The organism is Microbaculum marinum (assembly GCF_037855135.1).
Taxonomy (GTDB): Bacteria; Pseudomonadota; Alphaproteobacteria; order Rhizobiales; family Tepidamorphaceae; genus Microbaculum; species Microbaculum marinum.
On record NZ_JAZHOF010000004.1, the window covers coordinates 286,600 to 342,718 of the forward strand.

Consider the following 56,119-nt stretch of genomic DNA (forward strand, 5'->3'; position numbering starts at 1 on the left):
GAGGGCCGCCGCGCCGAGCACGGCCAGGGCCGTCCTGCGGCCGAGGGCATGCGGGTGTCGGTAAGTCTTCATGGGCTTCCTCCCTTTCTGATCAGGTGTTCGGATCTTGCACGGATGGGGACTGGTCCATCCGCATGGATCGTGCTCCCGCGATCGCGAACCGCCAGATCGACAGGATCGCCAGCAGCAGGAACAGGATGGCTATCGGGTGATCGATCAGCACCCCGGGCCTGGCCTCCGAGATGATGAGCGATTGCCGGATCGTCAGCTCGGCCATGGGTCCGAGCACGTAGCCGACGACGAAGGTGACGAAGGAGTAGTCGAACTTCTTCATGAAGTAGCCGACCAGGCCGAAGATCAGCATCAGGTAGACGCCGAACATGCCGCCGCCTTCCATGTAGGCGCCGACGACGCAGAGAAACACGATCACCGGCAGGATGACGGTCTGCCGGACCCGGATGACCAGGCTGAAGATGCGCTGCCCGAACAGGCCGACGGCGAGCAGCGCGACCGACGCCAGCAGCATGCCCAGGTAGATCGCGAACACCACCTCGCCGCCGTCCCGGAACAGGAACGGCCCTGGCGTCAGGCCGTGCATCATGAACGCGCCCATCAAGAGCGCGGTCGACAGGCTGCCGGGAACGCCGATGGCGAAGACGGGGATCAGCGAGGCCGGGACGGTGGCGTTGTCGGCGGACTCCGACGCCGCGACGCCGTCCGGCTGGCCCTTGCCGAAGGCCTCCGGCGTCTTCGAGCTGCGCCTCACCCAGGTGTAGGACAGGAACGAGGCCAGCGTGGCGCCGAGACCCGGCAGCAGGCCGATTCCGGTGCCGACCAGCGAGCCGCGCAGCACCGCCGGCGAGACGCTGACGATCTCCTTCAGGCTCAGCGCCCGGTCGGCGGCGACGGCGCTGTCATCGGGCGGGCGCGGATACTGGTGGCGACCGCGCCATCCCTCGTCGATCTGTACGAGGATCTCCGACAGCGCCAACGTGCCGATCGCGACTGCCAGCAGCGGCACGCCGTCGTACAGCTCGAGGATGCCGAAGGTGAGCCGCGGCAGGCCGGTCTCGATGTCGATGCCGGGCGCCGACAGGAGCAGGCCGAGAAAGCCCGCGATCATCGCCTTCAGGAACGACTCGCCGGACACCGCCGCGATGAAGGTGATCGAGAACACCAGGATGGAGGCCAGCTCGATCGGACCGAGCCCGATGGCAAAGCGCGCGATCGGCCGGGCCAGCAGGATCAGCACGATCGTGGCGAACACGTCGCCGGCGACCGACGCCAGCAGCGCCACCTTCAGCGCCTTCTGGGCCTTGCCCTGCTTCGTCATCGGATAGCCGTCGTAGGTGGTGACCACCGACGAGGGTTCTCCCGGCACGTTGAGCAGGATCGCCGAGACCGCGGAGCCGGCCGCCCCGCCCTTGTTGATGCCGATCAGGAACGACAGGGCGGCCGCCGGCGACATGGTGAAGGTGAACGGCAGCGCGACCGCGATCGCGGTGGTCCGGTTCATGCCGGGCAGCGCCCCGACGACGTAGCCGAGCAGGACCCCGAGGACGATGTAGGCAATGACCAGGGGCGTGAAGATGTCGCCCGAAGCCGTGAGCAGTTCCTCAAGCACAGGGTGTCCTCACGGCACGGGGGTGCCGAGTACGTGGATCGCCAGCAGGTACACCAGGCCGACAGGGACGGTCGCCGTCAGCGCGATCCGCAAGGGATTCCGTTCGCCCAGAAACAGCATCAGGGCGCCGATCAGGATCGGGCCGCCGACCAGCATCCCGAACCAGTCGATCGCCAGGATGCCGCCGAACGCCAGGCACGCCGAGGCCAGGAACATCAGGAAGTTCCAGCTTGTCAGCGGAAACGGCCTGGAGGCGACGCGCCGGCGCATGCGCAGCAGCGACTGAGCCACCAGGCCCAGCGCGCAGGCCGTCAGCAGCACCGTCAGCAGCGTCGGGAAGAAGGTCGGTGACAGGCCGAAATACATGCCCTCTTCGGTGCTCGCCGGTATGATGACGAAGATCATCAGAAAGCCGAGCAGCGCCAGACCGGCGCCCCCGATCAAGTCAGCCTTGTCCACGGAGGTCGACTCCCTTGCGTTCCCCACCATCCGGGCCCTCGTCGGGGCCCCGCCAGTGTCCTCTTGCCTTGCACCGGTCTTGAGCGAACCGTATAGGATGAAGTCCGTAAGTCAATACTACAATCCTATGGAGGAAGCATGTCTGAGGGGGGCAGCGCGCCACAGCGACGAACCGCGATCGTGACCGGTGCGAGCCAGGGTCTGGGGCGCGCCATCGCACTCGCGCTGGCCGCCGATGGCGTCACGCCCGTCGTCGCGGCCCGGAACGCGGATGCGCTCGCCGATGTCGTCGCCGAGGCACGCGATCTCGGCGCCCCGGACGCCCTCGCGGTCCCCGCCGATCTTTCGGTCGCCGGCGAACCGGAGCGCGTCGTCGCCGCCACGCTGGAGCGCCTCGGCCGGCTCGACATTCTCGTCAACAACGCCGGCGCGACCAAACGCGGCGATTTCCTGACGCTGCCGGACGAGGATCACCTGTCGGGCTTCGCGCTGAAATATCATGCCGCCGTGCGCTTCTGCCGCTGCGCCTGGCCCCACCTGGCCCGCACCGGCGGGGTCATCGTCAACATCGCAGGGGTGTCGGCGCAGACTCCCGATGCGGAATTCACCGTCGGCGGCCCCGTGAACAGCGCGCTGGTCAATTTCACCAAGGCGATCGCAAAGCGCGGAACCGACGAAGGCATCCGCATCAATGCCCTTTGCCCCGGCCATATCGAGACCGACCGGCTGCAGACCCGGATCCGCGTGCAGGCCGAGAAGGACGGGACCCCGGAAGCGGAGGCCCGCGAGACCTTGCGCGCGCGCTACGGCATCCGCCGGTTCGGCACCCCCACCGACATCGCCGCCACCGTCGCCTTCCTGTGCTCGGAGCAGGCCGGCTACATCCACGGCGCGACCATCGTGGTCGACGGCGGAACGACGCCCGGGATATGACGACAGCCGGACCAACGATCGCGGCTCGCCAGACCTCGCCCGGACACCCGGGAGACCCTGCCCGGACGCCGGGGCGCCATTGACGCGCTCCGGATTGTATGACGATATTATCAGGGAGCCGTCCCGGCATTCCATCTTCTCCACGAACAACCAGGACCATCGCGATGCAGGACACTCCGAACGCCGAGACGACGCTTGCGCGCTTCGCCGCCGAGCTCGAGATCGAGGCGATTCCCGCCGAGGTTCTGCACGAGGCAAAGCGGTCGCTGGTCAACATCTTCGCCACGGCGCTGGCCGGCTGCCGCGAGCAGGCCATCGAGGCGACGCTCGAGACGCTTCTGCCCCATTCCGCAAACGGCAGCGCGACCCTGGTTGGTCGCAGCGAGCGTGCCGACGAGATGCTCGCCGCCTACGTCAACGCGATGGGCGCCAACATCTTCGACTTCGACGATACCCACGAAGCGACGATCATCCATCCTGCCGCGCCGCTGCTCGGCAGCCTGTTCGCCCATGCCGAGGCCGCCGGCCTGCCGGGCAAGGCGGTGCTGGTCGGCTTCGTCGCCGGGGGCGAGGTCGAGTGCCGGATCGGCAACGCCATGTCGCCCTATCACTACGCGCGCGGCTGGCACATCACCTCCACCTGCGGGGTGTTCGGCGCCGCCGCCGGCGTCGGCTCGATGATCGGACTGTCGCCCGATCAGATGCTGCACGCCTTCAGCACCGCCGCCGTCCAGTCGTCGGGACTCGTCGAGATGCTCGGCACCATGGCCAAGAGTGCCAGCGTCGGCGGCGCCGCCCGCAACGGCCTTGCCTCGGCCCTGCTCGCCCGCAACGGCTTTACCGGCCCGGTCGCGCCGCTGACCGGCGAGCGCGGCTTCCTGCGCGTCTATGCCGACGAGCCGGCGACGGACGCGCTGGTCGACGGCCTCGGCAGCGACTGGGAGATCGCCACCAACACCTACAAGCCCTACCCCGTCGGCGTGGTGGTCAATCCGGTCATAGACGCCTGCCTGCAGCTGCGCGAGCGGGAGGGCCTGAAGCTCGAGGACGTCGCCGCCATCGAGGTGACCGGCCATCCCCTGCTGCGCCAGCGCACGGACCGGCCGGACGTCTCGACCGGCCGCATGAGCCAGGTCAGCGCGCAGCACGCCATTGCCATCGTCCTGTTGCGGGGTCGCGCCGGCCTGCAGGAGTTCTCCGACGAGGCGGCCGCCGAGACGCTGCGCACCGGCCGGCCGCAGGTCACGTTCCACGACGACCCGTCCCGCGACATCGCCTCGATCGAGTTCGTGGTGCGCACGCGCGGAGGGGGCGAGTTGAGGCTGGACATCCTCGAGGCGCTGGGCTCGCGCCGCAATCCGCTGAGCGACGCGCAACTCGAGGCAAAGCTGTTCGAGGCCGCACGGCTCGTCGGCTTCACCGGCGATGCGCGCCGGCTCGCCGACGCGATCTGGACCATCGAAAAGGCCGGCGATGCGGGCGACGTCGTCCGGCTCGCCGCCGGTGCATCTTAGATGTCCGAGATGCTGCGAGGCAAATGTGCGCTCGTCACCGGCTCGGCCGGCGGCGGTCTCGGCTACGCGCTGGCCGCGGCCTTTGCGGGCGCCGGCGCGAACGTCGTGCTCAACGGGCTGTGCAGCGTTGCCGACGGCGACGCGGCGGCGGCGGCGCTGGCGGAGGAACACGGCATCGAGGCGGTATTCGATCCGGCCGACCTGCGGAAAGAAAGCGAGATCGGCCGAATGGTCGGCGCCGCCGTCGAGCGCTTCGGCTGCGTCGACATCCTGGTCAACAACGCGGTGGTGCGCCACTTCGCGCAGATCGAGGAGTTCGACCCGGCCGACTGGGACGCGTCGGTCGGCGTCAACATCACCGCGGCGTTCCATGCCGTGCGGCACGCGCTGCCGGCGATGAAGCGGCGCGGCTGGGGCCGCATCATCAACATCTCGTCCTACTACGGCTGGCGCGGCGCCGAGAACCGGATCGACTACGTCACCACCAAGACCGCGCTGCTCGGCATGACGCGGGCCATCGCCATCGAGACCGCGCCGACCGGCGTGACCTGCAATGCGATCTGTCCCGGCTCGGTGCCGACGCCAGCGATCATGGCGCGGATCGAGGAGATCGCGCGCGACCGCGGCGAGCCGCTCGAGGAGGTGGCGCGCGACTATGCCAGGCAGCGCAGCCCGACCGGGCGCTTCGTGGCGATGGAGCATGTCGGCGATCTTGCCGTGTTCCTGTGCAGTCCGGCGAGCGCCGACATCACCGGCACGACCGTGCCGATCGACGGCGGCTGGCTCGCCGCATAGCTGCGCGGCGCCCCGCCATGTTCTGATAGGATGGTAATACAAAGCTGGCGGGTGGCGATGGACAGCGGGAAACGGCAGGGGCTAGAGTGCGACTGGTCGTGAATCGTTTGCAGCGATACGGGATTCGCGGAAACGAGCCCGAGAGAGACACCGCAGCCGATGAGTGAAGCCAAGGTGACCGACGAGCAGTTTCTCGTACCCCGACCGGCGGCTACGCTGCGGCACGGCGTGACGGAGAGCATCCGCCAGGCGATCGCGCTGGGCCGGTTCGGACCCGGCGAACGGATGCCGGAACGCGACCTGTGCGAGATGACCGGGGTCAGCCGCACCCTGGTCCGCGAGGCGCTGCGGCAGCTTGAATCCGAAGGCCTCATCGAGGTCGTCGCGCACCGCGGTCCGATCGTCGCGCGCATAACCGCCGCGCAGGCGATCGGGGTCTATCAGGTGCGCGAAGTGCTGGAGGGGCTCGCCGCCCAGCTGTTCGCCGAACACGCTTCCGATACCGAGCGCGCCGCCCTGCGTGCCGCCTTCGAGGAACTGAAGGCGGCAACCGCGGCGCAGAAGCGGGTGGCGCTCAAGAACAGGTTCTACGAGGCGCTGATTTCCGGGACCGGCAACGAGGCGCTGGGCAAGACGCTGTTCATGCTCAACTCCCGGGCGATGCTGCTGCGCAGCCGCTCGCTGCAGGCGCCGAACCGCTGGCCGAAGAGCCTGCGCGAGCTGGAAGCCCTGGTCGAAGCGCTGGAGGCACGCGACCCCGCCAAGGCCAAGGCGCTGGCCATGGAGCACGTGCGCCGGGCCGCTGCGGCGGCGATGACCACGTTCGCCATGGCGGAATCGGCCAAGCGCGACTGACCGCTGCCGTCAGTTGCCCTGAAGCCGGCCTCGTTCCGCAAGATTGTATTACGCTCATATCAAGGCTACTGTCGCGATCCGGCCGCCTCGGGCGGCACGGACAAACATGCCCCTGACGGGCGGATCTGGAGGAAAAATTGGGCGCGCAAGTGGGGAGCGATAAGTTCGGCTTCATAGGTCTCGGCAACATGGGGCTGCCGATTGCCGGGCGGTTGATCGATGCGGGCCATTCGCTCGTCGTCCACGACGTCAACGAAAGCGCCCTCGCACCGCTCGTGGCGCGGGGCGCGCAGGCGGCCGCCTCGCCGGCTGAGGTAGCGGCCGCCGCCGGGACGGTGTTCATCTCGCTGCCGACGCCGCCGATCGTCGAGACGGTTGCGACCGGCGATGCGGGCCTGGCGTCTGGCGGCGCCGTCAGGCGCATCGTCGATCTGTCGACCACCGGTCCGCAGATGGCGGCGACCCTGTGCGCGAAGCTGGCGGACCGGGACATCCGCTGGCTCGACTGTCCGGTCAGCGGCGGCGTCGGCGGAGCCAGGGCCGGCACGCTGGCGGTGATGTTCTCCGGACCGCGCGAGGACTTCGACGACCTGCTGCCGGTGCTCCAGGTCATCGGCAAGCCGTTCTACATCTCCGACCGGCCCGGCCTCGCCCAGACGATGAAGCTGCTCAACAACCAGCTGTCGGCGGCGGCGATGGCGCTGACCTGCGAGGCCGCGGTCATGGGCACCAAGGCCGGCATCGATCCGACCGTGATGATCGACGTTGTCAACGCCGGCAGCGGCCGCAACACCGCCTCGATGCAGAAGTTCCCGCAGTCGATCCTGCCGCGGACCTTCGACTACGGCTTCTCGACCGGCCTGATGCACAAGGACTCCGCCCTGTTCATGCAGGAGGCGAAGGCGATGGGCCTGTCGCTTCCCGCCTGCGAGGTCGTCCTCGGTGTCTGGCAGCGGGCGCTCGACGAACTGGGGGCCGACTCCGACTTCACCCGGCTGATCACCCTGATGGAGAAGGACGCCGGCGTCGAGGTGCGCGGCGGGGGAACGGCCACCGGCTGACTTTCGGCCGCGGCCCGCATACGCTCCCGCCTGGCGCCGGTGACATCGCGGTTCCGCGGACGATCCGCGCCCGACGCAACAGGGAGAAAGCGACATGGAAATCATACGCTGCGGATCACGACCGACCCGGCGCGCCCCGGCGGACGCCTTCACCGGAACGGTCTGGCAGGATCCGATCATTTCCACCCCGGCGCCGGCCCTGCTGACATCGACCGCCGTCACCTTCGAGCCGGGAGCGCGGACCGCCTGGCACACCCATCCGCTCGGCCAGACGCTGTTCGTGACGGCGGGCAGCGGGCGCGTGCAGACCTGGGAGGGTCCGATCCAGGAAATACGCGCCGGCGACGTCGTCTGGATCCCGCCGGGCGAGAAGCACTGGCACGGCGCCGGCCCGGACACGCTGATGGCCCATATCGCCATGCAGGAAAGCCAGGACGGGGACTATGTCGAGTGGCTGGAGCACGTCACCGACGAGCAGTATTCCGCCGCCTGAACCCTAGGGAGACATGCTGTGACGCTCGAACCATATGAAGTCTTCGCGGTGCGCTACGCGCGCAACCCGGGCCAGACGGCAGCGCACAATTTCGTCGGCGGCGATCCGCACGACGGCCCGATGCCGCTCGACTACTTCGTCTGGGCGATCCGCGGCAACGGCCGCACCTTCATCGTCGACACCGGCTTCGACGAGGCGATGTCCGCAAAGCGCAACCGGCAGTTCCTGCTGTCGCCGGCGGACGGCCTGAAGACGATCGGCGTCGATCCCGAGACGGTCGAGGACGTCATCCTGTCCCACATGCACTACGACCACTGCGGCAACTACGACATGTTCCCGCGCGCCCGCTACCACCTGCAGGACGTCGAGATGGCCTACAGCACCGGACGCTGCATGTGCCACGCCGCCCTGAAGTTCCCGTTCGAGGAGGAGGATGTGGTGGCGATGGTCCGAAAGGTCTTCGCCGGCCGGGTCCAGTTCCACGACGGCGACGCCGAGATCGCGCCCGGACTGAGCGTCCACCATGTTGGCGGCCACAGCAAGGGCCTGCAGGTCGTGCGCGTGTGGACGCGGCGCGGCTGGATGGTGGTGGCGTCGGATGCCAGCCACTTCTACGCCAACATGGAGCAGGGCCGGGCCTTCCCGATCATGCATAGCCTCGCCGACACGCTGGAGGGATACGACCGGCTCTACGCGCTGGCGAGCGAGCGCTCGAACGTCATTCCGGGACACGATCCGATCGTCAACGACCTCTATCCGCCGGCGGCGCCGGGCCTGGAGGGGATCGCGGTGCGGCTCGACGCCGACCCGAAGGCCTGATGGCCGCTGCCCTTGACGGGTCCCGGGCCGGCAAGGGATAGGAGGCTGCAACAAACCCGCATACCTCGCTCAGCGCATCCTCGGGAGTCCATCGCCCATGCCCACGCCGCCGCCCACCATGCTTCTCATTCTCGACGGCTGGGGATGGAGCGAGATCCGCGAGGGCAATGCGGTTCTGCAGGCCGAGACGCCGAACTTCGACCGGCTGTTCGAGACCTGCCCGCACGCCTTCCTGACCACCTGCGGCCCGGCCGTCGGTCTGCCGGAGGGCCAGATGGGCAATTCCGAGGTCGGCCATCTCAACATCGGCGCCGGCCGCGTGGTGATGCAGGAGCTGCCGCGCATCGACCAGGCGATCGACAGCGGCGACCTTGCCGCGCGCCTTGCCGACAGCGGCCTCGTCGAGCGGCTGCGCGAGACCGGCGGCACCTGCCACATCCTCGGCCTGGTCTCAGACGGCGGCGTCCACTCGCACCAGGACCACGCCGTCGCGTTGGCCCGGCTGCTGCACGACGCCAATGTCGGTACCCGCATCCACGCCTTCACCGACGGCCGCGACACCGCCCCGGATTCCGCCGCGGGGTTCCTCGGCGCCCTGCAGGCCGGGCTTCCCGACGGCGCCGCGATCGCCACCGTCAGCGGCCGCTACTACGCGATGGACCGCGACAGGCGCTGGGACCGCGTCGCGCTCGCCTACGAGGCGCTGGCCCACGGACGGGGCGCCTCCGCCGCCTCTCCGCAGCAGGCGCTCGCCGATGCGCTGGCGAACGGCCAGACCGACGAGTTCGTCGTTCCCACCGTGATCGGCGACTACGCCGGCATGAAGGACGGCGATGCCCTGCTCTGCTTCAATTTCCGCTCGGACCGGGTGCGCGAGATCCTGAGCGCCCTGTTGCAGCCGGATTTCGACGGCTTCGACCGCGGCCGCCCGATCGGCTTCTCGGCGGCCGTCGCAATGGTCTCCTACGGCGGCGGTCTCGACTCGCTGATGTCGGTGCTGTTCGAGCCGCAGTCGCTGTCCGACGGCCTGAGCGAGACGGTGTCCCGCGCCGGACTGAAGCAGATGCACATGGCGGAGACCGAGAAATATCCGCACGTCACCTACTTCCTGAACGGCGGCCGCGAGGAGCCGTTCGAGGGCGAGGAGCGGCTGATGGTGCCCTCGCCCAAGGTCGCGACCTACGACCTGCAGCCCGAGATGTCGGCGCCGGAGCTGACCGAGGCGGTGCTGGGCGCCATCGGCAGCGGCGAGTTCGCGCTGCTCGTCGTCAATTACGCCAACCCCGACATGGTCGGCCACACCGGCAGCCTGCCGGCGGCAATCGCGGCGGTCGAGACGGTGGACGCGGCGCTCGGCCGGATCTCGGCTGCCATCGCCGAGCGCGGCGGTGCGCTGGTCGTCACCGCCGACCACGGCAATTGCGAGATGATGATCGATCCCGTGACGGGCTCGCCGCATACGGCGCACACGCTGAACGTCGTGCCGGTGATCCTGCAGACGCAGCGCCGGGCACGCCTCGCCGACGGCAAGCTCGCGGATCTCGCGCCGACGCTGCTCGCGCTGATGGGCATCGAGAAGCCGGCCGCGATGACCGGCTCCTCTCTGGTGACGTTCGAGGACTGACCGGTCAGCCGGCCTTTGCGGCCTTGCCGGCGACCGTCACGCCGGCCCACTTCTCCAGCGGCTGGATGATCTGGGTCAGGTCGGCGTCGGGGCCGAGTTCGGCCGCGGCGACCTTCAGGTACTGGCGCAGCGCGCTGCCGACGATCATCGGCACGCCGAGCTCCTCGGCCTGCTGGATGCACAGCTTCGAATCCTTCGCCGACAGGCCGAGCGAGAAACCGAAGTCGAACGACCGGGTCAGCACGAACTTCGGGATCTTGGTGAGGCTGGCGTTGCTCTGGCCGCTGCTGACGTTGAACACGTCGACCATCGTCTCCGGGTCGAGGCCAGACTTGGCGCCGAGCACCAGCGCCTCCGACGTCACCGCCAGCGCCGTCACCGACAGCAGGTTGTTGATCAGCTTTGTCATCTGGCCCATGCCCGGCTCCGGGCCGACCAGGAACGGCTTGCCGAGCACTTCGAAGACCGGCTTCAGCCGCTCGTAGTCGGCCTCGTCGCCCGAGGCCATCAGCGCCAGCGTTCCTTTCTCGGCGCCGCCGACGCCGCCGCTGATCGGGCAGTCGACCACCGCGAAGCCGAGCTTCCGCAACCCCTCGGCGAGGGCGCGCGCACCTTCCGGTCCGGTCGTCGACAGGTCGACCACCGTCTTGCCCTGCGGCGCGTCGGCGCTGGCGATGCCGTCGTCGCCGAAGGCGACCGCGTCGACGATATCCGGCGTCGGCAGCGACAGCATCGTGACGTCCGAGGCGTTCGTCACCGCTACCGGGCTCGCGGCGGCGGTCGCGCCGGCGCCCTCGAGGCGGCTGACGGCCTCGGCGTTCTTGTCGAAGACGGTGACGGAATAGCCGGCCTCGAGCAGCCTGCGGGCCATCGGGTCGCCCATCCGGCCGACACCGATCAATCCAAGCGTTGGTTTCGACATTCTCAACTCCACTTCTGATGTTCAGGACGTGCTGGCGCGCGCCGCAGGCCGGTTCCGACCCGGTCGGCGCGGCTCATTTCGATTGGGCGGGCAGCCATGTGACGATGTCGGGCACCAGGTAGATGAGCACCTGGAAGGCGAGCAGGATGGCGATGAACGGCATCACCCCGTAGACGATCTCGCGCAGGGGAATCTTCTCGCCGACGCCGCGCAGGATGAACAGCACGATGCCGACCGGCGGCGTGACCAGCCCGATCTCGATCATGATGACGAGCGCCACGCCGAACCAGATCGGGTCGAGCCCGAGCGCGACGACGATCGGATAGGTCACCGGCAGCGTCATCAGCATCATCGAGATCGATTCGATGAACATGCCGAGGACGACGTAGATGCCGGCCATGACCAGGACCACGAGCCATGGCGCCAGGTCCGCCGCCTCGACCTCGCTGACCAGCGTGCGCGGAATCCGCAGGTAGTCGAACACCCAGCTCATGATCGCCGCGCCGACGACGATCAGCAGCAGGAACGAGGTGATCCGCACCGACTCCATGGCGATGTCGTAGAGCGCCCGCGGGCTCAGCATGCCGCGCAGCAGGCAGATCACGAAGGAGGCCGCTGCGCCGACCGCGCCGGCCTCGGTCGGCGTCGCGACACCGGCGTAGAGCGAGCCGAGCACGACGACGATCACCACCACGAACGGCAGCACCGAAACCGTGCCGCGCACCTTGGCGCCAAGCGAGTGCTGCTCGCCCGCGGGCGTCGCCGACGGCCGGACCATCGACCACACCGCGATGCCGCCCATGAAGGCGACGCTCAGCAGGATGCCGGGGATGATGCCGGCGATGAACAGCTGCGTCACCGGCACGCCGACCGTGGTGCCGTAGATGATCATCGCGATGCTGGGGGGAATGAGGATGCCGAGCGTCGCCCCGGCCGCCACCGACCCGTAAGTCAGGCGCCGGCTGTAGCCGCGCGAGATCATTTCCGGACAGGCGACCTTGCCCATCGTCGCCGCCGTGGCGAGGCTCGATCCCGACACCGCCGCGAACACCGCCGACGCGCCGATCGTGGCGTGCGCGACGCCGCCGGGCGTGCGCCCGAACCACTGGGTCAGGGAATCGAACAGTTCGCGGGTGACGCCGCTTCGGATCAGCAGGGCGCCCATCAGCACGAACATCGGCACCGCCGTCAGCGTGAACGTGTTGACGCTGTTCCACGATCGCTCGGCGATCACCGACAGCAGCGGCGTCGGCAGCAGGAACATCAGCCCGAGCAGGCCGACGATGCCGAGCGTCAGCGCCACCCGGACGCCCGCCACCAGCAGGCCGAGCAGCGTCAGCACCATCAGCAGGCTGACGATCGGCAGCGCCGCCCCCTTCGCCGCCCAGTAGAGCAGGCCGAGGCCGGCGATGCTCGCCGCGACCACGGCAAACATCCGGATGCCGTTCACCAGCAGCACGCCGGCCAGCACCGCCGCGATGATCGCCGTGGATCCCACGTCGACCCGGTATCCACCCACCTGCATCGGCCTGGTGCCGAGCCAGACGAGCACCGCGACAAGCGCGACGGCGATCAGCGGCCCGGCGATGCCGGCGATGCGGCGGGGACGGCTGTGGCGGGCGATATCGGCGAGGATCGCCAGCGCGAACGTCACCAGCCCGATCGTGACGGGCAGTTCGGGAATCCACTGCGGCGTCGACAGCAGGCCCCAGTCGCGCGTGTCGTTGACATATTCCTGCCGGTTGAAGATCGCCATCTGCCAGGCGGCGAACAGCACGAAGGTCAGGCCGAGCCAGTTGGCGAAGATCTCCACCCGCCGCCGGCGGTCGTCGTCGAGCGAGGTCAGCAGCAGCTCGACCTGGACGTGGTCGCCGGCCTTCTGGGCCTGCGCGAGGCCCATGAACGTCATGCCGACGAGGACGTAGGTGGCGATGTCGCTGCCCCAGTAGGTCGGCTCGTTCAGGACGTACCTGGAGAAGACCTCGAAGCAGATGATCGCCGCCATCGCCAGCAGCGCCACGGCGCTGGCGATGCCGGTGGCGTCGCTCAGGACGTCTATGATCCGAACGCCATTCGATGCACGCGGGCCACCCGCGGCCCTGTCGTCCGCGCCCGCCACCTCAAGCTGCATCCATTCACTCCGAGAACGATCCGCCGCCGCGGTCCTGCCGCGGCGCGCGCGGGTTCCCCCCGCTGCGAAATTTCGGACGGACCCTATCACCGGCCACTCTTGCCTGCAATCATGGCGTATGATTGTATGACTGCAATACGGCGAACGGCGGCCGCTGCGCGGATCCGCCCCGCCGAGGCATGACACCATCCATCATACAGGGAGGACTTCCGCAGATGTTGACGAGACTACTCAAGCTGGCCGCAGGTGCCGCTGTGCTGGCCGTGCCGCTGGCCGTGAGCCTGTCGGCGACGCCCGCCGCCGCGCAGGACGTCGACCTGACCATGGGCATCCTGCCGTCGCCCAATTCGCTCTACCTGAAGATGATGGAGCAGGTTCCCGACCGCGTCGCCAAGGCGACCGACGGCAAGGTCAAGGTCACGCTCAACGATTCGCTCGTCGGCGGCACCCAGATCACCGCCGCGGTGCGCGACGGCCGCGTGCCGATGTCCGGCGCGCTGCACACCTATCTGGCCGGCGAGGAGCCGCGCATGGGCGTGTTCAACCTGCCCGGCCTGATCAACAACATGGCCGAGTACACCTACCTGTGCGAGGCGTTCTGGTGCGAGGACGTTGAGAAGCTCTGGGAAGAGCAGTGGAACGCCGTGGTGCTGGCCGAGGGCGCCTGGTGCAGCCAGGCGCTGTTCTCCAAGGAGCCGATCCATACGCTGGAGGACTTCAAGGGCAAGAAGCTGCGGGTCCACAACCCCCAGACCGCCGCCCTGATGGAGGCGATCGGCGCCAAGCCGGCGCCGCTGCCGCTGTCGGAAGTCGCCCCGGCGCTGGAGCGCGGCGTCATCGACGGCGTCTTCACCTCGACCTGCTACGGCAACGGCCAGGAGTACTGGCGGCTCGCCCCCAACGTCCAGAACTGGAAGATCGGCCCGATCACCGGCTGGGTCATCATCATCAACAAGGACGCATGGGAAGCGATTCCCGAGGACCAGCGCGCCGCGATCCAGGCGGAGATGGACGACCTCGAGCACGAGGCGCTCTACAACTTCTACTCGCACGTCAACGAGGCGGTCGAGAACATGAAGGCCAACGGCGTGGAACTGTGGACCGCGCCGCAGTCGGAGGTCGACCGCGTCACGGCGGAGGAGTATTCGCAGGCCTCCTACCAGCAGTTCTATGACCGGGCCACGGAACTCGGCTTCGACGGCGAGGCCTACATCCAGCGCGCCCGGGAGGTTCTGGGCAAGTAACTGCCGGCGCCCCGGCGCATGCCGCCGGGGCGCTGCCGGCCGTCCGCTCGACGATGCCGCGTCCCGCTCCCTGCTGGCGGGCCCGGCGTCGCGACGCGCGGCATCAGCGAATTGCCCGGGGCAGCCGCCGCGGGGTCCGACGTTCACAGATGCCGGCGGAGGGCCGGCGCATCCGAAAGGTAGCTCACACATGGACGACAAGCTGTTCGAGAAGGGTCTCGAGAAACGCAGGGGTACGCTCGGGGCCGAGTACGTCGACAAGAACCTTGCCGCCGCCGACGATTTCAGCCGCCCCTTCCAGGAGGCGATGACGGCGTGGTGCTGGGGGTTCGGCTGGGGCGACGAGGCGATCGACCCGAAGACGCGCAGCCTGATGAACCTCGCCATGCTGGGCGCGCTCGGCCGCTGGCACGAGTGGGAGACCCATTGCCGCGGCGCTCTGACCAACGGCGCGACCAAGGAGCAGATCCGCGCCGCGATCCACGCGGTCGGCATCTACGCAGGCGTGCCGTGCGCCGTTGAATGCTTCAGGATCGCCCGGCGGGTGCTGGAGGAGGCAGGCGAGCTGTAGCTCGCCCCCGTCCTGCCCGCCTGACCTGCCCGCCGGTCCTGCCCACCGGATCGGACCTGCGGATCCCCTGAAGTTCGGCACGAAAAAATCCGGCGGCGCCTCGATGGCGCCGCCGGTTTTTTGTGGGCTGGCGGCCGGCCGGAGCGCCGGCCGGGAATGGCGCTAGCTCATTCGCTAGGCCACTGCGGCGTCGCGACGGCGAGCTCCTCGGGGAAGATCGTCACCGGCACCCCGTCCTGCCACTGGATGACGGTCAGGCTGGCGCCTTCGCGGCGGCCCATGTCGTCGAAGCTGATGGTGCCGCCCGGATAGTACTTGCTCGGGCCGCCGTCGAGGGTGCGCAGCGCCTCGGCGACGTCCTTGCGATCGCGGCTGCAGGCCTTCTCGAGCGCCGCCTTGAAGATCCACATGTCGCCGTAGGTCGACACCGCGTTCTGCGTCATCCACGGCTCGCCGTACTCGTCCTTGAGCCGGGCGATCAGGTCCTCGTGGCCCTTGGTGCCCCAGTTGGCGACCGCAGACATCACGCTTTCGAGCAGGGTGGCGTCCATGACGTTCAGCACTTCCGGCTCCGCGATGGCGATGCCGAAGGAGATCGTCGGCACCTTCACCCGGAACTCCTGCATCTTCTGCAGGATGAGATTGGCGTCCGAGATCACCGTCGGCAGGAAGAACAGGAGATCGGGCTGGCTGGTCCGCACCCGCTGCACGAGCGAGGACGCATCGGCCAGCGGCGGGGTGAAGGTCTCCTCCATGACGATCTCGAGGCCGAGTTCGTCGAGCAGCCCGTCCTTCATCCGCTTGACCGAGGAGAGCGACGCGGCGGTGTTGTCGGTGATGATCGCCACCGTCTTCGGCCGTTCGCCGGTTTCCGCCTCGGCGAGATCCATGATGATCGGCAGCGCGATCGATGCCTGCGCCCCGGCCGTCGCCGAGGTCTGAAAGACGTTCTTGAAGCCGCGCTCGGTGATGAGGTCCGAATAGGACAGCGTCAGAACCGGAAGGTCCGCCCGTTCCGTCACTTCGGTCACGGCGAGCGTGAACGAGCTCAGATACGAGCCGGTGGCGCCGACGAGATCGGGATACTCCGCCACCATGCGTTCGGCGGCGTTCGTGGCCTTTTCCACGGAGTCGCCGCTGTCGATGACCACGAGTTCGAGCGGCGCGCCGTCGAGGCATTCGATACCGCCTGCCTCGTTGACGTCCTTGATGCCCAGTTCCGCGCCCATCTCCATCACCTGTCCGGGCCGGGCATAGATGCCCGAAACCGGCGCGATGAGACCGATCTGGATCGGATCGGCGGAACTCTGCGCGAAGGCGGTGGCGCCGAATGCGGCCGCGCCCGCGATCCCGACCGTCGACAGAAGAAATAGTCGTCTACCCATCTTCATCTCAATTCCTCCCGTTTCTTCGTTGCGGGCATCACATGCCCAGATACGCCTGCCGAATACGGTCATCGGCCTGCAGCGTTTCGTGTGTTCCTTCGAGAACCACCCGGCCGGTCTCCAGCACATAGCCGCGATCGGCCGACTGGAGCGCTTCGGCGACGCGCTGCTCGACGAGCAGGATCGTCACGCCGGTGTCGCGGCGGATCTCGATCAGTTTCTCGAAGACGAAGTCGGCGATCGCCGGGGCCAGGCCCATCGACGGCTCGTCGAGCATCAGCAGCCTGGGCGAAGAGGCCAGCCCGCGGCCGATCGCCAGCATCTGCTGCTCGCCGCCGGAGAGCGTCCCGGCGAGCTGGCCGGCGCGCTCCCCGAGAACCGGCAGCCAGCTGTAGATCTTCTCGAGGTTCTCCTTCCACGCGGCCCGGCCGGCCTGCGTGAATGCGCCCAGCTCCAGGTTTTCGTAGACCGTGAGCGACGCGAACACCTGCCGGCCCTCGGGCACGTGCGCGATCCCCAGATGCGGCCGGCGCGGCGGCGGAACCTCGAGCAGGTTCTGCCCTTCGAAGGTGATCGCGCCCGCCATCGGCGTCAGGATGCCGGAGATCGTCTTGAACAGCGTCGTCTTGCCTGCCCCGTTGGGGCCGACGATCGACACGAACTCCCCGGCGTTCACGCTGATGGACAGGTCGTGCAGCACCGCGACCTCGTAGTAGCCCGACGTGAGGTTGGAAATCTCAAGCATTCGCTGCCCACTTCGCTCCGAGATAGGCCTCGATGACCTTCGGGTTCCTCGTCACCTCCTCCGGCAGTCCCTCGACCAGCAGCTGGCCATGGTCCAGCACGATGAAGCGGTCGACCAGTTGGACCATCGCCTGCATCGTGTGTTCGATGATGACGATCGTCAGCCCGGTCGCCGCCAGCGCGCGAATGATCGACACGACCTCCTTGGATTCGTCGCTGCCGAGGCCGGCCAGCGTCTCGTCGAGGAGCAGGATCTCCGGCTTGCCGGCGATCGCCCGGGCAAGTTCCATGAGACGCAGTTCCTTCGTCGTCAGCGTTGCGGCGATGCGATCGGAGCTAGCCGACAGTCCGACGCGGTCGACCGCCGCGCGCGCGATCGCGTCGGCGTCCTCCTCGCTGCCGGCGTGGACGTAAGCGCCCACCTTGACGTTGTCGGCGACGCTCAGCCGCTTGAACGGCCGCATCACCTGGAAGGTCCGGCCGATCCCGGCCGCGCAGATCGCGTGCGGGCGCCGGCCGAGCATGTCGGTGCCATGCAGAAGCATCTGGCCGCCGTCGGATTTCTGGAATCCGTTGAGCACGTTGAACAGCGTCGTCTTGCCGGCGCCGTTGGGCCCGATGATGCCGAGGATCTCGCCTTTCCGGACGGTGAAGCTGACGTCCTGCACCGCCCGCAGCCCGCCGAAGTTCTTGGAGACCCCGCGCACGTCGAGCACCACCTCGTCATGGACGGTGCGCCGGTCCTCAGCGGCGGCATCGGCGGCGCCGGGAGCCGGAGCGGCCTGCGTCGTCTGCCTGTCTTGTTCCGTTCTTCGCGGCCGGCGCGACCGCACGATGTCGCGGGCCTTCCAGTACACGCCCTCGGGGGCGGCGATGATCAGCACGATGATGGCGACCCCGTAGACGACGCCCTGGATGCCGGGCAGGTAGGTGCCGAGCTCGGCGTGCAGTATCTCGGCGATCGGGATCAGGAAGGCGGCGCCAATGATCGGGCCCCAGACAGTGCCGACACCGCCGAACATGGCGACCGTCAGCGCCTGGGCGGAGACCAGCATGCCGAACACCGAGTTCGGCGTGATGACCAGGATCACGACCGCGTAGAACGCCCCGATGGCGCCGGCGATCGCGCCGCTGACGGCGATCGCGCGAAGCTTCCATTTCAGCGTGTCGATGCCGGCGGCTTCGGCGGCCGCCTCGTTCTGCTTGATGGCGATGAGCGCCATGCCGAAGCGGGTCCGCTCCACCTGGCGGCTGATCATCACGATCGCGGTCAGGAGGATCAGCGCCAGGACCGTGTAGACGCGCCGGTCGCCGAACTGCATGTACAGCGCCGGATTCTCGGTGACCCGCGGGATCGTCACCTCCGGATATCCGAGCCACTGGAACACGTAGAACATTGCCAGCGGATAGGCGAGCATCGACAGGGCGAAGTAGTGGCCGCGCAGCCGGAATGTCGGCAGGCCGATGAGCACGCCGGCGACCGCACCGATCAGCGCCGACACCGGCAGCATGATCCACGGCGAGATGCCGAAGTAGATCTGCGCCAGCACCGTCGCGAACGCGCCCAGCCCGAAGAACGAGGCGTGGCCGAACGAGATCAGGCCCGTATAGCCGCTGAGCATGTTCCACGAGAGGCCGAAACAGGCCCACACCAGCACCATCGCGATGATGAGCTGATAGTAGGAATTGTCGACCATCATGGCGATCGCCAGATAGATCGCCGCGAAGATGAAGAACGGCAGCAGGGAGCGCAGGAACGTCGACATCACGTGCGCTCCGAGACCCGGCCGAAGAAGCCTTGCGGTCGCCAGATCACGATCAGCAGGAAGAATACGAAGATCGTCGCGTTCTGCAGCTGCGTCGGCAGGACGAGGATCGAGAGTTGCTGGACCAGCCCGATCGCCATGCCGCCCCAGAAGGCGCCCAGCACGCTGCCGATGCCGCCGAGGACGACGCCGGCATACATGACGATGACGAATTCCAGCCCGACGAACGGCTGGAACGGATAGTTCGTCGCCAGCAGGCCTCCCGCCGCCGCGGTGACCGCCGTTCCCAGGGCGAAGGCGACCCGGTGGGCGTGGTCGACGTCGATGCCCATGTAGGTCGAGGCTTCGGGATTGTCGGCGGCGGCGCGCAGCGACTTGCCGAGTCGGGAGCGCGTGATGAGAAGCCACAGCGCGACGATGACCGCCACCGAGATGACGCCCGCCACGATGCGCGCCTTGTTGAGGAAGATCGCGACCGCCTCGCCCCACAGCGGACCGATCATCCACGCCTGGCTCGCCAGCGGCGTCCGAACGGAGATCAGCTGCGACCCGAACAGGATCATCGCGCCGTTCTGCAGGGCAAGCGCGATGCCGAGCGTCAGGATCAGCTGCGCATAATGGCCCTCGCCCTCCAGGTCCGCCGTGCGTATGCCGGTGACCTGCCGGATCAGCAGTCGATGAACGGCCCAGCCGAACGCGAACAGGATCGGGGTGGCCACCGCCACCGACACGTAGGGGCCCAGGATGCTGCCGAACAGCGCCTGCGCGCCGAAGCTCACGAAGATGAAGTAGGCGGCGTACATGCCGAGCATCATGAAATCGCCCTGGGCGAAGTTGATGACCCGCATGATGCCGAAGATCATCGCCAGGCCGACGCACATCAGCCCGTATATCGCGCCGAGGAAGAGGCCGGAGACGATGGCCTGCAATACGGTTTCGACCAGGATCTGTGTCGGCGTCATCCGCGCATCTCCGCGATCTCGACCGCAGCCGGCCGCCGCCGCTGCGCACCCGGTGTCTGAGCGTTTGCGGTCATCGTCTTCACGGACCGGTGACGGTTATGCCGGCGTCGACCTTGAGCGTTACGCCGGTGATGCTGCGCGCGTCGTCGGACGCAAGGAACACCGCAGCCGCGCCGATCTCCGATGCGCTCGGCAGGTGGCCCAGCATCGTCTTGCTTGCGCGGCTCTCCCAGCCGGCGGCGTCTATCACCGAATTGGCGCCGGGGGTGGAGACGGGGCCGGGCGCGAGCGCGTTGACCCGGATCCCGTGCGGTCCGAGTTCGCCGGCCTGCTGCCGGGTCAGCGCGTCGACGGCGCCCTTAATCGACGAGTAGACGGCGGCGTTCGGGATCGCGAACGAGACGGCCACCGACGACAGGTTGATGATCGAGCCGCCGCCCCGTGCGATCAGGTGCGGCGTCGCCGCCTGGAAGCCCCAGTAGGTGCCCTTCACCCCCACGTCCAGCATGCTGGAGGCGATGTCCTCGGGAAACTCGGCCAGCGGCGCGTAGTGAAAGCGCACCGCGTTGTTGACCATGATGTCGAGGCCGCCGCCCGTGCCTGCGTGGTCGTCGACCGCGCGACGCACCGCTGCGCGGTCGGCGACGTCCAGCTCGTAGCCGTGCACGTCCAGTCCGCTGCAGGCCTCCAGCGCCTCTGACAGAAGTTGTGCGTTGATGTCGGCCATGCCGACGCAGGCACCCTCGCGCGCCATGGCGGCGGCGATCTCCAGGCCGATGCCGCCGGCCGCGCCGGTGACAAAGGCTACCCTCCCCTGAAGGCGACCCATTCTCCCTCCCATCGTGGCGCCGTCTACGCGGCTTCGACCACGCACTTATGGCGAGTCATTGATGACTATTACAATAATACAATCATATTCGAAGCGCTCATGCCATACCTTACGCGCCCTTGCGGGGTGAATTGCGGGAGACGGGAAATCTCCGCGGCCGGGACGAGTGGCAGACCCGTTGTCGCAGCGTCCCGAGCGATGGCGATCAGGGAGCGGATTCGCGATCGACCCAGTCGACATCCGGGCGACGTTCGGGCGGACATCGCGCGCTCCGCCGAATTCCGCGGACCGCCCGGCGGTGCTCGAGGAGGCAGGCGCGCTGGCCGCCCGCCTGGCCCGCCGGTCGCGGAGTTTCCGAACGCAAGGACAGGGATACCCGGATAACAGGGACAGGAAGATGCAAGACCGCCGGCAGTGCCCCCACACCGCCGGCGATCTCGCTGTCGGGGCCGGTCGCCCCGAACGGTGTCCGGTCGCCCGGCGCGGACCCGATGGCCTCGCGGCGATTCCCGGAACGGCGCCGTCGCTCCGCTACCTGTTCTTCTTCTTCTTTTTCTTCACCTTGCTCGGCGGCGGTATGTCGGGGCACTTCTGCGGGCCGTCATGCGGATAAAGCGCCGGAAGGACGGCATACCGGGCCTCCGGCCCCTTGCCGATGCTTCTCTCCGCATAGGCGTAGATATCGCAGCACAGGCGCTGCGGAATCGGGTCGAGCCCGTCGCAGTCGATGGGCGCGTGTGTCTTGGTGTCTATCGCCTTTTTGGGATTGAAGTTGTAGGTGAAGTCGAGCGTCTTCAGCTTGAAGCTGTAGACGACCTCCTCGCCGCCCGGCGCCCACTTCGCCAGCAGGCTGATTGGGCACTTGGAGAGATTGTCCTCCTGCACATAGACCGGAATGCTCCTGTAGTCCGGGTTCACCACCCGGTTGATATCCTTCTTCTTGGTCGTGCAGACGCCGAAATGGGTGAACTCGCCGAACATGTTGCCGGAGCCGAAGTTCACGTTGACCGGCGGCGACGCCGGATTGGGATTGGGCAGCCCCCTCGTCCCACCCACGGCAAGGACGAAGCCGTTGCCGTCGGCCTGCAGGTTGCCGACGGCGTCATCCACCGAATAGGCGTAGGTGTTGGGCGCGTTGAGATACGGCTTGTTGTGAATGAAAAGGACGTAGGGGTTGAACGAGCCGTCCTTCCAGTAGTTCAGGTCGTCGAATGCCTTTTTGGCGGCGGCAAATTTTGCGTTCCCGACCTTGTTGTCGTCCGTATATCCGGGCGTCAGTTCGATCCTGTTCTTATCGGCGAAGTTGTCGCAGTTCTGGGTGAACGGGCCGAAGGCGTAGACTTGTGCGATCATCAGATCGGAGGTCAGCTTCGCGGGTCCCAGGTCCTTGTGGCAGCCCTTCGTGTTAGGAAAGATCTTCACGTAGTTGTCGTAGTTTGCCTGAAACAGGTCCCGCACCGTTCGCATTTGCGTGCAAATCGTCTGATTGTAGGTCTTCGAGCCTGACGTCGTGCAGTCCTCCCACTGTTTGCGCAGCACCGGAAAGATTGCCCACGACTTGGGATCGGTCAGGTCCGTATCGCCCGCGAACGCGTGTAGCGGCGAGGCGATCTTCAGAATTGGCTCTCGCGGCTTGTCCTCGGACAGGAACTGCGGCCAGCCCGGATAGGCCTTCAGAAACTTGGCGAGCTTGTTGCGGAACGTGTCGATGCGCATCGGCGTGCCGACATATCCGACATGGTTGAGGTCCGACGTCTCCTCGTCGTTGATCGGCGCCATCACCGCGGGAAGAAAGGCCGTGTCGACATAGGACACGTCGATGTCGACCGCTCCGTAGAAGGACCCGAAACCGGGTGGATCGACGTTGTGGTTGATCGCTCCCAGCGTGAACTCGGCCAACTGGTACGGCGCGTTGTTCTTGAACACGCCGGACGTGTCCCTGAAGAACTTGAGCGGTTGACAGTCCTTGCATGTCGGCAGGACGGCATCCTTCGGCAGCGACTTGAGATCGACCTCGGTCTGCTTGTCCTTTTTCTTGTAGAAGGCCGCTAGCTCGGGCGGCGGCTTGCCGTCGGCGGCCGGTGCCGCGAATATCTCTATGTGTGAGCCGCCCCACCAGTCCATGAACTCGTCGTCGGCCTTCTGAGTCGGATTCGCAACGAGCTGGGTAAATAACGGAAGCGTCACCGTCACGCTGCCGCGGGGCGGGATGCCCTTGCCCTCGGGATTTATGTAGATCCGGTAATTGTTATTCTTCGGGAAGAAGGGCTTCCCGCTATCGATCGCGTCATCTGAATCCTTGTTTTTGATTCCGAACCAGGACCGCAGCCAGAGATCGCTGTCGCTGGTTCCCGTCGTGATCACCGGATAGATGCTGTAGTCCTTCTCGTTGTTGTAGATTTTGATGGTCATCGTCGGAATTGGCGTTGCCGCCGGCGGCTTCTCCGGCATGCCGAACACCGGCCCCGCGTGGGCCGGGGGCTGCGGCGAAACGAAAGTCAGGGCGCACCCCGTGGCGACGATTGCCGCAGCCAGGGACCGCGTCCCTCTCCACTTGGATTTCATAACGAATTCTCCAGAATGTCTTGGTCGATGACCGGACCGCCCCCGGCCCCCCTGGCCTCCCGGCGATCCGCGCTCGGGTTGCCTGGCGGCTCAGTTGCCGCCTGGCGCCGTCGCCGCGTCGGGCTTCGGGCTCGCGCCGCCCTTCCTGACCGCACCGGCATCGGCCGGCGGGACGAACGACGTGCAGTTCGGGTTGGCCTGGCGCTTGTAGCGGCCATAGGCGAGGGTGAAGTTCGCCTGCACGGATTCACCGCCCCACTCGCCGACATGCACCGTGTACCAGCCGTCGGTCTTCCGGGTCTTGATGGCGCTCAGCGGACACAGCGGGCACGGCGCGAGGGTCGAATCGTCGTTCGCCCAGGTGTTCGTCCCGTCCGGCGAGACGACCCGCATCTCCAGGTCGGCTTCCTGCGAGGTCACCTCGAGGCGCAGGCATTCGCCCGGTCCGGCGTAGAGCTGCATCGTCCAGGGCAAGGCGGAAGCGAGAAATCCCGGCACCGTGCCGCCGAGTTCCATGGACTTGCAGTTGCGTCCCTTGCAGTTGGTCACCTCGGGACCGTAGACGGGCCCCGCCGATGCATTCGCCGCAAGCAGTGAAACGGCGGCGGCGGCCAGGAGTGAAAAACGGATCATTCAAGCCTCCCCTGTCTGGAAAAGGTTTGCCCCGCAGGCGAGGCGCAAAAACGCACGTGCGCGGCGTAACCGGGTCGCGCCGTGTCGTGGAGTCTCGTAGTTCCCCTAGGGGAAGATCCTCAGCGCACCATGGCGACTTCGTGATTTCAACCGGAGCGTTATATGCGGGCCGGCGCGCATATAAGGTCGGGGGCGGCCGCCCTGAGGCGGAGCTGCGCCGTCGGGCGCCTGCGGATCGCGCATCGGGAGCTGCAGGCGGCCAGGCCACCCCCGACGGCCCGCCGCCTGAACAAGCGCGCGCATACGAGATCGCCGGCAATGCCACCGCATTGCCGGTGATCTCGTGGTCGGGACGCGTGGCCCTGGAAAGATCGGGGCTTTTGCCCTGCGCCGCGGGCCCCGGGGGCCCGCGGCGGTCTCGGTGGGTTGCGGCGGGTTACGCCGCGTTGCGACGGTCCGGCCTACTTGGCAGGCGGAATATCCGGACAGACCTTGTCGTCGATCGAGTACAGGCCCGGAACCTGCACGTTCCTCGCGGGCGGTTCCCTGGTGATGCTCTTTATTGTATAGGCGAATATATCGCAGCACAGCCTCTTCACCGTCGGGTCGTCGGCGATCTCGCAGTTGATCGGCGCGTGGGTCTTCTGGTTGATCGGGCTCTTCGGCGGCAGCGGCAGGTCATCGGTGAACTCGAGCGTCTTGAGCCCGAAACTGTAGACCTTGTGGTCGATCACGTTTCCATTCTTCTTGGTTCGCTCCGCCAGCAGGCTGATCGGGCACTGGTCCAGCTTGTCCTCCTGGACATAGATGGAGAGGCTGCGGAAGTCCTGGTTCACGGGCCGCTCCATGATCTTCTTCTCGTCGGTCGTGCACACTCCGAAATGGGTCCACTGACCGAAATCGGAAGCGGCGCCGAAGTTCACGTGGACCGGCGGCGACGCCGGGTTCGGGTTCGGCAGTCCATCCGTGCCGCCGACGGCGAGGATGAAGCCGGTGCCGTCCGCCTGCAGGTTCCCGACGGCGTCGTCGACCGAATAGGCATAGGCGTTCTTGGCATTCAGATACTTCTCGCCGTGGATGAAGTTCACGTAGGGATTGAACACACCGAACTTCCCGTAGTTCAGATCGTCGAAGGTCTGCTTCACCGCACGGAACTTTCCCGGTATCACATTGTTGTTCCTGTCCTTCGTGTCTGCGTATCCCGGCGTATCCTCCAGATTGTTTTTGTCGGAGAAATTGTTGCACCCTTCCACGAACGGACTGAATCCGTAGACATGGGATATAAGCAGGTCTTGGGGGGGACTGTCGCCTGACGGCTTTTTCGTCTGGTCGCAATCGTCGGGAAGCGTCGGATATATCTTCACATAGTTCTGCCAGTTGGCGATGAACAGCGCCCTGACGTCACGCACCGCGTTGCAGAACGGCGACTTGTAGGTGTCGGAGCCTTCGTTGTTGCAGGCATTCCAGTTGTCGACGAGCGGCTTGACGGGTTTCCAGGGCGGCGGAGTCAGGGTCGTATCCGTCGCAAGCGCGTGCAGCAGGGAAGCGATCTTCGGGACCAGCTTCTTCGGTTCCGAGTCGGTCTGGAACTGCGGCCACCCCTTGTAGTCGTCGAGAAACGACGTCAGCGACTTCCTGAACGACTTGATGGTGACCGGGGTCCCGACGTAGCCGACCTGGTTGATCGCGGGGTCCTTGGAGTTGAGGGGGGCCATCACAGCCGGCAGAAACGCCGTGTCGACATAGGACACGTCGATGTCGACGGCGCCGTAGAAGGATCCGAACGACGGCGCGGCATTGGGCTGCGTGACTTTGGGATTCACCGCACCCAGCGTGTATTCCGTCAGCTGGAACGGCACGTTGTTCTTGAACTCGCCCGCGGTTTTGTAGAACTCCAGCGGCTGGCAGCCGTCGCAAGTGGGCCAGGTGCGCTTCTTCAGGTAACCCTTCACTTCGATCTTGGTTTGCCCTTCCGTATTCTTGTACTCGGCCGATAGTTCGGGCGGCGGGCCTTTTTCCTTTGGAGAACTGAAGATCGCGATGTGCCCGCCGGCCCACCAGTCTATGAACTCGTCGGGGGCCTTCTGCGTGGGCTCGCCCTGGACCAGTTGGGTGAGCAGGGGCAACTGGAGCGTGACGCTCTTGCCGGGCGCGATGCCCTTTCCTTTCGGATTGATGTAGATCCGGAAATTGTTCGGTCTGGGGAAGTATGGCTTCTTGTCTTTTATCGCCTGGTCGGAATCCTTGTTCTTGATCCCGAACCATGCACGCAACCACAGATCCGTGATGGCGGTGCCGGTGGACAGCACCGGATAGATGTTGTTGTCGGGATCGTTGTTCCTGATCGTGATCGTCATCGACGGAATCTCGTCGGCGACCTTCTTCTTTTTCTTTTTTCCAGCATCCGACCGGGAGGTCTGCTCGCCGCTCTCACCGGCCCCCGTCTTGGCGAAAGCGTCGGGTGCGGTTCCCGGCGAAAGTGCATATGCAAATGCTGCCGCGGCGACCGCGAGACTCAGCTTTCTTGCCCACGTTGTCTTCATCACGAACTCTCCAGAATTGACAGTCGACGACCGGACCGCCCCCGGCCCCCTGGCCTCGCGGCGGTCCGCGTTCCGTTGCCCGGCCGCTCAGTCGCCGCCGGGCGCGGTCTCCGGATCGGGCATCGGGCTTTCGCCGCCCTTCCTGACCTCGCCTGCATCTGCCGGCGGGACGAATGACGTGCAGTTCGGATTGGCCTGGCGCCTGTAGCGTCCATAGGCGAGCGTGAAGTTCGCCTGCACCGATTCACCGCCCCATTCGCCGACATGCACCGTGTACCAGCCGTCGGTCTTCCGGGTCTTGATCGCGGCCAGCGGACACAGCGGGCACGGCGCCATCGCCGAATCGTCGCTTGACCAGGTGTTCGTGCCGTCCGGCGAGACGACCCGCATCTCCAGGTCGGCTTCCTGCGAGGTCACCTCGAGGCGCAGGCATTCGCCCGGTCCGGCGTAGAGTTGCGTCGTCCAGGGCAAGGCGGAGGCCAGGAATCCCGGCACCGTGCCGCCGATTTCCATGGCGTTGCAGTTGCGGTCCTTGCAGTTGGTCACGTCCGGACCGTAGATCGGCCCTCCCCATGCGTTCGCCGTGAACATCGCCACGGCAGCGGCGGCAAATATTGAAACCCGGGTCATGCAAGCCTCCAGCGGTTGAAAGACACGTCGCCTCGCCGAGGAGGCGCAGAACCATCTGCGCGCGGCGGAAGGTCTTCCGCCGAGCGACAGGTATGCCCATATTCCGTTAGGTCAGATCCCGACGAACGGAAGCACGATGGCTGCGCGTCATCAATCAGAGCGTTATATGCAGGCCCGCCCGCAGATAATGGTTGTATGCGGGCCGGTCGTGAGCCACATTTCGTGCGACCGCATGGGGGTGAGGACAGGGCTGTGACTGGGGCTGCGCTGCCGGTCGACGCGGAATGGCTCTTGTACGAGGGTGCCGACGCGCGCACCCTGCCGGTCAGCGAGCGCATCTCCGTCGACGACGAGCGCTGGCGGCTGCTCACCGAGTTCGTCGAACTGGAAGCCGGCATCCGGGTCTTCCTGAGCTCCGCCGAGGTGTACCAGCCGGTCACCATCACCCCGCGGCAGAGCGACGACGGAACCTGGATCGCCGCCAACATCGCCGCGCAGGGAACCGTGGACCTGATGCTGTCGGACGGTCCGAGCGCCTCGATCGACAGCAGGAACTCGGTCCTGTTCCGGCCGTCCGACCGCACCGCCACCTACCGGCCGGCGCCCGGGCGCACCTTGAAGCTGGCCGGCTACATGATCCGCGACGACCGGATCGCCCGGATCTTCGGCGGCCAGGTGCCCCGCGAGATCCAGGCGCTGATCGACCAGGGTTTCGACGCCAGCATCATCCTGTCGACGCCGGCCGGCCGCGTGCTCCGGCAGCTGGCGCGGTCGCTGTTCGCGCCGAACCTGAACGGTCCGCTGCGGGCGATCTTCATGGAGGGCGTGGTCCTGCAGCTCTTCGCGCTGCAGGCGGCAGGATACGACCTGCGGCCGAGCGCCCGCCAGGACGACCTGACCGCGGACCAGCGCCGGTCGATTCATGCGGCGCGCGAGCGGCTCCTCTCCGACATGCGCGATCCGCCGACCCTGGGCGCGTTGGCCGCCGCCGCGGGGATGACGGAGAAGGAGCTCAACAGGGGCTTCCGCACCCTCTTCGGCACGACCGTGTTCGAGACGCTGCGCGACGCCCGGCTCGACCACGCCCGGCTGGCGCTGCAGGCTGAAGCGGTGCCGATCAAGACGATCGCCTACCGCGTCGGCTACAATCACGTCACCAACTTCATCACCGCGTTCACCCGCCGCTTCGGCGCGCCGCCGCGACGCTACCTGAAGCGGTCGCCGGGGGCCCTGGAGGACGGCGGCTGAGCCAGGCGGCCGCCCCGTCACCACGACCCGTCACGATGGCTTGGCGACGACCCTGTTCCTCAGCACGCCGAGCCCGTCAACTTCCAGCTCGACGACGTCGCCTGGCTTGAGGAAGCGGCCGACTTCCATGCCGCAGCCGCTGCCGACGGTTCCCGACCCGAAGATCTCGCCGGGATGGATCGTCTCGTCCCGGGAGACATGTTCGAGGATGGCGTCGAAGCGGTGGTGCATGGCGGCGGAGGTGCCGCGCGACCACTCCTCGCCGTTGACCCTGGCCACCATCGTCAGGGCATAGGGATCGGCGATCTCGTCGGCGGTCACCAGCCACGGCCCGAGCACGTTGCCGGTGTCGAAGTCCTTGCCCTTGGCCGGGCCGAGCGAGCCGGCCATCTCGCGGATCTGCGTGCGCCTGGCGCTGAAATCGTTGAAGATGCAGTAGCCGAAGATGTGGGCGTGGGCGCCGGCCCGGGGCAGGTCGCGGCCGCCGGTGCCGATCACGGCGGCGAACTCCAGCTCGTAGTCGAACCAGTCCTCCCCGTAGGGGATCACCACGTCTGCCTGCGGACCGACGACGCTGAACCGGTTCGCCTTGTAGTAGATCGGCTGGTCGTACCAGACCTGCGGGATCTCGACCTTGGCGGGGTCGGAGGGAAACCCGCCGATGCCCAGCAGGTGACGGTTGGCGCGCACCTGCCGGACGTGCTGCTCGAAGGACAGGCAGTCGCGCATCTGCCGCGGCACCGGCAGCGGCGCCAGCAGCCGGATGTCGGCGAGGGCGTGCACCCGGCCGGCCCGGTCCAGTGCCGCGCGCGCCTGGGCCAGCGCGTCCGCGCCGCCGTCGATCAGCGCCAGCATGTCGGCGAAGGCGGGGGTCTCCTCGGCCGGAAGCTCGCAGACCGCGTCGTCTCCGGCCATCGCGCCGATGCGCTGGCGCGGCTCGCCGGCCGTCTGGAACGTGACGAGTTTCATGGCGCCGCCGCTCAGTGCGCGTGGTCGTGGTGGCCGCAGCCGCCCGCCGGCAGCGCCTCGTGCGGCGTCGCCGTGCCAGCCCGGTAGCGCCCCATCAGGGCGTTCAGCGTCGGGCGATCGGGATTGACCGCGCCATTCGACAAAACCTTGTAGACGTGCGCGACGTTGACGACGACGCGCTCGCGGTCGAGCCAGTCGTCGAACCCGGTCAGCGCGATGTCCCAGGCGGCATCGGCGAAATCCATGCCGGCCGCATAGCGCTTGGCCGCCTCGTCGCGGACGTAGACCAGGTACTCGCGCAGCGCCCTCACGGCCGCCTTGTCGCCGATCGGCCCGTGCCCCGGCACCACCGTCTCGACGTCCCAGCTCAGCATCTTGTCGCAGGCGGCGATCCAGTTCTCGATCGAGCCGTCCCAGATGATCGGATGGCCCTTGGCGAACAGCACGTCGCCGCAGAACACGGTCCTGGCGGAGGGAACGTAGGCGACGATGTCGCCGCGGGTGTGGGCGGGTCCCAGCTCGTGCAGCTCGACGGCGACGTCGCCGATCGTCAGGTCGGTGCGGCCGGAGAAGGTCTCCGTCGGCGGCACGTGCTGGATGTCGGAGAAGTCGAACCGCGATCCCATCACCTCGTGCAGGAAGGCGCCGGCCTCCCCGTTGTCGCGCCAGCTTCGCATGATCTCCTGGAACATCGCGGCGGGACGCTCCTCCATCTCCTCCACGCAGGCCTTCGAGCCGACGATGCGGGCGCCCTCGACCAGATGGTTGCCGAAGGTGTGGTCGCCGTTGGCGTGGGTGTTGACGAGGATGTCGATGTTGGCGGCCTCCGGCGCCGCGCGCCGGTAGGCGTCCAGCATGTCGCGGGTCAGGTAGCCGGTGAACAGGGTGTCGACCAGCAGGCTGCGGCCCTGCGAGGTGACCAGGCCGGAATTGCTCCAGCCCCACGATCCGTTGCCCTGGACATAGCCGAACAGGCCGTTCCCCAGCTCCTCTACACGGCTCGGCACTCGTTCAATTCCCATGGCCCGGCGACTCCCTCTGGACACGATCACGTGGCGCTTGACATATCTCTGTCAGTCGAATTATTCAAGCAACTGATTAATTTTCGCCGGCCGGCACTGCTCGAGGTTGCTAAGAGCCTGCGAACTCTAGAAGAAAACAAAGGATCGGGGCGGCGGCACGGGGCCGCACGGCCGCCGGTCGGACAGCCAGGGAGGACTGAATGCTGAAGCGCCTGTCGACACTTGCCGTCGTCGGTACGATCGTCGGATCCGTCGTCGCGGCGAGCGCCGTCGCCACGGCCTCCGCCGAGACGAAACTGCGCGCCGCGCCGGGCCAGCCGCCCAGTTCGCCGGTCGTCTCGGTGTTCTACACCAACTTCGGAACGTATCTTGAGGAGGAGTCCGGCGGCGAACTCGGCACCGCCCTCGTCGGCATGGAAATCGTCGGCCTCAAGGAAATGAAGAGCGCGCTCAACAGCAAGCTCGCCGAGGTCGGCAACGTGCTGCCGGCCTTCTTCCCCTCCGACCTGTCCGACTTCCTGATGACCGGCGACCTGGCGATGCTTGCCAGCGACGCGATGACGGTCTCGGCGGCGATGACCGAATACGTCGTCAACTGCGCCGACTGCCAGGCCGAGCTCAAGAAGTTCGGCATCGTCTACACCGGGTCGGTCTCCACCGACCCCTTCGTGATCCTGACCAGGAAGCCGGTCACGGAACTGGCCGACCTGAAGGGCCTGCGCCTGCGCACGCCGAGCCCGCCCTACGCCCGCTTCGCCGAGGCCGCCGGCGCGATCGCCGTCAACGCGCCGCCCACCGAGACCTTCGAATCGATCTCGCAGGGCCTGCTCGACGGCGAAATCGCCTCGGTCGTCGACCTCACCTCGTACCGGCTCCTCGAGGTCGTGACCGACGTCACCATGATCCCGCTCGGCCTCTATTACACGACCATCCCCGCAGCGGTCGCAGCCGACGTCTGGAAGGCCCGCTCGCCGGAGGAGCGCAAGGCGCTGATCGGCGCCTCCAACCGTGCCGGCGCCGACATGAACCAGGCCTGGGGCTACACCTCGCCGGACAAGGCGGTCGCGGCCGGCAAGGACGCCGGCGTCACCTTCCACGAGCCGGGAGCCTCCCTGACCGAGTTCGCCGACTCCTTCGTCGAGAGCGACCTCCAGGTGGCCGCCAAGGCTGCGACCGACAACGGGATTGCGGACGTCGAAACGAAGATCGCGACCTTCCGCAGCCTGCTCGAGAAGTGGGAGGGGATCATCGCCGAGACCGGCACCGACCCGAAGGCGGTGGCGGACCGGATGCAGACCGAGATCTGGGACAAGGTCGACCTTTCCACTTACGGGCAGTAGATCAGCCGACCAGCGTTGCCACGGCGCCGCGCCGGCCGGGATCCGGTCGCGGCGCCGCCACTTCGAGCCAAGGACAGACCAGCATGACGACCTCATCCGGCGAACCGGCCCATCATGTGCACATGGTCGGCACGGTCCCGACCACCGACGCGGAGTCCGCCTTCAGGATGGTCGGCGGCACCCTCGGCAACCGGCTGCGCCGCATCACCGACGGCGAGACCGGCCCGCGCAACTACTGGATCACCAGCCAGGCGCGGGTGCTGCACTTCTCCGACGAGTTCGAGCCTGCCGGCCACGACTGGCACCCGGATTCCGGCACGGTGCCCGAGAAGGTCGCCCCGAAGTACCGCCTGAAGGCGGGCGTCGATCCGAAGACGCTGGTCGTCCCCTCGTTCGGCTACGCCAGGCTCGCCCGCGAATCCCATGCCCTGTTCAGGCGCCTGAAGGACGAGGGCGTCATTGCCCCGGACGTCCGCTTCCAGGTGTCGCTGCCCACCCCGATCGCCTTCCTCGCCGGGATCGTGGCGCCGGAAAGCCACGAGGACGTCGCCGAGGCGCTGGAGGAGAATATGCGCAAGGAGGTGGCCGACATCGTCGCCTCTATCCCGCACGAGGACCTCGCCATCCAGTGGGACGCCTGCCTGGAGATCTTCATCTGGGAGGGCCTGCGCAGCCTGTTCTACGACGACGACAAGACCGAGTGCCTGGTCCGGCTGTCGCGGATGATCGACCTCGTCCCGCAGACCGTGCCCGTCGGCTACCACCTGTGCTACGGCGACTTCCGCCACAAGCACGGCGTCGAGCCGAAGGACATGGGCGTCATGGTGACGATGGCCAACTTCGTCACCGACCATGTCCACCGGCCGATCGACTTCGTCCACATGCCGGTGCCCCGCGACCGTGACGACGACGCCTATTTCGAGCCGCTCAAGGACCTGCGCCTGCACGAGGGCACGGAACTGTTCCTCGGCCTCGTCCACTACACCGACGGCGAGGAAGGCACCCTGCGCCGCATGAACGTCGCCGCGCGCCACTGGCCGGACTTCGGCATCGGCACGGAGTGCGGGTTGGGCCGCCGCGATCCCTCCACCATCGAGGAACTGCTGCGCATCCATGCGCGCTGCGCCGATGCCGAGACCCCCGGGGACGCCCGGACGGCCGGGACCGCGGCGGGCGCGTGAGCCCCGCGGCCATGACCACCCTGATCGTCGGCGCGTCGGGCCTGATGGCCCGGCCGGTCATCGAACGGCTGCTCGAAGCCGGCGCCGGCTTCCGGGCGCTGTCCTCTAATGCCAGGTCTGCTGAACGCCTTCGCGCCGCCGGCTGCCCGGACGTCGTGACCGGCGACCTGCGCGACGGCGACGACATGGCGCGCGTCACGCAAGACGTTCGGACGGTCCTCTACGTGCCGCCGGTGTTCATGGCCGACGAAGCCGATATCGCCCGCCGCTTCATCGCCACGGCCGCCGCCTCCGGCGTCGAAAAGTTCGTCTTCCTCTCGGTCCTGCATCCGCAGATGACCGGCATGCACCACCACCACCAGAAGCTGCTGATCGAGGAAGCGGTGATCGAATCCGGCATGCGGTTTGCGATCCTGCAGCCGGCCATGCTGATGCAGAACCTCCGCCGCGAGTGGCGGCAGGTCGTCGACCACGGCATCCTGGCGCGGCCCTACCGCACCGACCTGTCGATGGCGGTCGTCGACGCAGACGACGTCGGCGAGGCGGCCTTCATCGCGCTCACCACCGGCAGGCTGGACGGCGGCGTCTTCGAGCTGTGCGGCGATGCGCTGACGACACGCGACATGGCGGCGATCCTGGCCGACGAGCTCGGCCGCCCGGTGGAGGCGCGGGAATCGGCGATCGAGGACTGGGAGAAAGGCGCCCGCGCCGGCGGGTTCGACGACACCGGCATAGAGATCGGCCGAAAGATGCTGCGGCACTACCAGCGGCACGGCCTGCCTGGCGGCACCCCCCTCGTCCTGTCGGCGATCCTCGGCCGGGCGCCCAATGACTACAGGACGTTCGTGCGCCACTATGCGGCGGAGCAGGCCCGTTAGAGATCGTTCCGGCAGGGTTCCGTGACACCGCACGCAAAGGCAGATCCCCGGCACTGGCGCGATGTCGCGATCCGCTGCCTCGTCGCGCTCGGCGCGGCGAGCATCGTGCTGATGATGGTGCACATCACCGTCGACATCGTCCTGCGCGCCCTGGGCACGCCGATCCCCGCCACCATCGAGATCGTCGCGAGCTACTACATGCCGCTCGTCGCCTTCCTGCCGCTGGCCTGGGTCGAGCGCAACCGGGCGATGATCGTCGTCGAGGTGTTCGGCGACTTCTACGGCCCGCGCATGATGCGCTGGAGCAACGCGGCGACAGCCCTGTTCTGCGCGGCCGTCTACGCCGCCCTCGCCTACATGAGCCTGCAGGAGGCCCTCGGCGAGTTCGAGACCCGCTCCTACCTGCTGTCGGTGACCGTCCGGGTCCCGGTCTGGCCGGCCTATTTCATCCTGCCCGTCTCCTACCTGCTCGCGGCCGTCGTCTGCGTCTGGTACGCCGGCGAGCAGGCCTCGGGCCGCACCAACGCCCCCGGTCGGGAGCGGCTGTGATGGTCTGCGGGTCGCGCCGATGAACGTCGAGATCGGCCTCTACGGCATCCTTGCGCTGTGCATCCTGCTGCTGGTGCGCGTGCCGATCGCGATCGCCATGGTGGTCGTCTCGTTCCTCGGCATCGGCTTCATGATCGGCTGGGAGCCGGCGCTCGGAACGCTCGCCGCCACGCCCTATCACTTCGTGGCGAGCTGGACGCTCAGCGCCATCCCGATGTTCCTGCTGATGGGCTTCATCAGCTACCACTCGGGCATCACCACCGGCCTGTTCGACACCGCCCGCTCGCTGATGCGGTGGCTGCCGGGCAACCTCGCCATCTCCAGCATCCTGGCCTGTAGCGGCTTCGCCGCCGTCTGCGGGTCGAGCCTCGCCTGCGCCGCGGCGATGGGACGGATCGCCATTCCAGAGATGGTGGCCGCAGGCTACCGGGCGAACTTCGCCTGCGGCTCGGTCGCCGCCGGCGGCACGATCGGCGCCCTGATCCCGCCGTCGATCCTGATGATCGTCTACTGCGTGTTCACCGAGACGTCGGTCACCCAGGTGTTCGTCGGCGGCATATCCGTCGGCATCGCCACGGCGCTCGGCTACTGCATCGTCGTGCTGCTGGTGACGTGGCTGCGGCCCGACATCGTGCCGCGCCGCGCCGGCGGCCGGGACCTGCTCCCGATCCGCCAGGCGATCTTCGGCATCTGGCCGGTGCTGGCGCTGGTGGCGCTGGTGTTCGGCGGCCTGTTCGGCGGCTTCTTCACCGCCACCGAGGCCGGCGCGGCTGGTGCCATGGGCGCCTTCCTGCTGGCGGCGGCGACGCGGCGGCTGACCCGCAAGATCGTCTGGGACTCGCTACAGGAGACCCTGATGACCTGCTCGGCGCTGTTCATCGTCGGCGTCGGCGCGGTGATGTTCACCCGCTTCCTCAGCCTCAGCGGCGTCACCGGCTTCCTGGCGGGCATGGTCAACGGCGCCGACCTGTCCTTTACCGAGCTGATGTTCCTCGTCGTGCTGATCTACCTGATCCTCGGCATGTTCATGGAGCCGTTCGGGGCGATGCTGGTGACCCTGCCGATCCTGATGCCGATCTTCGCGGCCGAACAGATCAGCATGGTCTGGTTCGGCGTGCTGGCGGTGAAGCTCCTGGAGATCGGCATGATCACGCCGCCGGTCGGCATGAACGTCTTCATCATCCGCAACGTCGCCAGCGACTATGCCAGCCTGATGGGGATCTATGCCGGGGTGGCGCTGTTCCTCGTCTCCGACATCGTCGTCGTCGCCCTGATGATCCTCAGCCCCGAGTGGGTCCTGTATTTGCCCGGGATCTTGCGGTAGCCATCCCATGGGGATCGCTCCGGCTCCGCAATTCCCGTATGACGCCGCAACGGCCGGCACGTCGTCCGCGTGACGCCGGGCCGCCCAGTCCTCGAACGGTCGCCGAAGAACAGACATGGCAAAGAAGACAACCCGTCAGACTGTCGAGAAGACCGCCAGGTCCACCGAAGAGCGGCTGCTCGACACCGCCGAGCTGATGTTCTCGAAATACGGCTACAGCGGCGTCTCGCTCCGGATGATCTCCGAGGCGGCGTCCGCCAACAGCGCCGCCATCCACTACTACTTCCGCAGCAAGCAGGGCCTGCTGCGGGCCGTGATGGCGCGTCGCTGCGACGGCCTGAACGCCGAGCGCATGGCGATGCTCGACGAGTGCGAGCGCGAGGCCGTCGACGGCATCCCCGACATCGCGAAGGTCGTCACCGCGTTCGTCGCCCCCGTCGTCCGTCTCGGCAAGACGCCCGGCGAGAAGGCGTTCAAGGAATTCTACGGCTTCACCGCCTTCGATCCGAACCCCGAGGTCCGCGAGATCGTCAAGGAATTCTTCGACCCGTTCGCCCGGCGCTTCGTCGACATGATCAGCCGCGCCCGCCCCGACCTGTCGCGGGAGGAGCTGTTCTTCCGTCTCTCGCTGATCTACGGCACGCTCGGCTACGTCCGTGCCAATCCGCCGCGCCTGCGCGAGGTCCTGGGCGATGACCTGTCCTTCGCCGACGGCGAGAAGTGCCTGCACTTCGTCATTCCGGCCCTGGTCGCCGGCATGGCGTTCCCGCCCGTCGGACCGATGGACGGCGGCGACTGACGCTTGCATCGCACCGGCCCTCGCGACCGGCCGCCAGGCCTGCGGGAAAGAGGTGGAATACACCGGCAACGTGTTGTTTGCCGGCACTCTTCCGGCGTATCGTGCTGACCGTAGGTCGGGTCCTGGCGTGGCGGCGCCCCGGCCGCTGGGTCTGCGCGGGACGCAGGCCAAATGACACCGTCGTGGGGAGAGGCTTGTCGTGTGATGTGGGCAGATCGGGCTCTCGCCGTCTTCGGGCCTGAACTCGATCGCCGTCCCGGAGGTCTGCGCGGCCGGCCGGGCCACGGCCACGGGATGGGCGAAGGTCGCCCTTTCCCGTACCCGATCCGGCTGTCGCAGCGGCACGCCATCGAACTGAGACAGAAGGCGGATATCTCTGTTCGGAGACCTCCTTGCGGCCAGCGCGGCGTTTCGCGAGCTCGCCCACCTGAGATCGTCAACCCCTGGGTTCGTGAACCCCTGAGTCAACCAAGGAAGAGGACTGTCATGAAACTCATCGGAACTTTTGCACTTGTGATTGCCGTCGCCCTCGGCTCGGCGGTCTCGGTTCGCCCCGCCGCGGCGCAGTCTTGCGAGGCGATGGTCGAGCAGATCGACGAAATGCTCCGCAGCGCCGATCTGAGCCAGGAGGAAAAGGACCAGGTCATGCAGTTGCGCGACCAGGGCATGGACCAGAACTCGCGGGCCAGCACCGACTGCCAGACCCCGCTCAGCGAAGCGCTCGCCATCCTGAACGGCCAATAGCCGCGGGCGGCGCCACGGCCGCCCGCCACCTCCGGACCCGTCATCCGACGAAACGGCCGCCGCACGGCGCGGCGGCCGAGCCGGAGACGCGCGCCCATCTTGAAGAAGCAGAAGACGAGATCGCTCGACCTCCATCTCCGGAACGCGAGCCCCGGCAAGGACAGGGAAGCGGACTGGCAAAAGACGGGCAAACCGGAAGATTTGGTGGGCCTGGCAGGACTCGAACCTGCAACCAGACCGTTATGAGCGGCCGGCTCTAACCAGTTGAGCTACAGGCCCGGAAAGAATCCGAGGCGGCCTCTTTATCACAAGGCGGCACCCGGGGGGCAAGTGCCCGCCCGCGCATTCGTCGCGATCGCGCGGCGACCCGCCTGCCGCGACCATGGTTAAGCCGGCATTAACCATGTCGGGCCCACCATGCGCCCCACTGCCGACGTATTTGGGTGGTGAAGCAAGCACCAGATCCGAAACATCAAGGTCAGGACTTCATGCATCTTTCAGTCATGCTGCGCGCGAGCATCGTCACGGCGGCACTGGCCTGCGCCGCCCTCTTCGTGCTGCCCGCGCGGGCGCAGGACGCGCCACGGCCGACGCTGTCGCTGACAGGCCAGGGCGAGATCTCCGTCGCCCCCGACATGGCCACGCTCAACACCGGCGTCGAGACCGAGGCAAAAACCGCCCGCGAGGCGCTGGACGCCAACAACGCCGCCATCGCCGAGGTGATCGCGGCGCTGAAGGAGGCGGGCATCGAGGCCCGCGACATCCAGACCTCCGGCTTCCGCGTCCAGCCGCGCTACCAGCACAAGCCGGACGCCAGGGACGACGCCGAGGGGCCGCGCATCATCGGCTACACCGTCGGCAACTCCGTCACCGTCACCGTGCGCGACCTCGCCAGGCTCGGCCCGGTGCTCGACAAGGTCGTCTCCGTCGGTTCCAACCGGATCGGCGGCATCTCCTTCGACGTCTCCGACGCCGACAAGCGGCTCGACGAGGCGCGCAGGCTCGCCATGCAGGACGCGATGCGCAAGGCCGACATCTATGCCGGCGCCGCCGGCGTCCAGCTCGGCCCCATCCAGTCGATCACCGAATCCGGCGGCTACCGGCCGATGTACAAGCAGGAAGCCGTGATGATGCGCGACGCCGCCGCATCGGTTCCCGTCGAGGCCGGCGAGCAGACGCTGTCGGTCGAGGTCAACGTGACCTGGGAACTGGCCGGCTGAGCAGGCCGCGCCGCGCTCACGCAGGCAGCGGCGAGCGGTAGGTTTCCCTGAACGACGTCAGCGAGACCAGCGAGACGACCGCGGCGGCGATCACGTAGAAGGCCGGCGCCGGCTGGTAGTCGGTGCGCGCGACCAGCCAGGCGGCGACCAGCGGCGCGGTGCCGCCGGCCAGCCCCAGGCAGATGTTGTAGCCGAGCGAGACGGTGGTGCAGCGGATCGCCCGCGGCACGGCCTCGATCAGCACCGCCGCGTTGCAGGCGAAGAAGCCGCCGAGCGCCAGCACGAAGCCGAACTGCCCCAGGAAGGCCAGCCAGCCGTTCGGGTGGTGCATCAGCCAGAACAGCGGCCAGGCCGCCACCGCCACCAGGGCGACCGAGGTCATCATCACCGGCTTGCGGCCGATCCGGTCCGACAGCAGCGCCCCGCCCAGGATGACCGGCAGCAGCAGCACCATGTTGATCGTGTTGATCTCCAGCGCCCGCGCCGGCGCGATGCCGTCGGCCGACTGCATCCAGTCCGCCACGTAGACGAACATCACGTAGAAGCCGACCGCGTTGATCATCGACATCCCGGCGATCCTGAGGATCAGCCGCCAGTGGTCGCGGAACGCCTCGACGACCGGCGGGTGCACGAACCGGTGCGCCTCCGGCATCGAGTGGGCCATCTGCCGCCGCAGCAGGTAGCCGGCGACGCCGATCAGCGGCCCGAACAGGAACGGAATGCGCCAGCCCCAGGCCTCGACCTGGTCCGGGCTGAGCGCGGCGGTGAGGGCGGCGGCGACGGCCGAGCCGAGCAGGATGCCGCCGACGGCGCCGAGCACCGAGAAGGCGCCGTAGAAGGCGCGCCGGTCGGTGCGCGCCTGCTCGACCAGGAACACCATGGAGCTCGTGTACTCGCCGCCCACCGACAGGCCCTGCAGCATCCTGAGCAGGGTCAGGAGCAGCGGCGCGGCAAGCCCGATCGCCGCGTAGGTCGGCATCAGCCCGATCAGGAAGGTCGGCACCGCCATCAGCACGACCGACCAGGTCAGCGCCGCGCGGCGGCCGTACCGGTCGCCGATATGGCCGATCACGACGCCGCCGATCGGGCGCATGAAATAGCCGATGGCGAAGACGCCGAACGCCGCCAGCACCCGGGCGGTGGCATCGATCTGGGGGAAGAAGTTGTGGCCGATGGCAAACGCGAGATAGCCGTAGATGGCGAAATCGTACCATTCCAGCACGTTGCCGATGGTGCCCGCCGCGATCAGCCGGTTGCGGCGTGCGGGTGTCATCGCGTCCGCCTGCGCGGTCGCTTCAGCGCCAGTTCCAGCCGTCACGCGATCGCCCCGCCTGCCCGAGCTTGCCCAGGGATCTGCCGTGCCGGCAACGCCGGGCACGGCGACCCCGGACGGGACTACCGCGTTTGCTGACGCGAGGTCAATTTGGAAGCTGCGCGAGGACCTGGCCCGTGCGGGCCCGGCCCCGGCCCTGCCGCGAACCGGACTAGTGCGGGATCATCTCGCGCAGCGGCATCGCCTCGACGGCCTCCGCCGGCCGCGACAGATGGAAGTTGGCGTGATACCAGCCGTCGGCTTCCTTGCCTGCGGCGTCCAGTCCGAGGTCGGACAGGTTGGAGAGCACGTGGTCGCGCTCCTCCGCCGATGCGAAGCGGCGCTGGCGAAAGGTCGCCGGCAGCGTCTCCGTGACGTAGCCGTGGCCCGCCAGCAGGTCCTCGAACTCCTCGTATGGGAACATCCGCAGCACGAAATGCGCCATCCAGGGGCGCTCGTCGCCGCCGGCCTCGAGGATCTTCTCGAACGTCGCCTGCCGCACGTAGCCGACGCAGCCCGTCGAGATGACCAGGTTGGCATCGCCGACCGCCTCCGACGCGGTGGCCGGCAGCGGCCCGGTCTCCAGGTTCGCCGTGAAGCCGTCATCCAGCATCTGCGCCTGAACGGCGTAGTCGATCGCGTTGGCGGCGATGTCGACGCCGGTCACGGCGAGGTCCGGATCGGCCAGGTGCTTGGCGTAAAACTGCCGGTCGTGTTCGATCAGGTCGTCCTCCGACAGCCCGGCCAGCTTCGCCCCGGCATAGTGCGTGTAGAGATCGCCCATGCTGAGGTCGTGCTTCAGGATGGCCGCGTTGATGCCGTAGGAGCAGCCGAGATCCAGGAGGTTGACTTCGTCGGTCTCCGCACCGCCCCGCCAGGCCTCGATCACCTTGCGGAACACCGGCGCGGCCTCGCCCGGAATCGAGTAATCGAGCTTGCTGAGTGTGGAGAAATACGCAATCGGATCCGGCTGGTTGTAAACGTGGTCCAGTACAATCTTGCCGGTCTCATCGTATTCCACAGTCACTTTTTCTCTCCTTTTCGGCGTCGAACCTGGTGCAGACGACACAATACTTCGCCACGGAAAAGGCTGCCCTTTCCGGCGCGAACTGCCACCTTGTGATTATTGACATGTTATATAGGGACATTGCGACGGATATGCAAACAACGCTCCCATGCTGCTCCGGCATGGCGTGCGTCGCGTGGCAGGGGGAGGTGTCCGATGATGCCGGGCGGGAGCGCAAAAATGGACGCCGACGCTCGGGCCAGGGGCCCGGAACGCCGGCGCGGAGGTCAGGTCCGACCGCTCGAGGGGAGGAAGCGCGATCGGATGGGATGTCGGCCGCGGCGCGGATGTCCGGGCGGGACTAGGCGCGGGGGACGTGGGGGGAAGGTCGGCGCCGACCGGCTCCGGCTGGAGGAAAGTCCTCGAGCGACGAACGATCAGGTTGGGGGCCCGGACCGTTCTTCGGAGGCCGGTGGCGCTTCCTTGTATCCCGTCCGCGACACCAGGCCGCGACCGACGGGAAACAAAATCGCTGTTGCAGGTTTCAACCGCACGGCAAGCAGCGGGTAAAATTGTTTCGAATGTTTCAAACCGGGGCTAGCTGCAAAAGAATGAATGCAGCGTTCCTGAATTGGGAACGATAGCCGCGTCAGGAACGCCCTCCCGGCAGGATCCCGCGCGGCACCGCCGGAAATCGCCCTTTTTTCAGCGCTGCGAGGCATTTAGCGGCTTCCGGCCGCCGCCGCAACGATTGCCGTTGCGGAAGGCCGGCGCCGGCTTCGCCCTCCGGGTGCAGTGGTCCGGGCGCAGTGGTCCGGACGCCGTCGCCCGCGCAGCCGTCCGCCGCGCCGGCATGTCCCGCCCGCTCCCTCCCCGTCTCAAGCCACGGGGGCGGCGCGCCCGCCGCCGGTCCCGTTCTGCACGGAAATTCTCGGCCCCGCCGAAGGCCTCGCCATGATGCTCGCAATAAGTGTATATATGTAACGTACCACACGCATTACGGGAGGAACCGATGGATGTAATGGCAATTCAGACGGCCCTTCGTTCGCAGGGCTTCGATCCCGGCCCGTTGGACGGCATCTGGGGGCGCGCCACGATGGCTGCCGTCAAGGAGTTCCAGAAGCGCCACGGGCTGGCGGTCGACGGCGTGGTCGACGATGCGACGGAAGGGGCACTGTTCGCCCAGTCCGCCGCCCTGCCCGACCTGTCGCGGTTCGTCTGGATGTCGGAAGCGCGCAGGCTGCGGGGCGTCAAGGAGGTGGAGGGTCCGGCCTCCAATCCCACCATCATCGATTGGGCCGAGGGCGCGGGGATAGACTACAAGGGGGACGACGTGCCGTGGTGCGGCCTGTTCGCCGCCCACTGCATCGGCTCCACCCTGCCCGACGAGCCATTGCCGCAGAATCCCCTCGGTGCGCGCAACTGGGCGAGATTCGGCGTGCCCAGCGAACCCGTCTGGGGGGCCGTCATGGTTTTCTGGCGCGGATCGCGGGACGGCTGGCAGGGGCATGTCGGCTTCTACAACGGCGAAGACGGCACCGCCTACAGCGTCCTCGGCGGCAACCAGTCCGACAGCGTCAACACGACACGGATCGCCAAGGCGCGGCTGCTGGAAGCCCGTTGGCCGGCCACCGCCGCGCACCTGCGCGGCGCCCGTGTCCGCACCAGCGCAACCGGCGCCCTCTCGGAAAACGAGGCCTGACGCGGCCTGCGGGCAAGTCCGGACGTCCGTGGCCGCCGGTCGAAGGTCGACCCCTACTCCGCCGCCCGGGCCCGGTCGGTATAGCCCGGCAGCGTGCCGGCGACGACGTAGGCCAGGCAGGCCACCACCTGCTCCGGCGTCTCGGCGACGGCGAGCGCGGCGGCGTCCACCTCCTTCAGCGCGTGGCCGTGCTCGGGCGGATGCAGCACGATAATCGGCGTCCCCAGCGCCGCCGCGTAGCCGGCGTCGAAGGCGGCGTTCCACTGCCGGTACTTGTCGCCGAACCGCACCACGACGATGTCGGCCTGCTCCAGCAGCGTGCGCGTGCGGATCGCGTTCAGCTGCGCCCCCTTGCGGTCGTGCCAGACCTTGTCTGCCTCCGCGCCGAGGATCGCAGCGCCGCAATCGTCGGAGGCCTCGTGATGCGTCACCGGCGCGGAGAACTCGACGTCCAGCCCGGCCGCCTCGGCCCCCGCCACGATCCGCTCGCGCCAGTCGGAATGGATCTCCCCCGACAGATAGATGCTCCAGGTCATGGGACCCTCCGTTTCATTGGTATGCAGGGGGTAGCATGACGCGCGTGCGGGAGTGAAGGCCGGCACCGGAGGGCGGGGGCCCGTGGCCCGTGCGTAGGCCCGCCCGCAGCCCGGATGAAGCCCCCGGATCGCGCCGCTGGCGCGTCCGAGGATAAACTCCGCGCAATCCGGGAGTGCGGCCGCCCGATCCCAAGCCATCCCCGACGGCAACACACCTCCAACGGCAACGCCCCCAACCCCCGCCCCTCATCCTGAGGAGGCCGCGCAGCGGCCGTCTCGAAGGATCGAGGCCCGCGCGCCAACCACGCGCGTTCGGCCTGCACTCGCAGCCAGAGCCGTCGAGCCGGCCCCGTAGCCCGGATGGAGCCCCCGAATCGCGCGGTTGGCGCGTCCGCGGATTAACGCCGCGCAATCCGGGGACGCCGGCTGACCCGACGCGCACCTCCGCCGGCGCGCCGGACGCCTGACGCGGCACCCGGCCTGCGCTGAAGCTATCCCCGACGCGCCAAGGGCGATCCGGGATCACCGCCCCCCCATCACGGCGCGAGTTCGGCCTGGATCATCAGGAAGCCGGAATCGAGGCTGGTGGTGCGGAAGGCGTCGCCTTCGGCGAGCGGCGGGTCGTACATGATCGAAGGTCCGCTGCCGGAATTGTACATGAAGCGGACCTCGGTCGCGACCACGGCGAGCGACTGGCCCTTCCGGATCGGCACGTCGACGTCGAATTCCTCCACGTCGAAGTTCTTGCTGGCGGTGCAGTTGCGCTTGGTCCCCTGATAGTTGACGACGGGGCCGGTGCTGATCGCCTTGACCTTCTCGGTGCCCGGCTTGACGCGGACGACCTGGAGGACGAACGAGCCGGCCGGCGCGCACGCGACCAGCCGGATCTTGTCCACCGTCCCGTTGCGGGGCGCGGTCTCCTTGCCCGCGTTGCCCTGCGCCTCCATCAGCACCCAGGTGCACATCTTGCCCTTGTTGCTGGTGCAGTATTCGGGCGGGGTGAGCTGATGGGTCAGCCTGGCGCCGAAGGTTTCGGCGGCAGCGACGGGGCTTGCGGCCTGAACTGCAAGGGCGGCAACAAGCGCCCCGCACATGCGGGCGGGTATGGTTCGACGTTTCATTGCAATCTCCCACATTCCGATGACGTGCCGCCTTGCGGCCTGCACAACGCCTGCAGGGAAATCTCGTGAATGTCTGCCGTTCAGCAGGTCTTTCCGGTGACGATCTGAAAGCCCAGGATCTCGAGGTTTATGGTCGGCACCTCGACCTCCAGGAAGTAGAAATATTTCGATGTGTTTATCTTCGCCCGTTTGATCTTCGTCTTCGCGGCGCGCCGCACCGTATCGACCACGCCGGGCCCGCTCTTCAGGGTCGCCATCGCCACCGGCGGAACGAAGGCATCGCCTCCGACCGCGAAACTCTTGCGGTTGAGCGAGGCTGTCATCGTGTCGGCGTCGTTGACGTCGCGATAGACCATGGCGACCTCGCAGACGTTGACGCCGGATGCCGGGAACACGACAGGGGCGAAGTAGCGGGCGCCTGCGTCTTGCGGCTGAAGCACGCCCTGGCTGACCAGGGCGCCGTCGGCGGGATCGAAATCGCAGGGACAGTGGCGAACGAGGCCCGCGGCGGAAATCTGGATGACCTCCGCCGAGACGGCCGGCGCAAGTCCGAACATGGCCGCCATCGCAACCGCAGCCGAGTATAAACGGCGCCGGACCTGTTTGTGACGGGAATACTTGTTTCGAAATTCGAAAGAGAAGAACATGTCGGTCTCCTGGGGAGCCATAAAACATGATCTCACAGTAATTAGTGAGCCGGCGCAAGGAGATTTCGGACTGCCGATTACTTGAAAAAGCGACATTCCGGTCGCTTTTCCGCTAGTCGCCGCTGGCGGCGCGACCGTCACCTTCCGCCCTGCGCTACGGTCTTGCCGGAAGCGTCCTCGGGGCCGCTCGCGGCCGCCGGGATCGCAGCGGGGCTGCGGCCTCGCCTCGCCTCACGCCAGCGTGTCGGGGCCGGGGTCGCCGCCGCTGGCGGCGATCGCCAGCCGGTTCAGGTAGTGGGCCCAGCCCCTGGCGTGGCCGGCGCGCTCGGCCTCGTCGGGCAGGCCGCTGTGGGTGAAGCGCACCAGGGTGCCGCCGTTGTGTTCGACGAGGTCGATCTCGATCAGGCCGGAGCCGGGCGGCACGTTGTCGCGCGCGTCCCAGCCGAAGGTGTAGGCGAGCCGGTGCACCGGGATCACCTCGGTGAACCTGCCGCGGGCGACGTGACGGTCGCCGACGCTGACCAGGTAGATGCCGCCGGGGCGCGGCTCCATCGTCGCGCTGCCGCCGAGCCAGCGCATGATCCTGTCGGGATCGGTGAGGAAGGCGAAGACGGTCGCCTGCGGCGCCGCGATCTCGATTTCGGTGTGCACGGTCTCGGACATCGGCGGCCTCCTCCGGCCCGCGTCGCGGGCGCGCCTGGCGATATGTAGGTGCTCCGGCGCGCGCCGCAATCGGGGCGGGGCCGTCCACCACCGTCATGACACGGCGGCCGCGGCGATGCATGATCGCCGCCATGACGCTGCCCGACGTCCTGTCCTTCCTGGTCGACGAGGCCGCCGGCCTGCCCGACGGCGGCGCCGCGCTGGCGGCGCTCGGCGGCAGGCTCGCCGCCGCCGGCCTGCCGCTTGCCGGCGGCGCCCTCACCCAGGCCGCGCCGCATCCGATCATCGCGCGGCGCACCTGGCTGTGGCGCGCCGGGGACGGCGAGGTCATCGAGGCGCTGGGGCTTGGCCAGCGGCCGGCGCCCGCAGCCGCGCTATCCGGGAGCGACCCTGTCGGGCGCGACTGGCTGGCCGGGCTCGGCACCGGCATCGTCCGCCAGGATGTCGTCGGCGCCGCCGCCAACCTTTCCTCAGCCACCCCTTCCTCGGCCGACCCTTCCTCTGCCGATCCCTCATCCGCTGGCCCCGCCGTCCTGGGCTGGGCGGCGCGCCGTCCTCTCCGGGCCGGCGAGGCGGCGCTGCTCGGCGACGTCGCCCGCTTCGCCGCGGCCCCGCTGGCGGTGCTCGCCGCGCGCGCCACGACGGCGGCGCTGCTGGAGACCTATCTCGGCCGGCGCAGCGCCGCCCGGGTGCTGGCTGGCCGGCTGCGGCGCGATGCCGGCGAGACCATCCGCGCCGTGCTGCTCTACGCCGACCTGCGCGGCTTCACCGAACTGTCGGAGGCCGCAGCGCCGGACGAGGTGGTCGCCGCGCTCGGCGACTGGTTCGACCGCATCGCCGGCGCCGTGCACGCCTTCGGCGGCGAGGTTCTGAAGTTCATCGGCGACGGGGTGCTGGCGATCTTCCCGGTCGAGGGGCGCCAGGCGGCGGTGGCCTGCGAGGCGGCGCTGCGCGCCACCGCCGCCGCGCGCGCCGGCATGGACCACCTCGACCGGCAGCGCGCCGGCGCGGGCCGGCCGCCGCTGCTGTACGGCACCGCCCTGCATCTCGGCGAGATGCTGTGGGGCAATATCGGCGCCGCCGACCGGCTCGACTTCACCGCCATCGGTCCGGCGGTCAACCTGGTGAGCAGGCTGGAAGGCCTGTGCCGGCCGCTCGGCCGACCGGTGCTGGTGTCCGGCGCCTTCGCCGCGGAGACGAGCGAGCCGCTGGTCGCGCTCGGCGACCATCCGCTGCGCGGCATCGCCACCCCCTGCCCGGTGTTCGCGCCGGCGCGGTGAGTGAGATCCGTGGCCCGCATGCCTGGCACCCGGCCGGCAGCCCCGCGGCACAGCGACGGCACGGTTCCGGCACCGTCCTGGCACTGTCCCGGCACCGCGGCGGCAGAGGCATGGTGCGGAACTTACTCTGTCGCCGATCGTTCTCCGCATGGAAGCCTTGACCCCATTCCAGGAGAGACCGAGATGGTCGAATCCCGCGCCCGACTGACCACCGAAGACCGCAAGCTCGCCAGGGACGCAGAGCGCGTGCGCTACGACGCCCAGCACAATCCCGTCGACAGGCTCGGGCTAACCTACGGAGATCGCTATCCGAATCCGCCCGCCGGCGAGCCGGCCATCGGCGGCGACCGCCACAAGCAGGCCAAGGGCGGCACGCTCGACCCCTATCATCGCGACGCCCCCGGCGAGGACAGCCCGCAGGGCAGTCCGGAACGGCCCAAGGCGCCGCCCGTGCACCAGGCGACCGAGGACGGCCGGCTCTACGAACCGGCCCGCGAAGAGAAAAAACGGCCGCCCTCCGGCGACTGATCAGGTTAAGTCCCAAACGAAAACGGCGGGCCCGAGCCCGCCGTTTTCTTTAATCATATCAACTGGTTGTCAGTTATCCAGGAAGCTTCTGAGCTTGCGAGAGCGGCTCGGGTGCTTGAGCTTCCTGAGCGCCTTCGCCTCGATCTGCCGGATGCGCTCGCGGGTCACCGAGAACTGCTGCCCGACCTCCTCCAGCGTGTGGTCGGTGTTCATGCCGATGCCGAAGCGCATGCGCAGCACGCGCTCCTCGCGCGGGGTCAGCGAGGCGAGCACCCGCGTGGTGGTCTCGCGCAGGTTCGCCTGGATCGCCGCGTCGATCGGCAGGATGGCGTTCTTGTCCTCGATGAAGTCGCCGAGGTGGGAGTCCTCCTCGTCGCCGATCGGCGTCTCGAGCGAGATCGGCTCCTTGGCGATCTTCAGGACCTTGCGCACCTTCTCCAGCGGCATCGCCAGCTTCTCGGCAAGTTCCTCCGGCGTCGGCTCGCGGCCGATCTCGTGCAGCATCTGGCGCGAGGTGCGGACGATCTTGTTGATCGTCTCGATCATGTGCACCGGGATACGGATGGTCCGCGCCTGGTCGGCGATCGAGCGGGTGATCGCCTGGCGGATCCACCAGGTGGCGTAGGTGGAGAACTTGTAGCCGCGGCGGTACTCGAACTTGTCGACCGCCTTCATCAGGCCGATGTTGCCTTCCTGGATCAGGTCGAGGAACTGCAGGCCGCGGTTGGTGTATTTCTTGGCAATCGAGATGACGAGGCGCAGGTTCGCTTCGACCATCTCCTTCTTGGCGATCCGCGCCTCGCGCTCGCCCTTCTGGACCATGTGGACGATGCGACGGAACTCGCCGATCTCCAGGCCCGTCTCGGTGGCGAGCTGCTGGATGGCGCCGCGAATGTCCTTGGCGGTGTCCTTCTCCGAGGCGATGAAGTCCTTCCAGCCCCTGGCGCCGAGATTGGCGACCCGACGGATCCAGTTCGGATCCAGTTCATGGTCGCGGTACTGGCGCAGGAAGTCCTCGCGGTCGACGCCGTGCGACTCGGCAAGCCGCAGCAGGCGCCCTTCGTAGCCGAGCAGCTTGCGGTTGATGTCGTAGAGCTGCTCGACCAGCGCCTCGATGCGATTCTGGTTGAGCGACAGACTCTTGACGTCGACGACGATGTCTTCCTTGAGCTTCTTGTAGCGACGCTCCTGGCTGGGCGACAGGTGCGTGTTCTTCAGCCGGTTCTCTACGTGCTGGTCCTGCAGGCGGCGCAGCTTCTTGTAGTTTCCGGCGATGTTGTCGAAGGTCTCGACGACCTGCGGCTTGAGCTCGGCCTCCATCGCGGCGAGCGACATGTTGGCTTCGTACTCGTCGTCGTCATCGTCCTCGCCGGACTCGTTGTCGCTCTCGCCTTCCTCTGCCTTGCGCTCAGCCTGCGCGCCGACATGACCGTTCGCCTTGGCCGCGCCATCGCCTTCGCCCTCCGAACCGGAGGGATCTGACGCCACCGGCGCCTTGGCGTCGGGCCCGGCATAGGTCGCTTCCAGGTCGATGATGTCGCGCAGCAGGATCTTGCCGTCGGCCAGTTCGTCCCGCCAGATGATGATGGCCTGGAACGTCAGCGGGCTCTCGCAGAGGCCCGCGATCATCGCCTCCCGGCCGGCCTCGATGCGCTTGGCGATCGCGATCTCGCCTTCGCGCGACAGAAGCTCCACCGAGCCCATCTCGCGCAGATACATCCTGACCGGATCGTCAGTGCGATCGGTCGGCTCCGACTTCGTCGTGGTGGTCGTGACCGCGGTGCGCTGCGCGACGACCAGTTCGCCGCCGCTCTCCTCGTCGCCGTCGCCGCTGTCGTCGCTGTCGTCCGCCTCTTCGGTCTCCACGACGTTGATGCCCATGTCGGAGAGCATCGCCATGGTGTCCTCGATCTGCTCGGAGGTGACCTCCTCGGAGGGCAGCACCGCATTCAGCTCTTCATAGGTGACGTAGCCGCGCTTCTTCGCGGTCTTGATCATCTTCTTGACCGCGGCATCCGACAGGTCGAGCAGGGGACCGTCCGGCGCTTCCGCCTGCTGCTCCGGTGCCGTTTCGGCTTGTTTGGCAGTCGTTGCCATATGCATGTCTCCCGACAAAGGGTTCCGGACGAAGGGTGCCCGGGACCTCGTCCCGGAACTGCAACGACAATCGCGACCGCCGGCTTCAGCCGCGGCTTTCGCGCGTCCCGTCGATCATCCGTGCTACCGTGTGCCCCTTAATCCGCCATTAAAGTTAATTCGAATTCTACCCCGGCCGTCAGTCCGCATCATTCAGAACGCCCGCACAGATCGTCCGGATGCCTGGCCAAAGCCCTCCATCAGCGCCTCGGTACCCTCGGCGTTCGCGAGCTGGGTCTGAATGTCGAACAGCCGCGCCAGATTTTCGTCGCTCGGCTCTGCCTGGAGCGCTATCTCGGCTGCCTTGAGCTCCCTATGTAACGTGACGAGCTTGTGATGCAAGGCCGCCGTATGGTCCCACGCGTGCTCCACGTCAATAGAGGCGGCCCCGGAATCGACCCACCATTCGGCCCGGCCGGACGCGGCCCAGGAGGCTTCCAGCTTCTCGACCAGCGACTCCAGACCGCGTCCGGCGAGACGCCGGCGCAGCTCGGGCGCATCGATGTCCGGGCTCGCGACGATGTCGAGCAGCGCATCGCGCAGATCCGCCAGCTCGCGGTTCGAAATCTCCATCTCCGCTACCATCTCGGCGCGATCGGCGAGAAACGCGGGATGGTTGACCAGAGCCAGCATGAGTATGGCTTCGCGGCGCGGCAGCGTCCGCCGTTCCGAGGCGACCCGGCGCACCAGGTCGGAACTCGCCCTGCCGGCGGCGGGACCCGCCCCTGCCTGGCCGAACTGCTTGCGGCCGCGCGGCGGCTGCCATTGCCGGCTAGCCCCCGCAGGCCGCCGCCCACGTCCCGCCACCCCGGACTGGCGCCCGAAGAACTGCGCCAGCCGATCGCGGAACAATTCGCCATAGTGGCGCCGCACCCGTTCGTCGGCGATGCGACGGACGGTTTCGAGCAGACGCGCCTCGAAGGCGGCACGGCGTTCCGGGGTGTCGAGCGGCGCGGCCTCGACCTCCCGCGTCCACAGCATGTCGGCCAGCGGGCCCGCCTTGCCGATCACCTCCGCCACGGCGGCGGGACCGTCGGCGCGGAGCAAGTCGTCGGGATCCATGCCTTCGGGGAGCATTGCAAACCGCAGGCTCTTGCCGGCCTTGAGTCCTGGCAGCGCCAGGTCGGCGGAGCGGAAGGCGGCGCGCAGGCCCGCCGCATCGCCGTCGAAACAGAGCACCGGCTCGTCGGTTACCCGCCACAGCAGCGCGAGTTGGTCCTCTGTCAGGGCCGTGCCGAGAGGCGCGACCGCATTGGCGAAGCCGGCGCGGGTCAGGGCGACCACGTCCATGTACCCCTCGGCGACGACGATGGTGCCTTTTTCCTGAACGGCGCGCCGGGCTGCGGTCATGTTGAACAGCACCCGGCCCTTGTGGAACAGCTCCGATTCCGGAGAGTTCAGGTATTTCGGCTGTTGGTCGGCCTGCAGCGCGCGTCCGCCGAAAGCGATGACCCGGCCCTGCAGATTGGTGATGGGGAAGATCAGCCGGTCGCGGAACCTGTCGAACGGGACGGCAACGTCGGATCCGGTGATCAGCAGGCCCGCTGCGGCCATTGCCTCGTTGTCGATGCCGAGCTTGCCGAGATGCTCCTTCAATGCATGGCGGCCGCCGGGCGCATAGCCGATCCGGAACTGTTGCTGGATCTTCCGGTCCACCCCGCGTTCCTGCAGGTAGTCTCGGGCGCGGGCGCCGCCGGGTTCGGTCAGGCAGCGCTCGAAGAACGCGGCGGCCGCCTCGGCCACGTCCAGCAGGCCGGCCCGCTCGCGCTCGCGCTTCTCCGAATAGGCGTCGGGCTTGGGCATCGGCACGCCCGCGTCACCGGCGAGACGTTCCACCGCTTCGGGAAAGCTGAGCCCCTCGGTTTCCATGAGAAACCGGAAGATGTCGCCGTGCTTGCCCGACGAAAAGCAGTGGTAGAAGCCCTTCTGGTCGCTGACCGTGAAGGAGGGAGTCTTTTCGGCGTTGAACGGCGACAACCCGATGAACTCCCGCCCCTGCCGGCGCAGTTTCACCTTCCGGCCGACGACGTCGGAAACCGGCAGACGGGCACGTATCTCGTCGAGCAACGAGGGTGGGAAACGCATGAGGGTCAACGATCGCCAGCTAAGGCGCAGAATTATACGGCTGCGAATCGAGTCTTGCGAATCGATTCGATCCGCCTGTGCACGAAGAAAGGGCCCCGGCTTGCGCCGGAGCCCTTGGCCAACACAAAAGCGGATATCCCGCTAGTTCAGCATTCCCTTGACGACGGTGCTTGCCTGGCCGAAGTCGATGCGGCCGGGATAGCGCTCCTTCAGGGTCGCCATGCATTTGCCCATGTCGCGCAGGCCGTGCGCGCCGATTTCCTTGACCACTTCCTCGCAGGCGCCGCGCACCTCGTCGGCCGACATCTGGCGCGGCAGGAAGTCCTTGATGATCTCGATTTCCTCGCGTTCCTGCTCGGCCAGTTCCGTCCGGCCGGCCTCGGCATAGACGACCGCGGATTCCTCGCGCTGGCGGATCATCTTCGACAGCAGTTGGCGGATGTCGTCGTCGCCGACGCTGTCCTTGCCGCCGGTGCGCGCCGCTATGTCGCGGTCCTTCACGGCGGCATTGATGAGACGCAGCGTCGCCATGCGGCGCTTGTCCTTGTCTTTCATCGCTACTTTGAGCGCTTCGTTGATCTGATCGCGGAGCATGATGTCCGTCCCCTTGCCCGAACGGCGGAAGAATACCCCACCGGGCGCGGGGAGCGCAACCAGTAGATAGTCTCCAAACCGTTGATATTTAAGAGATAAATTCTTTTCCCCCGTTTCTTGACGGGGGCGTGTTCGTGTCCTAGCTTCCGCCCGGATCCCGTTTGGCCGTCTTCACTTTCCGCGTGTTCGTCATGAACAGGAACGGCCTCTTTCGGCGCGGATATGTAGGGAGCAATCGATCATGGTGCAAGATCTCGTGGAGGAAGCACCCTCCGGGAGCATGGACGGCTGGAGCGAGCCGGCGACCACCGCCGTGGTCGTCCTGGCCGACGGCACCGTCCTGAGAGGCCAGGGCCTCGGCGCGGTCGGCAAGGCCGTCGGCGAAGTGTGCTTCAACACTGCAATGACGGGCTATCAGGAGATCCTCACCGACCCCTCCTACGCGGGCCAGATCATCACCTTCACCTTCCCGCACATCGGCAATGTCGGCACTAACGACGAGGACATCGAGACGACCAACCTCGCTGCGGCGTCGGGCGTTCTGGGCTGCATCGTCCGCACGCCGATCACGGAGCCGTCCAACTGGCGTTCGGCACGGCATTTCGACGCGTGGCTGAGGGCCCGCGGCATCATCGGCCTTGCCGGCATCGACACGCGGGCGCTGACGACGCTGATCCGGGAAAAGGGCATGCCGAACGCGGTGATTGCCCATGATCCCGACGGCAATTTCGATCTTGATGCCCTCAAGGCAGAGGCCGGCGCCTGGCCGGGGCTGGTCGGAATGGACCTGGTGCCGGCGGTAACCGCAGCCCAGAGCTACGACTGGGACGAAACGCCCTGGGAATGGGGCGAAGGGTACGGCCGACTGGAAGACCCGAAGTACCACGTGGTGGCCATCGACTACGGCATCAAGCGGAACATTCTGCGCCAGCTGGCCGGGCTCGGCTGCCGGGTCACCGTCGTCTCCGCGACCACCGATGCCGAGCGCATTCTCTCCATGAACCCGGACGGGATCTTCCTGTCGAACGGGCCGGGCGATCCGGAGGCGACGGGGGAATACGCCGTGCCGGTCATCTCGAAACTGATCGAGACGGGGCTGCCGGTGTTCGGGATCTGTCTCGGGCACCAGATGCTCGGCCTGTCGATCGGCGCCAGGACCGAGAAGATGCACCAGGGCCATCACGGCGCCAATCACCCCGTCAAGGACCACACCACGGGCAAGGTCGAGATCACGTCCATGAACCACGGCTTCGCCGTCGCCGGCGACAGTCTGCCGGATTCCGCCGAAGAGACGCACCTGTCGCTGTTCGACAATTCGAACTGCGGCATCCGGCTCAAGGGGAAACCCGTGTTCTCGGTCCAGTACCACCCCGAGGCGTCGCCGGGACCGATGGACTCGCACTACCTGTTCACGCGCTTCGTCAATCTGATCCGCGAGAAGAAGGGCGAACCCGCCCTTGGCGAGCGGTAGTCGGCAGGCACCGGACGTCAGGCCGGCAGCGCGCGGAGCTTCAGCGCCACAGTTCGAGAAGCGGGCCTTCGATACCGCCGACCGGATCGCATTCTGGAAGCGCTACCCGCGCGATGTTCTCATCGGCGCGGGGTCGTTCGCCGGGTTCTCCCTTGAGGAGATCCCAGTCCTGCCCGGCAGGGTAGGCACCGACCACCAGGAAGTCGTCGCTCGAACTCAGCCGCTTGTGGCCGACTCCCACCGGAATCACCACGGCGTCGCCGGCTGCGATGTCGAATGCCCGCCCCTCCGGCCCGCCCAGCAGCACCCGCGCGGATCCCCTGGCGACGCCGAGCACTTCGTGGGCCGTGGAATGGTAGTGGTGAAAGGGATAGATGCTGGCGCGCCAGGCCGGCTGCCAGCCGTTGCTTTCGAAGAGAGCCTCGAAGCCCTCCGCACTTGCGGCCTTAGGGTCGATCACGGCATGGAAGATCAACACCGGCATTCGGCTGTTCGGAATCCGGCCGTCATCGGCCAGATGCACCGCCGTGATAGGCGGAACCGAAACGAAATCCTGGACGGCCATCTGCAGTTCCTGGCGGCTGAATGCACGAAACGCCTATGCTGCACCGCAACACACCCTTTGTCCAGAGATCGTTGCGGCCTGTAGGCGGTATCGGCCAACGCCGTTAAAGGCGGTTGGTATTGAAGGTATCGCAGGCGTACATTCGACCCTCCTGCAACCCGGTCATGAACCAACGCCGCCGCTGTTCCGAAGTTCCGTGGTTGAAGCTGTCGGGAACGACGTATCCCTGGGTCCGCTTCTGGATCGCGTCGTCGCCGATCTGGGAGGCGGCGTTCAGCGCCTCCTCGATATCGCCCTGTTCCAGCAAGCCCTTCTGGCTGGTGTCGTGGGCCCAGACGCCTGCCAGGCAGTCGGCCTGCAGTTCGACCCGCACGGACAGTTCGTTTGCCTCGCTCTGCGAGACACGCTGCCGCATCTCGTTGAATTTCGGCAGGATGCCCGTGATGTTCTGGATGTGATGGCCGACCTCGTGGGCGATGACGTAGGCCTGGGCGAAGTCCCCCGGCGCATCGAACCGCCGCCGCAGCTCATCGTAGAAGGACAGGTCGATATAGACCTTCCGGTCGCCGGGGCAGTAGAACGGCCCGGCCGCCGATTGCGCAAATCCGCAGGCTGATCGGATGGCGCCGGTAAACAGGACCAGTCGCGGCTCCTCGTAGTCCTGGCCGAATTCGCTCCGGAACACGTCGCCCCAGGTTTCCTCGGTGTCTGCCAGCACCACGGACACGAACTGCGCCATCTCGTCATTCGCGGGAGGCGACGGCGCCTCGCCCTGCGGCATGGTCGGCGCCATTCCTCCGTCGATGCCCTCGATGAGCGTCAGGGGATTGACGCCGAGCAGCATCGCCACCACGACGATGACGACAAGGAAGCCGATGCCGCCCAGTCCTGCCCGGCTTCCGCCTCCCCCGGGAAGACGGACGCCGCTACCGAAGCCGCCTCCCATCGACGCGCCGCGCCGGTCTTCAACGTTGCTGCTGCCTCGCCGGCCTCGCCATCGCATTGTCGGGTCTCCTCGCTGCGAGAACGACTGTAGGCCGCGCCGGGTTCCGGCGGCAACGAACCGCACGCGCTCCGGGCCCCCGGTCGCCGGAATCGAAACGGGGCGCGACCCGGCGGTCGCGCCCCGTTTTCGCATCTACATCGTCAGATCAGCCGAAGAATCGGCTCGCCCGGCGAAGCAAGGCATTGAGCCGGCAGTTCAACGTCGCCGACATGTGCATGTCCATCTTGCCGGGACCGCGCGCGGCGCGGGATATCAACAGGTCGACCAGCATGGCACCTCCTCTCCGGCTCCCGCATCCGAAAATCGGCTTGATCGAGAGCACCAAGTGCGCTTTCGTGATGCCATAATGTGCACTGTGTGCGAGTCAGTCAAGCGAAAAAGCGCACACGGTGCATATCGAGTTGGTGAAATTTACGTGACGTAGTAAGGGGCTGGTTAATATGCCGAATTCGGCGAAAGGCGGCTTGTCGATGTCCTCCGGAGAGTTCCGGACATGGCGCAAGTCTATGGGATTAAAGCAGAAAGATGCCGCCGAGGTACTCGGCCTGAAGAAGCGGATGATCCAGTACTACGAAAAGGGCGAGCGCGACGGAAAGCGCGTCTCGATCCCCAAGACGGTCCGCCTCGCCTGCTACGCGGTCATGCAGGGTATAGGCGATTTCGACGGCAACGACGTGACGCCCCTCTCCGACGATCTTCGCTCGTCCGGCGACGACGATTCCTGAGGACGCGAATCCGTCGTTCGGCCGGTGCTACGAATTCCCGCCGCGCGGGCTTCCGCCGCATTGCATTTTCCCCTATGTATCGCGCCCGGCCAATCGAGACATGAACGACAGCGCGCCATCGCACCGCATTCTGCGGCGCGCCCCGCCCGCTTAAGCAAACGCGCCGGAGACGAATGCCAAAACGCACCGACATCCAATCCATTCTGATCATTGGCGCCGGTCCGATCGTGATCGGGCAGGCCTGCGAGTTCGACTATTCCGGAACGCAGGCGGTCAAGGCGCTGAAGGACGAGGGCTACCGCGTCATCCTGGTCAACTCCAATCCGGCCACGATCATGACCGACCCGGAACTTGCGGATGCGACCT

53 protein-coding genes and 1 tRNA gene (2 of these 54 running past the window's edge) are annotated in these 56,119 nt (G+C 67.3%); 25 read left to right on the top strand and 29 right to left on the bottom strand.

Going from position 1 to position 56,119, the window contains the following annotated elements:
• The 3 genes in view from V3328_RS11340 to V3328_RS11350 are tightly spaced (at most 19 nt apart) and all read right to left on the bottom strand, a layout consistent with a single transcriptional unit that may run on beyond the window.
• On the bottom strand, positions 1-72 hold the start of the coding sequence (locus V3328_RS11340; RefSeq protein WP_340329770.1) for a tripartite tricarboxylate transporter substrate binding protein. 924 nt of this gene lie to the left of the window's left edge; only the first 72 of its 996 coding nucleotides appear in the window; its start codon is at positions 70-72; the stop codon falls past the left edge of the window.
• 19 nt (positions 73-91) lie between these two features.
• Positions 92-1,624, bottom strand: coding sequence for a tripartite tricarboxylate transporter permease (locus V3328_RS11345; protein ID WP_340329771.1), 1,533 nt, complete (start codon positions 1,622-1,624; stop codon positions 92-94).
• A gap of 9 nt (positions 1,625-1,633) precedes the next feature.
• Positions 1,634-2,083: a tripartite tricarboxylate transporter TctB family protein gene (locus V3328_RS11350; protein WP_340329772.1), complete on the bottom strand. Its 450-nt coding sequence runs from the start codon at positions 2,081-2,083 to the stop codon at positions 1,634-1,636.
• 180 nt (positions 2,084-2,263) lie between these two features.
• On the opposite strand from V3328_RS11350, the gene V3328_RS11355 reads away from it, so the two are divergent.
• The 8 genes from V3328_RS11355 to gpmI all read left to right on the top strand — a co-directional run bounded on the left by V3328_RS11355 (position 2,264) and on the right by gpmI (position 10,177).
• Positions 2,264-3,016 (top strand): SDR family oxidoreductase, encoded by a 753-nt coding sequence (locus tag V3328_RS11355; RefSeq protein WP_340329773.1) that lies wholly within the window; start codon positions 2,264-2,266, stop codon positions 3,014-3,016.
• Positions 3,017-3,180: 164 nt separating this feature from the next.
• Positions 3,181-4,530, top strand: a complete 1,350-nt coding sequence (locus tag V3328_RS11360; RefSeq protein ID WP_340329774.1) for an MmgE/PrpD family protein — start codon at positions 3,181-3,183, stop codon at positions 4,528-4,530.
• Positions 4,531-5,325, top strand: coding sequence for an SDR family oxidoreductase (locus tag V3328_RS11365; protein ID WP_340329775.1), 795 nt, complete (start codon positions 4,531-4,533; stop codon positions 5,323-5,325).
• A gap of 159 nt (positions 5,326-5,484) precedes the next feature.
• Positions 5,485-6,180, top strand: a complete 696-nt coding sequence (locus V3328_RS11370; protein ID WP_340329776.1) for a GntR family transcriptional regulator — start codon at positions 5,485-5,487, stop codon at positions 6,178-6,180.
• 149 nt (positions 6,181-6,329) lie between these two features.
• A complete protein-coding gene (locus V3328_RS11375; RefSeq protein WP_340329777.1) occupies positions 6,330-7,241 on the top strand; it encodes an NAD(P)-dependent oxidoreductase in 912 nt (303 codons plus the stop codon).
• Between the two features lie 94 nt (positions 7,242-7,335).
• Positions 7,336-7,734: a (R)-mandelonitrile lyase gene (locus V3328_RS11380; RefSeq protein WP_340329778.1), complete on the top strand. Its 399-nt coding sequence runs from the start codon at positions 7,336-7,338 to the stop codon at positions 7,732-7,734.
• Between the two features lie 18 nt (positions 7,735-7,752).
• The gene (locus V3328_RS11385) at positions 7,753-8,553 is read left to right on the top strand and encodes an N-acyl homoserine lactonase family protein (RefSeq protein ID WP_340329779.1); all 801 of its coding nucleotides are present in this window, start codon (positions 7,753-7,755) and stop codon (positions 8,551-8,553) included.
• 97 nt (positions 8,554-8,650) lie between these two features.
• Positions 8,651-10,177, top strand: coding sequence for a 2,3-bisphosphoglycerate-independent phosphoglycerate mutase (gene gpmI, locus V3328_RS11390; protein WP_340329780.1), 1,527 nt, complete (start codon positions 8,651-8,653; stop codon positions 10,175-10,177).
• Positions 10,178-10,181: 4 nt separating this feature from the next.
• Here the strand turns inward: gpmI and V3328_RS11395 are convergent, their stop codons facing one another.
• Together V3328_RS11395 and V3328_RS11400 are read right to left on the bottom strand one after the other, a co-directional pair.
• Positions 10,182-11,099 (bottom strand): NAD(P)-dependent oxidoreductase, encoded by a 918-nt coding sequence (locus V3328_RS11395; protein WP_340329781.1) that lies wholly within the window; start codon positions 11,097-11,099, stop codon positions 10,182-10,184.
• Positions 11,100-11,172: 73 nt separating this feature from the next.
• Positions 11,173-13,230: a TRAP transporter large permease subunit gene (locus tag V3328_RS11400; protein WP_340329782.1), complete on the bottom strand. Its 2,058-nt coding sequence runs from the start codon at positions 13,228-13,230 to the stop codon at positions 11,173-11,175.
• Positions 13,231-13,445: 215 nt separating this feature from the next.
• On the opposite strand from V3328_RS11400, the gene dctP (V3328_RS11405) reads away from it, so the two are divergent.
• Both dctP (V3328_RS11405) and V3328_RS11410 read left to right on the top strand, forming a co-directional pair.
• Complete coding sequence (gene dctP / locus V3328_RS11405; protein WP_340329783.1) at positions 13,446-14,474, top strand: TRAP transporter substrate-binding protein DctP; 1,029 nt, start codon at positions 13,446-13,448, stop codon at positions 14,472-14,474.
• Between the two features lie 190 nt (positions 14,475-14,664).
• On the top strand, positions 14,665-15,045 hold the full coding sequence (locus tag V3328_RS11410) for a carboxymuconolactone decarboxylase family protein (protein ID WP_340329784.1): 381 nt from the start codon (positions 14,665-14,667) through the stop codon (positions 15,043-15,045).
• Between the two features lie 167 nt (positions 15,046-15,212).
• Here the strand turns inward: V3328_RS11410 and V3328_RS11415 are convergent, their stop codons facing one another.
• From V3328_RS11415 to V3328_RS11455, 9 genes are all read right to left on the bottom strand, one after another.
• Entirely contained in the window at positions 15,213-16,430 is a 1,218-nt protein-coding gene (locus V3328_RS11415; protein WP_340329785.1) for an ABC transporter substrate-binding protein, read from the bottom strand.
• 37 nt (positions 16,431-16,467) lie between these two features.
• A complete protein-coding gene (locus V3328_RS11420) occupies positions 16,468-17,175 on the bottom strand; it encodes an ABC transporter ATP-binding protein (RefSeq protein ID WP_340329786.1) in 708 nt (235 codons plus the stop codon).
• The gene (locus V3328_RS11425) at positions 17,168-18,940 is read right to left on the bottom strand and encodes a branched-chain amino acid ABC transporter ATP-binding protein/permease (protein ID WP_340329787.1); all 1,773 of its coding nucleotides are present in this window, start codon (positions 18,938-18,940) and stop codon (positions 17,168-17,170) included. The genes V3328_RS11420 and V3328_RS11425 overlap by 8 nt, the downstream gene beginning before the upstream one ends.
• A complete protein-coding gene (locus V3328_RS11430) occupies positions 18,940-19,902 on the bottom strand; it encodes a branched-chain amino acid ABC transporter permease (RefSeq protein ID WP_340329788.1) in 963 nt (320 codons plus the stop codon). The genes V3328_RS11425 and V3328_RS11430 overlap by 1 nt, the downstream gene beginning before the upstream one ends.
• A 79-nt stretch (positions 19,903-19,981) precedes the next feature.
• Positions 19,982-20,731: an SDR family NAD(P)-dependent oxidoreductase gene (locus V3328_RS11435; RefSeq protein ID WP_340329789.1), complete on the bottom strand. Its 750-nt coding sequence runs from the start codon at positions 20,729-20,731 to the stop codon at positions 19,982-19,984.
• 531 nt (positions 20,732-21,262) lie between these two features.
• On the bottom strand, positions 21,263-23,143 hold the full coding sequence (locus V3328_RS11440) for a hypothetical protein (RefSeq protein WP_340329790.1): 1,881 nt from the start codon (positions 23,141-23,143) through the stop codon (positions 21,263-21,265).
• A gap of 243 nt (positions 23,144-23,386) precedes the next feature.
• Positions 23,387-23,929, bottom strand: coding sequence for a hypothetical protein (locus V3328_RS11445; RefSeq protein WP_340329791.1), 543 nt, complete (start codon positions 23,927-23,929; stop codon positions 23,387-23,389).
• Positions 23,930-24,390: 461 nt separating this feature from the next.
• Positions 24,391-26,472, bottom strand: a complete 2,082-nt coding sequence (locus V3328_RS11450) for a hypothetical protein (RefSeq protein ID WP_340329792.1) — start codon at positions 26,470-26,472, stop codon at positions 24,391-24,393.
• 87 nt (positions 26,473-26,559) lie between these two features.
• Positions 26,560-27,102, bottom strand: a complete 543-nt coding sequence (locus V3328_RS11455; protein WP_340329793.1) for a hypothetical protein — start codon at positions 27,100-27,102, stop codon at positions 26,560-26,562.
• A 252-nt stretch (positions 27,103-27,354) separates the two neighbouring features.
• Here V3328_RS11455 and V3328_RS11460 point away from each other — a divergent pair, with 252 nt between their 5' ends.
• Entirely contained in the window at positions 27,355-28,350 is a 996-nt protein-coding gene (locus V3328_RS11460) for a helix-turn-helix transcriptional regulator (RefSeq protein WP_340329794.1), read from the top strand.
• Positions 28,351-28,380: 30 nt separating this feature from the next.
• Here the strand turns inward: V3328_RS11460 and V3328_RS11465 are convergent, their stop codons facing one another.
• Complete coding sequence (locus V3328_RS11465) at positions 28,381-29,319, bottom strand: fumarylacetoacetate hydrolase family protein (protein ID WP_340329795.1); 939 nt, start codon at positions 29,317-29,319, stop codon at positions 28,381-28,383.
• An 11-nt stretch (positions 29,320-29,330) separates the two neighbouring features.
• Positions 29,331-30,341 (bottom strand): MBL fold metallo-hydrolase, encoded by a 1,011-nt coding sequence (locus V3328_RS11470; protein WP_340329796.1) that lies wholly within the window; start codon positions 30,339-30,341, stop codon positions 29,331-29,333.
• 200 nt (positions 30,342-30,541) lie between these two features.
• Between V3328_RS11470 and dctP (V3328_RS11475) the strand changes: the two genes are divergently transcribed.
• From dctP (V3328_RS11475) to V3328_RS11505, 7 genes are all read left to right on the top strand, one after another.
• A complete protein-coding gene (gene dctP, locus V3328_RS11475; protein WP_340329797.1) occupies positions 30,542-31,681 on the top strand; it encodes a TRAP transporter substrate-binding protein DctP in 1,140 nt (379 codons plus the stop codon).
• 83 nt (positions 31,682-31,764) lie between these two features.
• The gene (locus V3328_RS11480; protein WP_340329798.1) at positions 31,765-32,862 is read left to right on the top strand and encodes a uroporphyrinogen decarboxylase/cobalamine-independent methonine synthase family protein; all 1,098 of its coding nucleotides are present in this window, start codon (positions 31,765-31,767) and stop codon (positions 32,860-32,862) included.
• 11 nt (positions 32,863-32,873) lie between these two features.
• Entirely contained in the window at positions 32,874-33,740 is an 867-nt protein-coding gene (locus tag V3328_RS11485) for an SDR family oxidoreductase (protein ID WP_340329799.1), read from the top strand.
• Between the two features lie 21 nt (positions 33,741-33,761).
• Positions 33,762-34,289 (top strand): TRAP transporter small permease, encoded by a 528-nt coding sequence (locus V3328_RS11490; protein ID WP_340329800.1) that lies wholly within the window; start codon positions 33,762-33,764, stop codon positions 34,287-34,289.
• Between the two features lie 19 nt (positions 34,290-34,308).
• Positions 34,309-35,613 (top strand): TRAP transporter large permease, encoded by a 1,305-nt coding sequence (locus V3328_RS11495; protein WP_340329801.1) that lies wholly within the window; start codon positions 34,309-34,311, stop codon positions 35,611-35,613.
• 115 nt (positions 35,614-35,728) lie between these two features.
• Positions 35,729-36,412, top strand: a complete 684-nt coding sequence (locus V3328_RS11500) for a TetR/AcrR family transcriptional regulator (RefSeq protein WP_340329802.1) — start codon at positions 35,729-35,731, stop codon at positions 36,410-36,412.
• Between the two features lie 486 nt (positions 36,413-36,898).
• Entirely contained in the window at positions 36,899-37,156 is a 258-nt protein-coding gene (locus V3328_RS11505) for a hypothetical protein (RefSeq protein ID WP_340329803.1), read from the top strand.
• Positions 37,157-37,358: 202 nt separating this feature from the next.
• On the opposite strand, the gene V3328_RS11510 is transcribed toward V3328_RS11505, so the two are convergent.
• Positions 37,359-37,435, bottom strand: a tRNA-Ile gene (locus V3328_RS11510).
• A 209-nt stretch (positions 37,436-37,644) separates the two neighbouring features.
• On the opposite strand from V3328_RS11510, the gene V3328_RS11515 reads away from it, so the two are divergent.
• The gene (locus tag V3328_RS11515; RefSeq protein ID WP_340329804.1) at positions 37,645-38,376 is read left to right on the top strand and encodes an SIMPL domain-containing protein; all 732 of its coding nucleotides are present in this window, start codon (positions 37,645-37,647) and stop codon (positions 38,374-38,376) included.
• 16 nt (positions 38,377-38,392) lie between these two features.
• On the opposite strand, the gene V3328_RS11520 is transcribed toward V3328_RS11515, so the two are convergent.
• Together V3328_RS11520 and V3328_RS11525 are read right to left on the bottom strand one after the other, a co-directional pair.
• Positions 38,393-39,649: an MFS transporter gene (locus tag V3328_RS11520; protein ID WP_340329805.1), complete on the bottom strand. Its 1,257-nt coding sequence runs from the start codon at positions 39,647-39,649 to the stop codon at positions 38,393-38,395.
• A 211-nt stretch (positions 39,650-39,860) separates the two neighbouring features.
• Positions 39,861-40,715, bottom strand: coding sequence for a class I SAM-dependent methyltransferase (locus V3328_RS11525; RefSeq protein ID WP_340329806.1), 855 nt, complete (start codon positions 40,713-40,715; stop codon positions 39,861-39,863).
• A 1,000-nt stretch (positions 40,716-41,715) separates the two neighbouring features.
• Between V3328_RS11525 and V3328_RS11530 the strand changes: the two genes are divergently transcribed.
• Positions 41,716-42,396 (top strand): NlpC/P60 family protein, encoded by a 681-nt coding sequence (locus V3328_RS11530; protein ID WP_340329807.1) that lies wholly within the window; start codon positions 41,716-41,718, stop codon positions 42,394-42,396.
• Between the two features lie 53 nt (positions 42,397-42,449).
• Here V3328_RS11530 and V3328_RS11535 read toward each other — a convergent pair whose 3' ends face one another.
• From V3328_RS11535 to V3328_RS11550, 4 genes are all read right to left on the bottom strand, one after another.
• Positions 42,450-42,932 (bottom strand): YtoQ family protein, encoded by a 483-nt coding sequence (locus V3328_RS11535; protein ID WP_340329808.1) that lies wholly within the window; start codon positions 42,930-42,932, stop codon positions 42,450-42,452.
• Positions 42,933-43,468: 536 nt separating this feature from the next.
• Positions 43,469-44,053, bottom strand: coding sequence for a hypothetical protein (locus tag V3328_RS11540; protein WP_340329809.1), 585 nt, complete (start codon positions 44,051-44,053; stop codon positions 43,469-43,471).
• An 80-nt stretch (positions 44,054-44,133) separates the two neighbouring features.
• Positions 44,134-44,610, bottom strand: a complete 477-nt coding sequence (locus V3328_RS11545; protein ID WP_340329810.1) for a hypothetical protein — start codon at positions 44,608-44,610, stop codon at positions 44,134-44,136.
• Between the two features lie 321 nt (positions 44,611-44,931).
• Positions 44,932-45,363 carry an SRPBCC family protein gene (locus tag V3328_RS11550; protein WP_340329811.1) on the bottom strand — a complete coding sequence of 144 codons (432 nt, stop codon included), beginning with the start codon at positions 45,361-45,363 and terminating at the stop codon, positions 44,932-44,934.
• Between the two features lie 131 nt (positions 45,364-45,494).
• Between V3328_RS11550 and V3328_RS11555 the strand changes: the two genes are divergently transcribed.
• On the top strand, positions 45,495-46,643 hold the full coding sequence (locus tag V3328_RS11555; protein ID WP_340330052.1) for an adenylate/guanylate cyclase domain-containing protein: 1,149 nt from the start codon (positions 45,495-45,497) through the stop codon (positions 46,641-46,643).
• A 183-nt stretch (positions 46,644-46,826) separates the two neighbouring features.
• Positions 46,827-47,171, top strand: coding sequence for a hypothetical protein (locus V3328_RS11560; RefSeq protein ID WP_340329812.1), 345 nt, complete (start codon positions 46,827-46,829; stop codon positions 47,169-47,171).
• A gap of 69 nt (positions 47,172-47,240) precedes the next feature.
• Here the strand turns inward: V3328_RS11560 and rpoD are convergent, their stop codons facing one another.
• From rpoD to V3328_RS11575, 3 genes are all read right to left on the bottom strand, one after another.
• Positions 47,241-49,268, bottom strand: a complete 2,028-nt coding sequence (gene rpoD, locus V3328_RS11565) for an RNA polymerase sigma factor RpoD (RefSeq protein ID WP_340329813.1) — start codon at positions 49,266-49,268, stop codon at positions 47,241-47,243.
• A 192-nt stretch (positions 49,269-49,460) separates the two neighbouring features.
• Positions 49,461-51,392 carry a DNA primase gene (dnaG, locus tag V3328_RS11570; RefSeq protein ID WP_340329814.1) on the bottom strand — a complete coding sequence of 644 codons (1,932 nt, stop codon included), beginning with the start codon at positions 51,390-51,392 and terminating at the stop codon, positions 49,461-49,463.
• A 141-nt stretch (positions 51,393-51,533) separates the two neighbouring features.
• The gene (locus V3328_RS11575) at positions 51,534-51,986 is read right to left on the bottom strand and encodes a GatB/YqeY domain-containing protein (RefSeq protein ID WP_340329815.1); all 453 of its coding nucleotides are present in this window, start codon (positions 51,984-51,986) and stop codon (positions 51,534-51,536) included.
• A 280-nt stretch (positions 51,987-52,266) separates the two neighbouring features.
• Between V3328_RS11575 and carA the strand changes: the two genes are divergently transcribed.
• The gene (carA, locus tag V3328_RS11580; RefSeq protein ID WP_340330053.1) at positions 52,267-53,457 is read left to right on the top strand and encodes a glutamine-hydrolyzing carbamoyl-phosphate synthase small subunit; all 1,191 of its coding nucleotides are present in this window, start codon (positions 52,267-52,269) and stop codon (positions 53,455-53,457) included.
• 40 nt (positions 53,458-53,497) lie between these two features.
• Here the strand turns inward: carA and V3328_RS11585 are convergent, their stop codons facing one another.
• From V3328_RS11585 to V3328_RS11595, 3 genes are all read right to left on the bottom strand, one after another.
• Positions 53,498-54,022: a hypothetical protein gene (locus V3328_RS11585; RefSeq protein ID WP_340329816.1), complete on the bottom strand. Its 525-nt coding sequence runs from the start codon at positions 54,020-54,022 to the stop codon at positions 53,498-53,500.
• Positions 54,023-54,125: 103 nt separating this feature from the next.
• On the bottom strand, positions 54,126-55,025 hold the full coding sequence (gene ypfJ, locus V3328_RS11590; protein ID WP_340329817.1) for a KPN_02809 family neutral zinc metallopeptidase: 900 nt from the start codon (positions 55,023-55,025) through the stop codon (positions 54,126-54,128).
• A gap of 148 nt (positions 55,026-55,173) precedes the next feature.
• Positions 55,174-55,299 (bottom strand): hypothetical protein, encoded by a 126-nt coding sequence (locus V3328_RS11595; protein WP_340329818.1) that lies wholly within the window; start codon positions 55,297-55,299, stop codon positions 55,174-55,176.
• Between the two features lie 199 nt (positions 55,300-55,498).
• Here V3328_RS11595 and V3328_RS11600 point away from each other — a divergent pair, with 199 nt between their 5' ends.
• Both V3328_RS11600 and carB read left to right on the top strand, forming a co-directional pair.
• Complete coding sequence (locus tag V3328_RS11600; protein ID WP_340330054.1) at positions 55,499-55,753, top strand: helix-turn-helix domain-containing protein; 255 nt, start codon at positions 55,499-55,501, stop codon at positions 55,751-55,753.
• Between the two features lie 173 nt (positions 55,754-55,926).
• Positions 55,927-56,119: the 5' portion of a carbamoyl-phosphate synthase large subunit gene (carB, locus tag V3328_RS11605; protein ID WP_340329819.1), read on the top strand. It continues 3,161 nt past the right edge of the window; 193 of the gene's 3,354 nt are visible here — the first part of the coding sequence; its start codon is at positions 55,927-55,929; its stop codon lies off the right edge, out of view.

What these genes read in the sequence shown, in the direction of transcription:
- V3328_RS11470 (WP_340329796.1), bottom strand. Translation starts at nt 30,341, where the DNA reads ATGGGAATTGAACGAGTGCCGAGCCGTGTAGAGGAGCTGGGGAACGGC.
- V3328_RS11395 (WP_340329781.1), bottom strand. Translation starts at nt 11,099, where the DNA reads ATGTCGAAACCAACGCTTGGATTGATCGGTGTCGGCCGGATGGGCGAC.
- V3328_RS11535 (WP_340329808.1), bottom strand. Translation starts at nt 42,932, where the DNA reads ATGACCTGGAGCATCTATCTGTCGGGGGAGATCCATTCCGACTGGCGC.
- V3328_RS11545 (WP_340329810.1), bottom strand. Translation starts at nt 44,610, where the DNA reads ATGTTCGGACTTGCGCCGGCCGTCTCGGCGGAGGTCATCCAGATTTCC.
- V3328_RS11440 (WP_340329790.1), bottom strand. Translation starts at nt 23,143, where the DNA reads ATGACCATCAAAATCTACAACAACGAGAAGGACTACAGCATCTATCCG.
- dnaG (WP_340329814.1), bottom strand. Translation starts at nt 51,392, where the DNA reads ATGCGTTTCCCACCCTCGTTGCTCGACGAGATACGTGCCCGTCTGCCG.
- V3328_RS11465 (WP_340329795.1), bottom strand. Translation starts at nt 29,319, where the DNA reads ATGAAACTCGTCACGTTCCAGACGGCCGGCGAGCCGCGCCAGCGCATC.
- V3328_RS11550 (WP_340329811.1), bottom strand. Translation starts at nt 45,363, where the DNA reads ATGTCCGAGACCGTGCACACCGAAATCGAGATCGCGGCGCCGCAGGCG.
- V3328_RS11420 (WP_340329786.1), bottom strand. Translation starts at nt 17,175, where the DNA reads ATGCTTGAGATTTCCAACCTCACGTCGGGCTACTACGAGGTCGCGGTG.
- dctP (WP_340329797.1), top strand. Translation starts at nt 30,542, where the DNA reads ATGCTGAAGCGCCTGTCGACACTTGCCGTCGTCGGTACGATCGTCGGA.
- V3328_RS11515 (WP_340329804.1), top strand. Translation starts at nt 37,645, where the DNA reads ATGCATCTTTCAGTCATGCTGCGCGCGAGCATCGTCACGGCGGCACTG.
- V3328_RS11505 (WP_340329803.1), top strand. Translation starts at nt 36,899, where the DNA reads ATGAAACTCATCGGAACTTTTGCACTTGTGATTGCCGTCGCCCTCGGC.
- V3328_RS11480 (WP_340329798.1), top strand. Translation starts at nt 31,765, where the DNA reads ATGACGACCTCATCCGGCGAACCGGCCCATCATGTGCACATGGTCGGC.
- V3328_RS11540 (WP_340329809.1), bottom strand. Translation starts at nt 44,053, where the DNA reads ATGAAACGTCGAACCATACCCGCCCGCATGTGCGGGGCGCTTGTTGCC.
- dctP (WP_340329783.1), top strand. Translation starts at nt 13,446, where the DNA reads ATGTTGACGAGACTACTCAAGCTGGCCGCAGGTGCCGCTGTGCTGGCC.
- V3328_RS11430 (WP_340329788.1), bottom strand. Translation starts at nt 19,902, where the DNA reads ATGACGCCGACACAGATCCTGGTCGAAACCGTATTGCAGGCCATCGTC.
- V3328_RS11600 (WP_340330054.1), top strand. Translation starts at nt 55,499, where the DNA reads ATGTCCTCCGGAGAGTTCCGGACATGGCGCAAGTCTATGGGATTAAAG.
- V3328_RS11595 (WP_340329818.1), bottom strand. Translation starts at nt 55,299, where the DNA reads ATGCTGGTCGACCTGTTGATATCCCGCGCCGCGCGCGGTCCCGGCAAG.
- V3328_RS11445 (WP_340329791.1), bottom strand. Translation starts at nt 23,929, where the DNA reads ATGATCCGTTTTTCACTCCTGGCCGCCGCCGCCGTTTCACTGCTTGCG.
- V3328_RS11380 (WP_340329778.1), top strand. Translation starts at nt 7,336, where the DNA reads ATGGAAATCATACGCTGCGGATCACGACCGACCCGGCGCGCCCCGGCG.
- V3328_RS11495 (WP_340329801.1), top strand. Translation starts at nt 34,309, where the DNA reads ATGAACGTCGAGATCGGCCTCTACGGCATCCTTGCGCTGTGCATCCTG.
- V3328_RS11520 (WP_340329805.1), bottom strand. Translation starts at nt 39,649, where the DNA reads ATGACACCCGCACGCCGCAACCGGCTGATCGCGGCGGGCACCATCGGC.
- V3328_RS11485 (WP_340329799.1), top strand. Translation starts at nt 32,874, where the DNA reads ATGACCACCCTGATCGTCGGCGCGTCGGGCCTGATGGCCCGGCCGGTC.
- V3328_RS11555 (WP_340330052.1), top strand. Translation starts at nt 45,495, where the DNA reads ATGACGCTGCCCGACGTCCTGTCCTTCCTGGTCGACGAGGCCGCCGGC.
- V3328_RS11415 (WP_340329785.1), bottom strand. Translation starts at nt 16,430, where the DNA reads ATGGGTAGACGACTATTTCTTCTGTCGACGGTCGGGATCGCGGGCGCG.
- ypfJ (WP_340329817.1), bottom strand. Translation starts at nt 55,025, where the DNA reads ATGCGATGGCGAGGCCGGCGAGGCAGCAGCAACGTTGAAGACCGGCGC.
- V3328_RS11435 (WP_340329789.1), bottom strand. Translation starts at nt 20,731, where the DNA reads ATGGGTCGCCTTCAGGGGAGGGTAGCCTTTGTCACCGGCGCGGCCGGC.
- gpmI (WP_340329780.1), top strand. Translation starts at nt 8,651, where the DNA reads ATGCCCACGCCGCCGCCCACCATGCTTCTCATTCTCGACGGCTGGGGA.
- V3328_RS11365 (WP_340329775.1), top strand. Translation starts at nt 4,531, where the DNA reads ATGTCCGAGATGCTGCGAGGCAAATGTGCGCTCGTCACCGGCTCGGCC.
- V3328_RS11370 (WP_340329776.1), top strand. Translation starts at nt 5,485, where the DNA reads ATGAGTGAAGCCAAGGTGACCGACGAGCAGTTTCTCGTACCCCGACCG.
- V3328_RS11410 (WP_340329784.1), top strand. Translation starts at nt 14,665, where the DNA reads ATGGACGACAAGCTGTTCGAGAAGGGTCTCGAGAAACGCAGGGGTACG.
- V3328_RS11560 (WP_340329812.1), top strand. Translation starts at nt 46,827, where the DNA reads ATGGTCGAATCCCGCGCCCGACTGACCACCGAAGACCGCAAGCTCGCC.
- rpoD (WP_340329813.1), bottom strand. Translation starts at nt 49,268, where the DNA reads ATGGCAACGACTGCCAAACAAGCCGAAACGGCACCGGAGCAGCAGGCG.
- V3328_RS11425 (WP_340329787.1), bottom strand. Translation starts at nt 18,940, where the DNA reads ATGTCGACGTTCCTGCGCTCCCTGCTGCCGTTCTTCATCTTCGCGGCG.
- V3328_RS11360 (WP_340329774.1), top strand. Translation starts at nt 3,181, where the DNA reads ATGCAGGACACTCCGAACGCCGAGACGACGCTTGCGCGCTTCGCCGCC.
- V3328_RS11450 (WP_340329792.1), bottom strand. Translation starts at nt 26,472, where the DNA reads ATGAAGACAACGTGGGCAAGAAAGCTGAGTCTCGCGGTCGCCGCGGCA.
- V3328_RS11500 (WP_340329802.1), top strand. Translation starts at nt 35,729, where the DNA reads ATGGCAAAGAAGACAACCCGTCAGACTGTCGAGAAGACCGCCAGGTCC.
- V3328_RS11530 (WP_340329807.1), top strand. Translation starts at nt 41,716, where the DNA reads ATGGCAATTCAGACGGCCCTTCGTTCGCAGGGCTTCGATCCCGGCCCG.
- carA (WP_340330053.1), top strand. Translation starts at nt 52,267, where the DNA reads ATGGACGGCTGGAGCGAGCCGGCGACCACCGCCGTGGTCGTCCTGGCC.
- V3328_RS11585 (WP_340329816.1), bottom strand. Translation starts at nt 54,022, where the DNA reads ATGGCCGTCCAGGATTTCGTTTCGGTTCCGCCTATCACGGCGGTGCAT.
- V3328_RS11455 (WP_340329793.1), bottom strand. Translation starts at nt 27,102, where the DNA reads ATGACCCGGGTTTCAATATTTGCCGCCGCTGCCGTGGCGATGTTCACG.
- V3328_RS11400 (WP_340329782.1), bottom strand. Translation starts at nt 13,230, where the DNA reads ATGCAGCTTGAGGTGGCGGGCGCGGACGACAGGGCCGCGGGTGGCCCG.
- V3328_RS11575 (WP_340329815.1), bottom strand. Translation starts at nt 51,986, where the DNA reads ATGCTCCGCGATCAGATCAACGAAGCGCTCAAAGTAGCGATGAAAGAC.